Origin of the sequence: Vibrio vulnificus CMCP6 (assembly GCF_000039765.1) — a bacterium.
Taxonomy (GTDB): domain Bacteria; phylum Pseudomonadota; class Gammaproteobacteria; order Enterobacterales; family Vibrionaceae; genus Vibrio; species Vibrio vulnificus_B.
This window is the reverse complement of the sequence record NC_004460.2, coordinates 980,416-1,038,086: the sequence shown is the minus strand read 5'-3', so window position 1 is coordinate 1,038,086 and position 57,671 is coordinate 980,416. Positions and strand designations below refer to the sequence as shown.

Genomic DNA, 57,671 nt, shown 5'->3' with positions numbered 1-57,671 from the left:
CTAGTCTTTTGATGGCGGCACTGACCGCAGCTGGAGTGAGATCAAGACTATTGGCGGCCTGCGAGAAGCTACCTTGTCGAGCGGTTTCCACAAAAATATTGAGATCGTTGAGCGCTTTCATGCATCGAAGTGAACGGCGAATAATGGGGTACGACTATAGCGTATTGATAAAAAAAATGCCTCATCCAATCGAGAAGAGGCATACAAAAGAAGAGAGCATCATTGCCCGCCGTTCAAGCGTGGCTTCTGTTTGCTGCCACTCTATTGGGGCAACGGGCGTTAATGCGTTTTCGTCATCAAAACGGCTGGGTAACAAACCGCTTGAAAAGAAGTGTAGCGAAACCATTGATGGTTTGTCTGTAAGTCATTGTAAGCGTTATGACTTTTTAGCTTCGATACTGAAAATGGCATCGCGCAACACGGTGGGTAGCTGTGTTTTGCATTGGTTTTTAAAATCGAACATGACGACGGTTGCACTGCCTGTGGTGGTGACTTTACCCATCTTTTTGCTGACCACTTGATACTCCATGGTGAAACGGTCTTCCCCTACCTCACTGACGCGAGAACCGATCAATAGCGTATCCGGAAACGTCACCGGAATACGATATCGGCACTGGGTTTCGCTGAGTACCGGACCAATCTGATTGCGCTTAATTTCATCCATTAGATTGATTTTATTGAAATATTCAATCCGTGCTGTTTCGAAATAGCGAAAATACACCACGTTATTGATGTGTTGTAGGGCATCCATTTCCCCCCAAGCGACGTTGATTTCGGTAACAACCGGAAAATCTTGCAGTAGTAATTCCATATCGTTGTGATTCCGTGACCTTGATAGCTGTTTTGAGTCTTTATTCTAAATTTTATTAATAGAGTGTGTAATGATGCATTTAACGTTTTGTAAATAAAATGATTAAAAATTGTTGTTTGTTGTGGTGTTTCCACTTTACTTAAAGAGATGTGGCGGTTACTTTTTGCATAACCGTGTCAGAGTGAGAGGTAGATATGGCTGAACTGAAAATCACTGAACATCGAGATTTTGCGAAGGCCGTGGTAGAAAAGCGCACCGATTGGACGGGGGAGCTTTTTAGCCTACGTGTTACTGGTACGCATTTGGATTTTAAAGCGGGTCAATTTACCAAGCTAGCTTTGCTGGATGAGCAAGGCCAAATGGTGAGCCGTGCCTATTCTCTGGTCAATGCCCCTTCGGTGCTGAATGATTGGTTGGAGTTTTTGATCGTCTCTCACCCGCAAGGAAAACTCACACCGAAATTGCAATCGCTCAAAACTGGGGATGAGATTTACGTGGGCAAAAGCGCTCATGGTGATCTCACTTCCGACATCATTCCCAAAACCACCGAAGACCTCTGGCTTTTTGCCACAGGGACTGGCATTGGTCCTTTTCTTTCGCTCCTCGATGACATTACCCATCAACCTCGTTGTGATCGCATCATCTTGGTTCATTGCGTACGATATGAAAAAGATCTTGTCTATCGCTATCTGATTGAGCAGTTGAAAGAGCTGTATGGTGGCCGTTTAGTTTACGTGCCCATCGTGTCGAGAGAGCAAGTACCGAACACGCTACATGGTCGAATTCCGGCATTGCTCTCTTCTGGGATACTGTTCCATCACCTTGGCATGGAGATGTCAGCCAAAACCAGTTTTGCCATGTTGTGTGGTAATCCTGAAATGATTAAAGACACCTCTGCGGCGCTGCAAAACTTGGGTTTGGAAAAATACCGTCGTCAAACAGGGGGAAACATTATTTTTGAGCGTTACTGGTAAAAATCAGTGCAATGCCGCCAAGCACGAGTGCGCTGGCAACAGTGCTCACGATAGTCAGCGGCTCATTTAACCAAATCACCCCAGCAGCCATCGCAATCACAGGGACAGAGAGTTGTGCAATGGACGCTTGCAGCACCGATAACGATTTCACTGCCATGTACCACACCACATAACCAATCCCAGACGCCAACACACCAGAAAGCATAGCCCAAACAATGCCATTGACGGATACGGATGAGGCATTTAGTAGCCAAAACCCACACAGCAGTGCCAGTAAGGATGCAAAGCTAAAGCCTTGAGCGATGGCTTGTGTGGGCGATTGTGCCTGTTTGCCCAATAAGGTAAAAATCGCCCAGCAAACCCCAGCTATCGCCATCATAAACGCATCTATCGCATTGGGTGTTTGTGCCGAAGGCGACATTAAAACGATAAACCCACTGATGGATAGAGCGACGCCTCCCCATTCCAATTTAGAAGGGCGATGGCCAGAAAACAGGTGGAAGGCGATGAGGCTGAATTGCACAACCGCAAACAGAATCAATGCACCAGTACCGGTAGTGAGCCCGACGTACGCATAGGAAAAGGCAACGGCGTAACCAAACAACGCGACACCAGCCAGCACACTTGTTCGGCTTAAAAAGGTTGATTTGCTCAACAGTTGGCGCATTTGACCAGCTTGGCTAAACGATAAGATAACCAGTAAAGTGACCGCGCCTGACAACAAGCGAATGAAAGTAAAGCTACCCGGATCAATGCTTTGTTCTGCCAGTGCTAAACGACAAAAAACCGAGTTTGCGGCAAACGCGATCATCGCGATGGCCGTTAATGGGAATGCAGACATCGTTCTCTCATTTGGTTGTTTTTTCTATTTTAGTTTGGATAAGACCGAAGTGGTGGTGCTGAGCTTTCAGTAAAGAGCAAATAAAAACAATGCTGATGGAAGAAGCTTAGGTATTGGTCGTTCGAAATCAACGGCGAGCAACGAAGGGCTAAAAAGATCGGGAGAGAGGGTAGAGTGGTTGTGCATGGATGGCAAGGTTAGGTGAGAAGAGGAGGTGATGAACACCTCCTACTTGCTTAAGCCATTTTGCGGGTTATTGATTGATGTAGGCTTTGAAACGCGCTTTGGTGGCCTCATCGGCTTTGTCATACCAGAAGTGCAGCATCTCTTCTGCGGTGTTATCTCCCGCCTTCACTTTGGTTTCGACGTTTGCCACTGGCTCAGTCTTAATTGTGGCCACTGACACCGCTGTACCGATTGCCGCGATACCGCCAGTTTGGTTGTAATCTGCTGCTTCACGCGCGTAGTCTCGGCCAATCTGCATGCCGGATTTCACCAGTTTGTCTTCAGATTTGGTCACAGCTGCGCCTTGTTCATCGACCAACTGCCACTGCATTTGTTTGATTTCCTGCTCTGCAACACGGTGATCACGATACTTTGGCAGCTCGAAGTTGAGGTCGGTATCGTTGGCTGAAAATTTCGCGATGATCACGTTACTCTCGACGCCAATACGATCATTACCTTGGCTGAAGTAGGGTTCGTATTGAAAGACGATTTGGTTTTCACCATTTGGCAATTCAATGGTTTTTGAAGAGGCAAATAGGCTGCCAGAGAGCTTGGCTTTTTGCCCGTTGGCGACAAACAGAGTGACGTCATCTGGTACATGTAGGGTAACAGCAGCAGTTGCCAAGCCGCTGATACTCATTGCCAAAATGCATGTTAACGGTTTGATGATATTCATATTTATTATTCCAGAATACGAGAGGTTGCTTCTGCTTGAGAGTGCCCAGTTCAACGAGGCATTGCAACGTCTGTATGTAAGAAGTTTGAAAAATTCATCAAACTTTCATCTCGTGCAGCACAATCAACCTAATGTTTCGCGCTTGAGCCCGTTATGCTCAAAACGAAAACTTCAGATTGTAAGAACGCGTTGGCACAATCAGTGATGTACGTTCGCGAATGAGCTCTTTACGTCGACTTTCCAGCGTTTTTCTCTGCTGTTTGTTTTCGTTATCGTTTTTGAGCATTCGCAGTTGTGTATCAATATCGCTGATTTCTTTGTTGATCTCATTGAGTCGCTTTTGAACCAGATAATCTTGATAACCTTTCTGATAGTTTTCGAGAAAACGTTCGTTGTTGCACACGCCGTAGTATTCGCGGCCTTGCTTACCGACGCGGTAGCCGTTATCTGCTGAGCAGTAGAGTACGGTGCCTTGCTCAAAGCCACGCTGCCACATCTCTTGATCTGGGTAAACACCCGCATCACGACAATCTTTTACATAGTCACTGATCACCGTGGGATTGACGCCATTTTGCCCATCTAAATAGCCAATTTGTTGCCAATTGGCGCTACGACATTCTTCAGGGCTCATCGAAGAGCAGGCAGTCAGAACAAAAGGAAGGAGGAATAGCAATAACGTTTTTTTCATTTCAACAGCTCAAAAAAGGAACAAGGAACAGGGCCTTAATCCTAATTGAACGCTGTTTAATTTCAATAATTCATGACAAAACCATACAAAACTATGATTGTTTTGCTTGCGGAGATGAAAGCGCAGAGCGTAGCGAAAAGCCCGTCACCATCATGGTGCCACTCAAAACCAAAATAGTGCCAGCTAAGGTATTGATACCAATAGGTTCATTGAGGATTAAATATCCCCAGAGGATGCCAAATACCGGGATCAAAAAAGTCACAGACAAGGCCGACGCTGGGCCTATTTCACTGATCAGACGGAAATACATCAAGTAAGCAATGCCCGTGCACAAAATGCCAAGTGCAAAGACTGAGAGCCACTCAATCGAGGTTGGCATCGCATTCATCGGAACAAAAGGCAGCAAAGGCAACACAATCAGCACGGCAGCCCACATACTGCCATGTGCATTGGCGAAGGCCGGCACTTGTGGCGCTCCTTTGGTGTAGTTTGTTGCTATGCCGTAGCAACATGCGGCCATGACGCCAGCAGTGATAGGCAGTGCGGCTTGCTGACCAAGATTGATGGCATCCCAACCCACGAGCACCACCACCCCTGTCACCCCTAACATCAAGCCGATCACCCCTTTGGTGGAAATGGGGGTTTTATGCCAGAAAAAACCAATCACAGTGCCCCAAATTGCCGCGGTCGAGTTGAGTACCGCTAGCGTAGAGGCATTCAAGGTTTGCGCTGCGTAGGCAAAGCACAGAAAAGGCAATGCCGTATTGAACAGGCCAATGATAAAAAAGTGTTTTGGATGACTGAGCAACGCACGGATGTGTTTGCGCAGGTAGAGGGAGACCAGCAGTAAACTGATGGCAGCAAACAACACACGAAGCTCAATGAGATACGCAGGACCAAAACTGTGAGCTGCGATGCGCATAAATAGGAATGAACTTCCCCAAATAGCAGCAAGGCAGACGAGACGAAAAAAGCTAGCAGCAGACATAAGTGTATTTTCTTTGTGTTGATATTGTAGTTTTTGTGTAAACGAGAGAAGTATACGCGAATGGAATAATTAAGCTAGCGAGGGAAAAAGGTCACTCCACAGAGGAAGAGTATCAATCTCTGTGAAGAGTATGGAATGATGGCGAAAGATAAAACTTTAGTAACCAATAATATATTTTGTTTTTATTCTTGGCTTTAACAATTTTTTTAGCATTACAGCTGAGCAAGTGCTAATTGTGATCACTAACGCAAAGGTCATGAAATAGTAAATTGGGTTATACAAAGATTGCTCACCATAGAAAGGCAATCTTTTTAGTGTGGTGATAATCCACGGATGAATGAAGAATATCGCAAAACTGGTATTAGCAATGGTATTCATGATTCGATTGTTAAATACATATATATTGGTAATATAATAAACAGACAAACAAAGGAAGAATTTTTGAATAAACATAAAATCAATACCATTAAATTCAAATATTTCCTTTGTATAGTTCCCTTGATGACCTGTGTAAGATTGATAAATGGCAATCAATAGTGCCAATAGAGTAAACATAAACGCTTTTGTTTTCGAACGATCTTTTTGCGGATTACCGTGTAATGAAACATAAATACCCAGTAGATATATCGGTGTGAAGTAAATAAACATCTGTATTGGGTTAATGTTTTCATAGGAGCGATGAACCACAATGGATAATATTGACAATAGAGCGATTGTTATGAGCTGGTGGTTTCTGGCCGCATGAATAAACTTTACATGTAGTGGAGCGCAAAGGAAGAGTAAGATAGCGCAAGGAATATACCAATAAGCCGTAATCATTCTGCCTGTTAAGTAGTATTTTAAAATGGTGACGGGATCAGAATCATCTGCGTTGAAAAATGCAATATCTCCATAATCTGCGGTTGAGCTAAAATACCCCCCTTTCATTGCATACAACATGGATATAGCCATGGTGGACAAAAATAAATAGGGTGTGACAACTTTGCTAAATTTAGAGCTTATGAATTTTGAATAATTAAAGTTCTTGTAAAATACATGATGAAACATATATCCTGATATGAAAACCAGCAAGGCAGTACAACCGCTGAGAATGTTCTTAAAAACACTCGTATAAAATGGAGTATTTTCTAATCCATAAGCGTATACATGAACCATAACCACCATTAAAATGGCGATGGCTCTAAAGTTGTGTATCGATTGAATGAACATAACCTATCTCATTTTTATTTGTCTGTAGACATATTAATTGTTAGATATGTGTGTAGTTCATGCTTGATGATGTTTTTTTTATCCTTGTCGATTTGATCTTGTAATGTTATCGAAGAGATGAAAGTTTTCTATTCAATAAGAAAGCTAGCGCTTTTGATGATTTTTTCATGCTTTGCGCTAGCTTGAGTATTATTTTCTGATGTTTTTACTCATTATTATTCATGGTTACTGCTCTGTCAGTGCGGTGTTTAGACTGATGCATGACGCAAAGTATGAGTAAACTACAACCCACTAATACGACTCCTAAGTGCTGTACGCGAGCGGCGAGCGCAAGGCCAAAGCCAATCAACAGATAGTACATCAGCCCAAATAGTGCTCCAGCACTGCCAGCATGCTCTCGGTAGTGAAGCAAAGCCCCACTAAGAATATTCGGAATGGCGATGCCAAAGGCCATGACGACGCCCATCATCGGCAGTAAGAACCAAATCGAGCTCAAACAGAGAAACACCCCAAGTGAACCAAACACGAACAATGTGGCAGCAAGGCGCAACAATGTGGTTTGAGACACTTTTCTCGCGAGCAAGCGTTTATTGATATAGCTGGCACAGAACGTTGCGAGCCCCAGCGCAAGGCCACTATAGCCAAACTCACGAGCGCTATAGCCCAGTTGAACAAGCACAAATCCACCGAGTTGGTAATAGGCAAACAACGCGATGTTATACAGTGCAACCAGTAGGGCGGCGGCCCAAATCTCGCCGTCTTTGACCATTTTTGTTGCCAGTGGCAGCAGTGCGGTCGAAGTTCGCTTTTGTTGAGTTTCAGGAAGTCGTGCGAAGGCAAGCGTGACCACGGCCATCGCTGCGACAAACAGGGCGATAAACACGGAGCGATAGCCCCCCAAGGAGACGAGTTGTCCGCCAAGCAGCATGCCCAACACTGGGCTAATCGCGATACCTAATCCCATCAGAGAGAAAACTTTGGCAAGCTCTTCGCCTTGAAAAGCGTCTCTCAGCATGGTTTGGGTGACAATGGATCCAACCGCAATGCCAAAGGCACTGAGGATTCTTGCGATCATTAACATAATAAAACTGTCGGTCACGATAGCCAGTAGTGATGCGCCAGCGTAGAGAATCAGCCCAAGCAGCATGGTTAGTCGGCGCCCCCATCGATCACATAAAATGCCCCAACACACCACGCCAAAGGCAAAAGCTGCAAAATAGACAGACAGGGTTTGCGCTGCGATGTACTCAGGCACGGCAAAAGAGGCAGAGATGGCGGTGAGCGCTGGGCTATAAATGGTTTCGACAACCTGCGGCAGCATCAGCAGTAACACCATGAGCCAAAGTGAAGGTAGTTGTTTCATAAGTTGCTCTCAAAAATAACTTGGTGCCTAGTGTAGTGAGAGACTAAAATTTCCAGTTAATAACATTAAAACAAAAAATATCAACATTCGGACATATGGCCATCATTAATCATCTAACCGTCTTCAATGCCGATCGACTGCCTGGCCGAGTGATCGGCATTGCCGCAGACGTTGGACAGCACGACTCTGGCATGCACCAACACCACAAAGGTCAGTTGCTTTATGCGCCAAAAGGTTGCATGAGCTTTGCCTTAGAAGGGGCAATCTGCATCTTACCGCCCACCAAAGCGGTGTGGATCCCTCCTAGGGTGGCACATCAGGCGGTGATGACCAATGTGGTGGCCTATCGTTCGCTCTACTTTGATTGCTCTGAGATAAATAGCCCAGACAAGGTAACGGTGATTGAGGTCAATGAACTGCTGCGTGCGTTGATTGAGCGAATTGCTTTTTGGCCTTGGGACAAAAATGAACAAGAGATGACGCATACGCTAGCGCTGTTTTGGGAAGAGTTCTTTGCTGCGCAGCAACACGATTATCGTCTGCCGTTGCCCACCGATCGCCGGCTGAAGAAATGGAGTCAGCAACTGGCAAGAAGTGATTTCTTAGCGCCGAGTTGTGGCGAGTTGGCGAAGCAAGTGGGCGCCAGCAGCAAAACCATTACCCGTTTGTTTAAACAAGATACAGGCATGTCGTACCAAGAATGGCGGCAACAATGGCGGGTGTTGAAAGCGATCGAATTATTATCAACACCGTTACCCGTCAGCGAAGTGGCGCACCAACTGGCTTTTTCCTCAGACAGTGCGTTTATCGCATTTTTCAAAAAGCAAACGGGGCAGACCCCGCTGGCATTTGTGACGCAAAAATCGCACGCCTAACCGAGAGATTCACGTTAGGCGTTGCCATGGCTCAGTGAATCTGCCGAGGATAAAATTCCTGCTTGAGGCGGTGAGTAAACTGCTCATCCAGCGCGCCAGTGTCAATGTGGAAGTGATCGAGCCAGTAAACATCGGCAAGCAGGTGCAAATCTGCGGCTAACAGTGCCTGATCGTTTGAAGAGAGCTCATCCAACGACTTGGCCCAACTGCGAGAAATATCCACGATGATCACGCGCGTGTTGGAGAGTGACTCTCGGTGGTACCAGTCGCAGAGCGATTCTAGGTGGAAGGCATGAATCACCACCACCTTGCATTCCCCATCACCCATATCGCAAACGCGATAAGGCCGATCGTTCAAATAAATGGTTAACTCCATATTTCCTCTCATTGTTTTCAGTCATGGCTAGAGCGAGCCTTGGGGCTCAAAAGTGAGAGGAACTATGCATGACAACCATGTGTGGTGACAGGGATTTGAGAAATTCAAATTTGCACAAAGAGCCTAAGTATATCCGCTGTGGTGGCGACAAAATTGAATTACTGTAATTCATCGTTCTTTTGGCGTACGGCCCATAACATGCGAGTTTCTAAACAGCATGACGAGAACAGCAATATGACACTCAAAACCATCCAACTTTTGCTCACTGGGTTGATGATATCTCCAATGGCGATGGGCTCTACAACCAGCGTATTTGTTAATCCACACCAGCATTACACTGGAATGCAACTCGGTTATGGTGACGGGGAGTTTGATTTGGCATTGCAATATGCTCACCCTCTGCAACACGATTGGAGCCTATTGAGTGGTTATGTGACCAACCACCACTTTGACCGCCATCACTTCAGCTTTGAGGCGCAAAGAAGGGATGGATTAGGTGTCTTGGTTGCCTATCTGAATGATTCTGATTTTGATGGCCGTGATATCCGAGCAAAAGAACTCTCAATAGGAAGTTACTATGAGATGCCCATCAGTCCTATTTTGAGTTTTTATCCGGGTGGCGATCTCAATAAGTTCCGTCATCGAGAGATGAGCGGCAGTTTGTACTACGCGCGAGCACATCTTGATATGGTGGTGGATAGCCAGCGCAATATCTGGTTTGGTTTGAAGCCAGAATACAATCACAGCTTTGGGACATTGAGAGAGAAAAATGGGCCAAACAAAAAATTAAGAGATTGGGATGTTCACGCCCACCTTGGATTTAGGCTCAATAGCAACAGTGCTTTGGTCTACCGCTATCAATATGATGACGGTAACAATCTGTCACTCTTCGCCTATGAAGGCGCTTTTTAATATAGCGGAAACGCTTTTCAGGCCAGTGCAGTGATGCGCTGGCCTTTTTTGTTTGCCCTTATCTCGCCTTATCTCGGATGATGTGAATGGTTCGTTTGGTGAGTGGATCGGTGGTTTTTTCTAAACAACCCTTTGAGTTTATTAGCTAATGTTAATATGCTTATTTCATCTCTCTCGTCTTTGCCTATCTTTGCCGTGATTTGCCCAGCTTTGCGGTGAACAGCAGAGCAAGGCTGGCGATGATGAACACAGGAGTGTGACATGAAAGACATAAAGGATTTAGATCTTAACTTACTCAAGCTTTTGCAGGCCGTGGTTGAGACGCGCAATACCCATGCAGCTGCCGACAAACTGGGCATTTCGCAAACCAGCGTTAGCCGAGGGATGGCAAAACTGCGGGAGACATTTGGTGATGGCCTGTTTATTCGTAAAGCTCACGGCGTTGAGCCTTCTGAATTAGCCGAAAAGCTGGCAGAAGCCGCTGAAGAGATGTTTAACCCCATTCTAAAAGTGGTCGAGTCTTACCAAAGTTTTGAGCCAGAGGCGTTTCGCGGTGAGATTACTTTAGCGATGAACATCTATTTCCTCGAACTTTATGGTGATGGCTTGTACGCTGCCCTCAGCCAGGCACTGCCTCAGGCCACGTTTAAGCTGGTGTATTGGCAAGAAGATTCGTTAGCCGAATTGCTTAATGGCAAGATTGACTATCTGATCCATTTCTCGGCGTTTCCTTTGCCGCAAGAAGTCTATACCCATAAATTACAAGACGTAAAACTCTGTTTGGTGGCGCGAAAAGATCACCCCATCTTGAGTCAAACCAGTGATTGGCAAGCCATTCATCCTTTGCCTATCGTACGTTTGGCTATCGATGGCATTAATTCAAAGCGGGTACCGATTGAAGAGCTCTACTTGGCTAAGGGTTATCAAGCCAATTTTACTTTAGTGACTCACAGTGTCCGTGTATTGACCAGCGCCTTAAAACACTCAGATGCGATTCTTTATGGCAGCAATTTTATGAAGGTGTTTGATTCGCAAATCGGCACATTTCCCTTGCCTGCCATGCCGAAAGAGATGCGAGAAATCGCGATAAGTGGTGGCTATTTGCGTACCAAACGCGGTTTCCCTCTCTATCAACTGATTCATCAAACCGTGCAGAGTTATTTTGATGGGGTGATTCAGCCAGAGCAGAGTTTTGATCGTCATCCCAGTGATGAATAAAAAGCAGGCTCTCAACGTGGAGAGCCTGCTCGAATTTGCAAAGGTCTACTTGGCGCTATTGCGTTTGCTCAGGGGGTTCGCAGCGGAAGCTATCGGCACTGCGCGGGTCTCCCTTACCGTCCCACATGGCGACATCGGGGAAGGCGCAAATCTTACCGTTGCCGCTCAAGCCTTCGGTTGGCGTAAAATCATGCGCGATGATTTCTGTAGGGGCGTTGCCACTGTCTAACCACAGGTTTGCTTCGTCAATCCAATCGACAAGCCAAGGTGCTGCGCCGCCTGCACAGTGGTCCATACCCGGCAGCAAAAACAGCGCCACATCGTTCGCGGCTTTTGGATCGTGCGCTAACACATCTTGATAATAGCGAATGGTGCTGGCCGGCGTCACCGCGACATCACGCAAGCCATTCCACAAGAGCAATTTGCCACCTTGTTGACGAAATGCACTCAAATCTGGGTTTACTGCACTGATCGACTCAGTCACCTTAGCGCCATCTTTACGCAGATTATCGAAGTTGTAGCTTGTCGCATCAAATTCACCATCAAAAACAAAGTTGCGCATAATGCCGTTACCAAACGCGTAGCCAAAGCTCGGTGTCACCGGTGGCGTCATGTCGGGGTCAATCGTCACGCCAGATTGAAATTGACTCAAGTCATTGATGGCCAAACCGCCCGCGAGCCATTTGTTAAACATCTCCACCTCCGCACCTACGTAGAAACCCTCGGCCAGCACATTGCCTTGGCTGTCACGCAGCCCATTGAAGACAAGATCAAACACTTCAATCTGATCGCCAGTGAGGCACTCATCATTCTTGTCCGCACTGCATTGCAGAGCGGCAAAGTCAATGTGGCAGTTCCAAGGTTCGCTCAGTACCTCGCTGTCTCGGCCATCGCGGTTGGCACATTGTTGCGCCGCTGTACGATTCACTAACTCGATCTCTTTTGCACCCACAATCGCGTGTTGCATGTTGTCTGGATTTGGGAACATTTTGCGCGCGATGGCCGCATGCAATCCGCCCGTCTGGATGGCGTAGTCATAGGCTGGAGAGCCTGCGACAATCACGTCGTAATCCGTTGGGTAGCGCTGTGCGGCGATCAAGCCTTCACCACCACCACGCGAGCAACCAAAAAAGAGGTTACGTTGGCTTTCTTGCTGGTAGTAGCTTGCAATAATTTGCTTGGCATTTTGCGTCGTTAAATGGGTAGCACGTCCAGCAAAGTTGGCCAAACGTTCCTCTCGATACGGGTTTTGTGCCGCCCAATTCGACTCCAATGCGTGCGCTCGGTGGCCGGAATCTGTGCCTGCGGTCGCGTAGCGTTTGTCATGAGTCGCAAGGTGAATCACGTCCACTACCGAGCCAACAAAACCGCCGCCGCCGCTTTGGGCAAACATGCCATTCCAATCATCTGGCAAGGTTACTTGGAAGTGAATTTCACGTTCAATGACGCCACGAACAATGCAGTGAGTATCGCTACGCTGAGCTTCGGTATAACGCACATTGGCCAGTGGGGGCATTGAATCGATGCGGCACTCACCCACGCGATAACTGGGTTGGTCAGCGTTTGCTTGAGTGGTGTGAGTGGAGCGCTTCTCTTGCGTCTCGTTTAGTGTGGTTGTGCTGTCGCAGCCTGCCAAAATGGCGAAGGCAATCAAACTAAAGGCGAATTTTGAGGTGTTCTTTTTCAGGACAGACATTGTTGTTTACCTTTTGTAGTGAGGAGCAACCAAGTGGCTCTATGCCGCTGGTTAACCGATGAGGGAATTATTCAGCGCTTTGATGGAAAAGGGCAGGAATTAGAGAAATTCAAATTTGCATGCTAACGCGAGAGCCGGTTTGTTGAGCTGTATCGGAAATCAACGACGGCGCGACGTTGTCTGCTAAATAACTGTGTTATGGTGGAAAAATAACCGAAAAGCTCTGTTGCTGTTCAATCCTTTCAACGCCCATGGAGGATTCGTTATGTCCATTCACTTAAGACGACCTTCTACTCGTCGTCTGCTCCTGATTGCCGCATTGGCTCTGCTCATCGTACTCAAAGTTAACCTCTATTCGTCACAGCCTGTGGTGCATTGGGGACAGGTGTCTGAAACGGCAATCGGCTATGACGATGAATTTACTCAGCCGCATACCTTGGTCAATGTCATCTTGCAAAATGGCGATACTCTTCAAATGGAAGTGCCGCGCAAGGGGCAAATATTGGTGGGGGATCGGGTTGAGATTGTCGAACATCCCCGATGGCTAAGAAAGCCGTTGTTAACCTTTCGCGTTCATCTCGACTAGGCTTGAAGCCCTCACTCGCTTGATTTTTCAAAGATTCTCATTTGATGAGAATCTTGCGTTTCTCTTGCTGGTTTCTTGCGCTTGATCTTTTACGATTTGACCAATCAAGATCAAAAAGGGAAGGCATCGGTGATCAGTTTGTTTCTAAAATCTTTGTTGGGCGCGGCGGCTGTGGTCATTATTGCGCTGTTGTCGAAAAGCAAAAACTTCTACATTGCAGGCTTAGTGCCTTTATTTCCCACCTTTGCCCTGATTGCGCACTTCATTGTAGGCAGTGAAAGAAGTATGGAAGACTTGCGCCAAACCGCGCTATTTGGTCTTTGGTCTCTGTTGCCTTATGCCGCCTATCTTGCTGCCGTTTACTATTTTAGTTACCGCTTCAGTCTGGTGACGACACTTTCTGCCGCGACGGTGATTTGGTTGATGGCGGCTTCGTTATTGATCGTCGCGTGGACCAAAGTGATGATTTCAGTTTGATGCGAATTTGCTCAATAGCGGAATTGATTTGCATCAACAAAGGCGTCGATTACATTCTTTATAAAAATGTAAATAAATAGTAAATCGACGCGCGCGATGAAAGAGTGCACAAGCTTTGTGCAGATTACGCGCTTTTAACATCGATTTTTGTCATAAAAACCATCGTTTTTTTGCGTTATCACCGCAAAATCGTTTGCTTTAAGTTACTTGCCAAAGCGCATCGGTCAAGAAATGCGCAGCTCTAGTGAGATTGGAATAACTCTCGAGAAAGGAAGTAACGATGAAAAAAATCATTGCAGTGAGTCTCTTATCTGTCGTGTCATTTGCGACCTTGGCAGAACGTCAGGCGCAAGAACCGATCAAAGTGATTGATCCGATTGTTGGGTTGGATGCGAAGAAAGTTGAATTGGGAAAAACCTTATGGTTTGAGCCTCGACTATCAGCCTCTAACACCATTTCGTGTAACTCATGCCATAACGTGGCCAAGGGTGGGGTGGATAACCTGCCAAGCTCCATTGGACATAAATGGGCGATTGGGCCGATCAATTCACCCACGGTGTTTAACTCGGATCTCAACTTCGTGCAGTTCTGGAATGGTCGCGCCAAAGATCTTCAAGAGCAGGCCGCAGGGCCGATTGAGAATCCGCTAGAGATGGCATTCACCCATCAGTTGGCGATCGATACCTTGAAATCGATTCCTCAATACCGCACTTGGTTCAAACAAGCGTATGGGGTGGAAGAGTTCACCTTAGAGCAAGTTACGGACGCCATCGCGACCTTTGAGAAAACGCTTCGTACCCCCAATGCACCGTTTGACTTGTGGTTAAGAGGGGAAGACCGCGCGCTCACCACGGCCCAAGTGGAAGGTTATGAGCTGTTCAAAGCGAAGGGGTGTACGGCGTGTCATAGCGGGCCCTTAGCCGGAGGGCAGATGTACCAAAAAATGGGGTTAGTAAAGCCTTTTGAAACCGCCAATCCAGATGTAGGGCGCAAGGCGATTACTGGCAAAGAGTTCGATGAGTTTGTCTTTAAGGTGCCGACATTACGCAATATTGAGCTCACCTACCCCTACTTCCACGACGGCTCAGTGTGGGATCTTCAAGAAGCGGTAGAAGTGATGGCAGACATTCAGTTGGGGCAAAAACTGACCAAAGATGAGTCTGGTAAAATCACCGAGTTTCTCAAATCTCTGACGGGTGAACAGCCGCAAATCGTTTTGCCGCATTTACCACCGTCTACGATTGAAACGGCGCGACCACAAATCTAACCGCTCTTCAAAGCCTCTTTTAAAGAGGCTTTTTTGCAGCCAATCACAAATTTGATCTTCAAACGACATCGCCAACGCGCTGGCGTTTTGAATTTTTTCTCTGCTGGCAAGGGATTAGCGATTTTACTGATAAAACAGCAAACTAAGGCAACTTTGACATCGTGGTGGCCTTGACTACGCTTTAGATTCCAACGTCAGAAAGGAGATCGTAATGGCAAGACTAAAGCAAGACATTCCAAATCGAGTCACCGTGTATCATGACAATCTAGAGCAGGAGCAGGAACTGAAAAATGCCATGCGGCCTGAAAAACCAAGATACTTCAATGGCTCACCCACCTACAAAGCGGAAAGCCTTGCTGACTTTGAAGCAAGAATTACCCAGCTCGGACTGAGCATCGATAAATAGCACCGAGTTTTTTGCTTCCTTTAATCCATTCCAAAAGCCGCCAGCGCGGCTTTTGTTGTTTTTGCAATCTAAGGTTAATGTTATTGGCATATGCTAATTATAAATCTACAGTGCGCTTGTCATATTGAGGAGGCACCGATGCCAAGACCGAAAAAGCCCCGCACCATTGGTTGTTTGCCAAAAGCCAGCTGCTTTAAGCCCAATGGGATACCTGCACACAATTTGCCGCGCATTGCTCTAGAAGCCGATGAACTTGAAGCCCTGCGACTGGCGGACGTATTGCAACTGCATCAACTTGAAGCGGCTCAGAGTATGGGGGTGTCGAGGCAGACGTTTGGCAACATCATCAAGCGAGCGCGAAACAAAGTGGCGTTGTGTTTGGTGGAAGGCAAAGTGCTGACCTTGCCCAATCAAAGTCAAGATAAGGAGAAGGAAGCATGATTGCGATTCCATTACATCAGGACAAAATCTCTGGACACTTTATGAAAGCGGAGCGATTCGCGTTGATCAATTCCGTTGGAGAGGTGGTGGCGTATCTTGCCAACCCTGCGTTCAATCAAGCTGAGTGCGCCAAGAAAGCGCGTTGTGTTCAGCAACTTTTAGCCGCAGGCGTGACACAACTGATGGTGAAAAATATTGGTCAGAAATCGTTAGCCAAACTGCTGTCAAAAGGGGTGAGCGTCTATCAACTGGCAGGTCGTTGTTCACTGCACGAGGTGAGCAACGCAGTAAAAACGCCCATGACTTCTGCAACACAAGGCCGTGAATGTCGGTCTCATTCTCAGTGTGGATCGGCTTGTCGCCCGCAGAGCAAGGTGAACAAGGTGGCCACGCGCGAACCAAATCAAAGGGTTTGTTCACCCATATTACGCATTCGTCCAAGGGGATAACATGGTGAATTTGTTGGTGACATTCGGCGTTTTTCTGTTGGTGATTGGCTTGATGGCGATTGGTGTGATGTTCAAACGCAAAGCGATTCAAGGCAGTTGTGGTGGTTTAAATACCGTCGGGGTGGATAAAGTTTGCAACTGTGAAACTGCCTGCTCGGAACATAAGCTCTATCAAATTGCTGAACCGAAAGAACGTTAGTCAAAAGATGGCCGCGACGGTTGCTTGGCCAGCAAGCAATAAACGAAGAAGCCATTTACGTACAGACAATTTACAACGAAACAAATAAAAAGAAGCGATAAACAAGGGAGCGTGATGCTCCCTTGCGGTGTTGTTGGCTAAAAACGTCTACGGTGACTGAATTTTCCGTTTAGGACGTGGTTTCTTCACAGACTCTTTTTTGCACTGCTGGTGGGGCGGGCTCATAGTGGCTGAGCGACATGTTGAAGCTGCCTTCACCGCCGGTCAGTGCGCGCAGTTTTCTTGCATAGTCTTGCAGCTCATTGAGCGGCGATTTGCCTTTGATTAAAGTTAGGTTGTTCGCTTGTGGTTCTGTGCCCTCAATGAGGCCACGGTTGCCAGACAGATCGCCAGTCACATCCCCGACGTTATTGGTCGGAATGGTCAGCTCCAACTGAACAATCGGTTCCAATACAATCGGGTCTGCCTTCTTGACGGCATCGAGAAACGCCTTCTTACCTGCGATGACAAACGCGATCTCTTTAGAATCGACCGAGTGGTATTTGCCATCGTGTACCGTGACTTCAATGTCGCGAATAGGATTATTCGAAATCGCCCCTTCTTCAAGTGCTTGATGGATGCCTTTTTCAACCGCTGGAATCAATGAGGTTGGAATGGCTCCGCCTACTACTTTGTTGACGAATTTGAACCCCGCACCTCGCTCAAGGGGTTTCACACTGAGGTGTACTTCGCCAAACTGACCCGCACCACCACTTTGTTTTTTATGGCGATATTGCCCTTCAGCGGGTTTGGTGATGGTTTCAAAGTACTCAACGCTTGGCTGTTCGGTGTCTACCTCCAACTTGTATACGCTTGCCATTTTTTCCAAGGCAATTTTGAGGTGGAACTCGCCTTGTCCACTTAAAATGGTCTCATTGGTGCGCGCGCGATGCTCTAAGCGCAGCGAAGGGTCTTCACTAACAATACGATTTAGCACTTCGCCCAGTTTTTGCTCATCGCCACGTTTGGTGGGTTTGAGGCTTAAGCTGTACATCGGTTGGGGGAAATGAAGGGTTTTCAAGCTCACGTCATCTTCGTCATGTGAGTCGTGCACGATGGAATCAAACTCCAACTCGTCCACTTTAGCCAAGACGCAAAAATCGCCCGCTAACGCGCGTGAAATTTCCGTGCGCTGCTTACCTTGCAATTGATACAAATGGCCGACTTTAAACGCTTTATTGCTCTCGCCGACATAGAGTTGGCTACCTGCGTTGATCTCCCCTTGGAACACGCGTAAATACGCCAGTTTACCCATGTAAGGGTCCACGCTGATCTTGTAAACATGGGCGACAGTGTGTTCGAGGGTGTCGCAATTCACCTTGATCATCTTTCCGTTCTTTTGCAGTAACGGAGGGTTGCCTTCGTTGGGCATTGGCATTAATTCGGCTAAGGTGCGCAGCAGCAATTCAATGCCGGCACCGGTCTGTGCGGAGGCAAAACAGATTGGCACAACGTGCCCGGTACGTAACGCTTCTTCAAATGGATCGTGTAACTGCGCAGGGGTAAGTTCAGAGCCTTGTTCAAGGTAGAGCTCCATCAGTTCTTCATCCACTTCCACCACTTGGTCAATCAAGGTTTCATGGGTGGCTTCAACACTGCTTAGTAATGTCGCTTGTTGGTATTGAGGTTCAAAGAAACAGTCAACAACCTCGTTGCCATCGGCTGAAGGAAGGTTAATCGGCAAGCAGTTATGACCAAAGTGGTCTTGAATCTCATCCAACAGTTTCTCAAGTTGGTTACCGTGGTTGTCCAACTTATTGATGATGATCATCTGGCATTTTTTCTGCTGCTGAGCAAATTGGAACAGCTTGTCGGTCACTTGGGTCAGCGGCATTTGCGGATCCAGCACCAACACCGACGTTTCAACGGCGGGAAAGACACTCAAACTGCGACCGAGTAACTCGGACAATCCCGGAGTATCGATGATGTTTAGACGATGTTTTTGCCAGCTTAAAGCGACGGGAGTGGCTTCGATACTGTGCTGATATTGAATCGATTGGTCATCGAAATCGGTCACGGTATCGCCTTTTTCAATGGATCCAAGATGAGTGGTGGCGTCGCAAGCAAAAAGCAATTTTTCGATCAACGTGGTTTTACCGCTACCAGACTGACCCACAAACGCGATATTGCGAATTTTGTTGATAGGCATAGCGCCTCCTTGCAATAGAGAGGAAGAAGAGAAGGACGATAAATCTCATGATCAGGCGGGGTTACCGCCTGATCGTCTTCCAGGTCATTTTGCGCGGGGCTCCTTGCATTGCGACCTCATTAGTCGATGAGTACGGATTTCAGTGTGCACCCATATCCATAAATTTTATGTGACTTAATTCATGCTGGTGTAAATCGAACAAAGAGAAGCGGATTCGATGTCACAAATAAAACAAAAGAGGCCGTGAAGTGACCTCTTATCGGTGGGGAAGCGCTAAAAAAGATGTGACTGAATCACATTGGAGTGTGATCAGAGTGTTAACGTCATGAAGCAGCTGTTTGGGTCTTCCTGATAGTCGCCAAAAGGTGCGCAATACTCAAAACCAAATTTCTCGTAGAGGGCGCGAGCGGGGGCAAAAAAAGCCATCGTTCCAGTCTCTAAACTGATTTGCTGATAACCTTGCTGCTTGGCGTGCTCAATCAAATGCTGCAAAAGCGTGGAGGCCACCCCTTTGCCTCTGGCGGCGTGTGTGGTGCGCATGGATTTGAGTTCACCATGTTGGTGCGTAAGACGCTTCAATGCGGTGCAACCGAGTAAGGTTTCTTTTTGCCAGCCAGTCCAAAAGGTCACATCCGGATGTTGCAATGCACTTAAATCTAGGGCGTGGACACTCTCCGCTGGTGAGGTGGCATACATGTCTTGCAGATGTTCTTCGAGCAGCGTAATGACTTGTTTATGCTGTAAATTGTCAGTGGTAATAATCACCGTTATCGTCCTCAGTCAGTGCATGTTGCACTTGGTTTCTGCCTTCATGTTTGGCTCGATAAAGCGCTTTGTCCGCGATGAAGAGTGCGCGTTCAAAGTTGCTGCATTGCCATAACGTGGCACCAATACTCACGGTGACTTTCATATCATCCCCGAGCTCGAGTACGGAACCCAGTACCATCTCCGCACTTAGGCGGATACGCTCAGCAATAAGCAGGGTTTGTGCCAAATTTGCATCTGGCAACACTAAACAAAACTCTTCGCCCCCGACGCGGCCAAACAGATCTTGTTGGCGAATTTCTTGAGAAACTAACTGACAAAACGCTTTCAAAACCTTGTCGCCCGCAGCGTGGCCATATTCGTCATTGATGGTTTTGAAGTGATCCAAATCCATCATGCAGACCCCTATCTTGTCGTTGACTCTTCTTTGAATGTTGGCCGCTTCAATCAGAGCTCGGCGGTTCAACACGCCAGTTAATGAGTCTTGCTGTGCCAATACTGTGAGCTGCTGTTCTTTGCCTTTGATTGCCTCGGCCATATGGTAAAACGCGGCAAACAGCTCACCAATTTCATCTTTGCGTTCAAGCAACTCACCGCGAATGGATTTGCCTTTTTCCAGTGCTTTGGCTTGGCGACGCAGACGTTCAATGGGCACGCCGACATAACGTGCAAGGTAGAGTGTCAGCAGTAAAAAGATAATCAGCGCGGCGCCGACATAAGCGAGTACTTCGCGTAGAATATGCCGGTTTTCACTGTTCAACTCTTCAATATCGATGAACGCAAGCAAGCATAAGCCCAGCTCATGCTGTGCAACATTGAGCCCGCTGGCTCGGGTAAATCGATGTCCCCATGAGGGGCTAATGTAGATGTCTTGATTGATGAGAACGCCACCCAGATCGGGCCTGAGCCACGGTGAAGCTGTGGCGTTGGGGCCATACTCTTTGAGCGCCTCGGCATTAAGATATTTCGTCGGCATCAGCAAACGACGATTCAACTTAGTCATGATCGACACATCCACTTGGTTGATGTTGTCATTGACTAAGGTGCTTTTAATTTCAAAGATCTGATCTTCAATCAAGGTGCGATCGAGCACCGCCGTGTAGTAGCCTTTCAGTTCACCTGCGCAATCGACCAAAGGGCGTGAAAGAAAATAGGTCTCGCTGTCGAAAATGAGCCCTAACTGCGCGATATACTCAGCGGGCATTAAGCTGACCACGGGTCTGGGTAAACTTTTTATCGCTCTTAAGTTATTGAGTTTGTTACGTAACTCGCGACTCTCGATGGAGTTTTCTTCGCCGCGAGATTTGAGTTTTTGCAGTTTTTCATACACCAACTGCTCTTTGGCTTGATTGATGGGTTGATCGATAAGCCACTGCTGATAAGAGAGTGATAGCTGTTTTTTAGTGAACGCGTCGTAAGCGATCAACCCCGAAATGTCTTGGCGAAGAATATAGCGGTTGCTTTTGTTGGCGGAAAACACCGAATCGATGATGCTGCCTTTGGTGTCGGTTAACAGCAACATAGAAAAACCAGAAGCAAAGCTGATCGCATCCTCCATTCTCTCTGTCACTACATGCTCATCTTGGCACTGAGCAAGATGCGCACTGACCAGATCGAACTCCGAAAACCGGCGATCAATGTAGTGGCTGATCTCTTTTGCACCCTGTGCAATCGCCAGTTGGCTACTTTGACGGATATGTTCCACCATCAGGTTGATGCGCGCCTGATAATAGACATAGCCAAATATCGCCACAAATAAGGCGAGAGGAGACAGGATGAGGAACATCTTGAAACTGAGTCGATTCATTCGGTCGCGCTTCTTTGATCCTCAGGTTTAATGATGCCTAAGTTGCGAATCACATTGAGCTCGCCTTGTTGGAACTGAGCGAGGTACATCGGTAGATCAAAATGATGATCATTGCGCAAGTGAACGGCGTCTTCTCCGCTGTAGAGCGTCAATCCAGGTAAGTTGATCAATAACTGCTCCCCATCAACGCGGCCACTTTTTTCGATGGCAGCTTTGATTAAATAAATCAGATCGTAATGCGCTTTGCTTGAGTAGGTGACTACGGCATCTGCGCCGTGAAAGCGATGATAATTCTGCACAAACTCGCGGGCGACTGCGTTATCCAACCCGCTGAAAAAGTGCAGGGCGGTCATCACGCCTTGTAACGATTGTGAATCCACATTGCTTAGATAGGTTTCATCGGCCGCAAAAGCGACAACTTGAATCTCTCTTTCAAATTCAAACGCTTTCATCTGTTTGAGGAAGTTGAAACCATCACTGCCCGGCAAGATCAGCATCAGCACATTTGTCCCTGAGCGTTTAATGCGTTCCAGCACTGGGGTGTAATCTTTGACACCAAAGGCGGTAAACTCGATGCCGCTGATTTCGCCTTCCACTTTCTCGACTTCTTCGACAATGCGTTGAGACATGCGGTGTGGCCATATGTAGTCGTAACCGAAAATGTAGAAGGAACTGCCTACGTTTTCCGCTAAATAAGGGACAATCGGTGCAATATAGTGCTCAGGAATGGTGCTGTAACAGATGAGATAAGGGCTGAAGTGACGGCCTTCGTAGTCGATGCCATAAAACATAGGTGTGCGCAGCTCGGTGGCGATTTCACTCATCGCATAACGCGATGAACTGCTGACCGGGCCTAATAGTGCGAACACATCCTCATTGAGAATCAGCTCTCGACTGTATTTGACCGTCTTGGCGGGGTCCGTTGCATTGTCTCTGATCACCAGCTCAAGTGGACGCCCCAAGACACCACCTTTGGCATTAATCTGTTCAACTGCAAGCTCGGCGCCTCTGACGGCTTGCTCACCATACACAGCAAAGGTGCCAGTCAAAGGCAGCACCGCACCAATTTTTATCGGGGTTTGTGGTTGGGAGCAGCTTACAAGGCTAACGGCCAGCAGTGGCAGTATGATCGGCAGCAAATAAGATCGAAGTTTGCCCATATTGTGTGTCCTTTTCGTCAATGAGCGATATCCCTGTCCACGTTTAGCCACTGACGTTGAGTCGCGTGCTATGCGCAGCTGAGCATGAACGTTTACTTATTGCCTTCTGTACGTCGTTCCTCGTGGTTTGGGAATTTTATTGTTGTTTTTATCACTAATTATAAGGGGATGTGCTCTGTAAAGGCGAGCCCGTTTTTTGCACAGAGCTTGGTATAAAGTTCTAAACCAAACACTTACTATGAGAATAGCGTGTTTTATGCCTGTTGGCGGTTTTTGACGGTGAAATGGAACGAAGTTGGTATTGAATTCTCTTTTCTTACGTTAATGACTGACAGAAATGGACAGAATGCGTCGAATCACCTCGTCTTCGCTGACCTTTGGATTGCGGAAAAAGCGGAAGATTTCCGAGTTAATGGCTTGTTGTGCGACGGTATTAGCAGCCGTTTAGTCATGCGTTTTAACTTGCCAGCTCCTGACTCTCCCCCTGTTTGCTTTGTCTGGTAAGCTCCGCCAACCTCGTTTGAGGTTGGCTTTTTTGCTATTCGTGCACCAGTTCTCGCGTTAAAGGCCGACTGGTCAACACAAATAAACAGACAGAAGCAACCAGCATGACCAGTGTCGCAACGAGGAAGCCCAGCTGCGTTTGGTCTTGCTGAGCCAAAAACGCGATTAATAGGTAACTTAAGCTCTGTACCAATGTTGAAAACATGGCCAGCCCTCCGTCAACACGCCCTCTCTGTTCAATGGCCACGGTGTGATGCATCCAGTTCGTGCGAGTAATTCGGTTGAGTGCATTGAAAAACCCAAAAAGAAACGTCAGTACAATCAACGCCAAAGGCGTGGTGGCGAGTGCCATGCCCGCGAGTGCAAACGTCAGTGCCACCATCGCCCATAATAACGTTTTTGGGTAATTGCCTTTGGCCAATAATCGATGAATGGACAACCCCGTGAGCAGTGAGCCTAAGCCGAAAGCAATGCTGTAGCTGGCGAACCAATGTCCTGCGACTTGGTTTTCCGCGAACCAGATCGGTACCAACTTACCCAAATAGGTGACGATGGGATAGGAAAGGCAAGAGAGAAAAATGATGGCGAAGAAACGTGGTTGCGCCGAGAAAATCACGCGACTCTCCACCACTTGATGCCAAAATTTACCGGATTTTGCGGCGCGAAGTTGTCGGTGATAAGGCGTTAACGTGTAGCTAATGGCGGCGATAAACGATGCACTGGCGGCAAACAGCGCAAATTCCAACAATCCCCAATGTTCTAGCAACACTACCCCTAAGCCGCCGGCGCCCAGGGTGGTGGCTTGCAATACAATTTCTTGTTTTCCCGCAATGCTGGCGTATTCGTGCTGCTGATAATTTTCCTGAGTAAAGGCGTTATTGGTGCTCCATGCCAAATTACTTGAGAGCCAGAAGATCAGTTGTGCACCTGCCAGTAGCCAAGGGGAGTGCCATCCCCACTGGCTCGCTAGGGCAACAACGAGTGCGGTCAGCACCTGTAACCATTGATTGAAGAGTAGAATGGTTTTGCGAGAGTGGCGATCAATCAACGTAGCGAAAAAGGGGGTGATCACAAAAGAGAGCGCTGTACACACAAGAGCGGTTAGTGCGACAAACGTGCCCATGTCGGGTGTTTGTAGCATCATCCATGGCAACGCCATCATAAACAGTCCCGATGAGATCCCATCAAAAAAGAGGCCGGTGAGGTAAGGCAAGGTCCGATTGCGTGTTGCAGGTGGCATATTCATTATTTTCTCCATGTCGACTGACGTATTTGTTGCTACTCTAAAAGCTCAACTTAACTTGAGGTAAAGCGTTTTTTTGCTCAAATTCGACAAAGAGACAGCCTCATAACTCGCAAGGAAGCAAAATGGACATCAGCGTAGGTGAAGTGGCGAAACGATCGGGAGTGAAAGTGTCGACGTTGCACTTTTATGAACAGAAAGGGCTGATCACCAGTTGGCGCAATCCAGGCAATCAAAGACGCTATCATCGCAGTGTGTTACGTCGTATTGCGGTGATCAAAGCGGCTCAGCAGGTCGGGCTGTCACTAGAAGAGATTACCCAAGCGTTAGAAGGGCTCCCTAAGCATCAAGCGCCGACAAAAGCGCAGTGGGAAACCATGGCAACGGGCTGGCATGCAATGCTAGAGCATCGGATTTTGCAACTGAAAGCGTTGCAGAGCGATTTGGGTGGTTGCATTGGCTGTGGTTGTTTGTCTCTTGAAAGCTGCAATTTACGCAATCCCCAAGATGAAAAAGCGGCTAATCATCAGGGGGAATCGTTACTGACAAACCCAGAGGATGAGGATTTTACCGCGATTGTTAGCCAGCTATAAGCTATCAAGACGCTCTAAATACGCGTTTGCGGTGGCAAGAATACGCGCTTTCTCGTCGTCGGCTTGGTTTTGCCAATTTTTCACCATCAGAGCCATGCGAGGATTACGCAAGAAGCGGTTTTGATGTCGGTCGATGAAATGCCAATAAAGGCTATTCATGGGGCAAGCATCTTGGCCACTGCGCTGTTTGACGTGGTAATGGCACTGTTTGCAGTAATCACTCATTTTATTGATGTAAGCGCCGCTGGCAGCATAGGGCTTGGTGCCCACGATGCCGCCATCAGCGTGCAAAGCCATCCCCCTTGTATTGGGCATTTCTACCCACTCAATCGCATCGATATAGATGCCAAGATACCATTGCTCCACTTCGTCAGGGTCACAACCCGCAAGTAGTGCAAAATTACCCGTCACCATCAGGCGCTGAATGTGATGTGCGTAGGCAAAGGTCAGTGATTGTGAGATGGCTGCGTGCATGCAAGCCATATTAGTCTCACCGGTCCAAAAATAGGAGGGCAATGTGCGCTTGGCTTGCAGTGCATTGAGTGTGGCGTAGTGTGGCATCTGGCTCCAGTAAATCCCGCGAACATACTCACGCCAACCTAATATCTGTCGCACAAACCCCTCTATTTGCGCCAGAGAAATGCCGTCTTGATTGTGTCGATAAGACGAGATCGCGGTGTTGATCACTTCTGTAGGAGAGATCAATTTGCTGTTTAAGGCAAAGGAGAGGCGGCTGTGATAGAGGCTCCAAGAGGCCGTATGTTGGTGGGTCATGGCATCTTGAAATCGGCCAAAATAGGGTAGGCAGATTTGGCAAAAGTGTGCCAGTAACGTCAATGCTTGTGAGCGATTGACTGGCCAGAGTAGCGGTGTTTGTGCTTCTCCAATACAATCCACCTGGTGTCGCTCTAGCCGCTGAAGAATGGTGTCAACAGGATTGGCAAACATCAGCGGTGTTGGGAGTGCATCTCGATCCTTGTCCGAGAGTTTGTTTCGATTGTCGGCGTCGTAGTTCCATTTTCCACCCAACGGTTTTTTCTGCTCATCCAACAAGACGTTGTGTTGCTTTCTCATCTGGCGGTAAAAATGCTCCATCAAAGGTGGTTTCGCTTGGGCAAATCGCGCTTCGATTTCATCAAAAGGAAGAATGAAGTGTTCGCTATCGACACAGGTAATGGTTGTACCTAGTATGGATAGATTATGGAGTTGTTGTAAAAGACGATATTCGTCAGGACGTTGATATTCAAAATGAGTAATTTGGTGTTGCTGGCAGAGAGCTGTAATCCATTCAGTCAGTGTGGTTCGTTGGCACGACTCATCAAGATCGATGTAGCGGACAAGATGACCTTGTTGTTGCAGAGTCTGCGAAAAATGCGCCATTGCCGCAAAGAAAGCACACACTTTTTGCACGTGATGGCGAACATAAACGGTTTCTTGTTTGAGTTCGATGATCAGATATAAGGTGTCATCGCTCACGTGATCGAACCAAGAGTGCTGTGCATTAAGTTGGTCGCCTAAAATGAGTCGTAGCCGAGTGAATGTCATCTTCTCCTCGCGAGTGTGTTTTTGCTGTTGTATACGATTTGCTGTTGCATACGAACCGTGGCGGAAAACGATCAAACTGGCGCTGTGCTCAATTCGGCAGTGTTTTGCAATACTCTCTCGGAGAGAGTCCAAAGCGCTGGCGAAAGCGTTGACTGAATTTATCTGGCGATTGGTATCCGCACATCAATGACAACTCTGCGGTTTTACGATGGCCTTGCTGCATCAGGCTTAGTGCATGGCTAAGCCGTACTTTTGACAACACTTCACGATATTGAGTGCCTTCCTCTTTTAAGCGGCGGATCAAGGTCGCTTTGCTGATGGCGAAGTGCTGACAAGCGTCTTCAATTTGATGATCTTTACTCGGCTGTTGGGCAATAAACTCGCTCAGTTTTTGCTCAAAGCTTTGGCCTTGTGGCGCAAACATCAAATGCAGCACCCCTCGTTCTGCCAATTGCTGATAGAGGCCGTACAGCCAGAACGTGAGTGTCTCTGCACTCAAATCGCCAAGCGGCAGTCCGGCGAGCAAATTCAGCGTATGGTTGAGGGCTTTATCACAGCGAACCACAGGGTGATGAAGGGTGAGATGTGGCGTTGTCGTGCCATTACGTTCACTCAGCGACAGCATTTCTGATGTGGGTGGTAGAGAGAAACAAAATTGGCGAGATGAAAACTGTCCTGCTTGAGGAAGATTCTCGAAATGGAGCGCGTGGTTGGCACGGCACAGTAGCAGGCTGTGAGCATCAATATCCAAGGTGGTTTCTTGCCAATAAAGGCGCTTACTGCCAGTGGTAATTTGGATAATGCTGGGAGTGAGAATCGCCACATTGCGCAATGCTTGCGTGTGAACACCACGGTAGTAGGCAAGTTGCATCAATGATTTCATTGTCACTCCCATACGAATTATCGAACGTAAGTTGCGGTTAACGTTGCTTTATCTAACGCCATCGCGTTGAGCATAAAACCCACTAGAGCGGGTGAGCTGTTGCTATCTAAGTCTAACTTGGCTTCAGGTAATGCCCAAACGGTAAATTGATAGCGGTGCATGCCATCACCCTCTGGCGGACAAACGCCGCCGAATCCTTTTGCGCCATAGTCGTTACGGATCTCCGTTGCGCCTACTTTCTTAAGGTCAACGCCACGCGGTAATTCCGATACATTGGCTGGGATGTCAATGGTAGACCAATGCCACCAACCACTGCCTGTTGGGGCATCTGGGTCGTACGCGGTGATGGCAAAACTTTTGGTGCCTTTAGGCGCGTTCTGCCAGCTCAGTTGAGGGGAAAGGTTATCGCCGCTACAACCGAATCCTGTAAATTCAAAAGTTTTCGCCATACGTTGCCCTTCCATAATGTCATGGCTAGTGAGGCTAAAATCGCCAGCATAGCTGGTGGATGCGGCAACAGAGCTAAGCAGTAGTAGTGCGATAGATGAGTATTTCATGCTGATGTTCTCCTAATGGTGTATGAGAACCATTGTAAGAACCTCAGGATAGTTTTCTCGCTCGAAAGTGTCACTGTTTTTGATATTTACTTGGAAATGATTCTTTTGGTCTGTTTTTGTGGTTTTTATGTCACGGTGTGATGTCGCATCGTTTGACGCTCACACGGCATGCGGAGTATCAATGCGAGCTAAAACAACCCCTCTGCTTGTAAGCGAAGTAGTTCTTTAAGTGCGGTCTTATCTGCCTCGGTCGCTGGGGCGAAGTCAGTGACCTTGCTCCAAAAGACAGTGTCCGCTTCGTGGCTTTGGATCTCACCTTGCCATTGGGTTACCACATAATAGTGCAGCAGCTGAAGCTCAGAGGTTGGATGGTAGAGCGAACAGAGATAGTGATACGTCAACGCATCGACGCCAAGTTCTTCGCGGATCTCTCTTAGCAGAGTCTCTGTTTGGCTTTCTCCCTTTTCCATATGCCCGCCGGGAATGGCAACCATATCGGGATCGCAAGATTTCTCTTTGCTACGTTGCTCAAGCAATACCTTGTCTTGATCGATGAATAAAAAGGAGACGCATGGGTGTACAGGGGGCATGTTTTTACTCATTGCTGCGGTTGTTACAAGCTCTGTAATAACAGAGAGTCGAAGGCTTATAAAAACAGAGAAATGGCGAAACGACGAAAAGTTTGTTGTTAAACTGTGCGGCTTTTCACTGTGTTTGTGAGGCAATGAGTTTCGATCAAGCTCTGTAATGCGTCAACATTAAAGGGTTTTGCGAGAATATCGTCAAAACCCGCCTGTCGATACTTTTTCTCATCCTCTTCAAACACGTTTGCCGTTACCGCTATGATTATCGCCCCTTTGGCGAGTTGCTCTGCTTGAATCACTTTCATCGCTTGCAAGCCATCCATCACTGGCATTTGAATGTCCATCAACACCAAGTCGTAGACTTGTTTTCTCATCCGTGCTAAGGCTTCTTCACCGTTATTGGCCATATCGGGAACAATGCCTAAGCGAGCCAGAAAGTGCGTCGCGACCAACTGATTAATATGAACATCTTCTACCAGCAAGACCTGCAAATCCAAGTAGGTTTTGTGAGGCATGGTGATGGTGGCTAACGATGGGGTAGGCTTGCCAAGGAGCAGTTCATACATTCGATAAGAAACATACGGCTTACTGAGGTACTCCACTTTTGCACTGCTTTCGAGATTCTGCTGCTGTTCGATATCGGTGATCACCAGCAGTTTTCGCCCCCCAGCCTCCTCGTATAAGGTGGGAAGAATATTCGCGATAAGACGTTGATTGTGATGGTAATACACAAAATAAGACTCGGTATGATCCGCCAATAAAGCCAATCGGTTCACATCGTGTTGGATAGTGCTGTAATACTCACTGCCATCATTATGGACCAAAATATCACTCGGACATGGTGGTTTGGGTTCAAAATGCGGTGCATGCAATAGGGGCAGAGTTAAGGACAAGGTCACGTGGGTGCCTCGATTGAGTTCGCTTTCTATGCGTAATGTGCCTTGCATGAGATTGGTCAGTTTTTGGCAAATCGCCAACCCGAGCCCCGTGCCGCCGTATTTTCGTGTGGTTGAATCGTCGGCTTGGACAAACTCGTCAAACACCTTTTGCAACTGCGCTTCTGAAATGCCAATGCCAGTGTCAGACACGCAGATTTGCAGCACCGAGTTAGGGCCACGATTTTGCACGGTGAACGCTACTTTAATCTGCCCTTCATGAGTGAATTTGATCGCGTTTGAACAGAGATTGCTGATGATTTGGAACAGGCGCAGTGGATCGCCGTAGAAAATCATGTCGCAATCTTGAGGTGTGATGATAAAGCTCTCTACCCCCGGTGTCTGGGTTCGCTCGTGAAACAACACGCGAGTGTCATCAACAATGTCTTTCAGTGAGAATTCCACTTGTTCCAATGTCAGCTTGCCAGAGTCGATTTTGCTGATGTCCAAAATATCGTTCATCAAAGCAAGCAGATGTTTGCCCGAGCGATGGATCAGATCGATGTACTCGCGAATTTGTTCGCTGGCATTGAGATAATGGTCGGTGTCGCTTAAACCGATGATGGCATTCAGTGGAGTGCGTACTTCGTGAGAAATGTTGGCGAGAAATTTGGATTTGGTTTCTGCACTCGCCTCGGCGGCGCGCTTCGCTTCTTGCATATCGAGGGATTGCTGTTGCGTAAAACGAGTGAGCCGCACTTGATCGATATAGAGTTTGAAGACTAGCGCAATGATCAAAATAGAAACAAAGAGAATAGCCAAGTAGTACCAATGCTGTTGATGATAAAACTGCTCTCGGGTCAGTAGGAAGTCACTCTGATTGTGTTCAACCTGCAAAATAACTTCAGAGGTGTAGGTGTTCCAGCGGTCATAGAGCGCGTCGATTTCGCTAATTAAACTTGGCATCACGGCTTCAGCTGAAGTCACCTCTTTTAAGGCGGCGACTCGGGAGGTCAATTGATGTAGCCCTTGGGTCATGGCATCCAGTTGCGCAAAATCACCGTAATCAGAATGAAGCTCAATGGTGGCGTGACTTCTCAGATCATTTTCAATGCTCGCACGCATAATGCGTGTACGGATTTGCGTTTTCTGCAAGTTGGCAGCAGACGGTTCGACTAAAAAATCTTGCAGCGAACTTTTGATGTGCAGCAGCTTGGTTTTTGCGCCTAAATTGTTGTTCACGATCGACACATACGGCGCCATCGCTTGGCTGGTCATGTTTTGATAGGAAAAAAAGGCGGCGGCGATAAGGAAAAACAGTGCGCTACCTAGCGTCACTAGGAGAATAGCAAGGATGGGTAACTTACTGTTCTGCTTCATTAATTTCCTCATTCCACTTTGATTTCACGGACTTGCCAAACGGAGCGATTGTAGTAAAGGTCAAAGCGTAACTCCGGGTTGTCACTAAAGGGATACACCACAAATAGCGGGCCTTTATCGTCAATCGTCATGACTTTGCCATTTTCGTGCGTGGCGAGGATCACGGGGTAATTGGTCACATCCTCGATTGGAATAGTGGCGACGTAATCATCCCACGCCAATACAATCAACTCGCTGCCTTTTGCACCGACATAACTCAGTAGATCCGACAGCCGTGGGCCTTGGTATTGATAAACGGAGGCGACAACATGATTGTCAGTTTGAATGGTCACTTGCTCAAAAGAAGCGAGCGTTTCTCTATCAAGCACAAAGCCATCCGGAGAGTTGCGGTTGTCAATGTTGCCACTAATGGTCAGTAAAACTTCACCCTGGGGAGGAGGGTAAATTTGTGCCAAACACAATGTTGGGAGCAGAGCGAGTATCCCGATTAGCCAAGCAAATTTCATTGTCATCTCCAGCGATGCATAAACCATTCATACCTTTGAAAATAGGTTATAAAAAGCCGCCTTTCAAACCGACTCTGGTGCTTATTGAACGAGAAAATGCCCAAAGTCATGGTGGCATCAGCGTGAAGATGCGTTTGGCAAATATGACCAAAAGTGAGCGATATTCGCGCCAATTATTTTCATTTTGAATGCTTTATTTTGTAAGTAATTGAAAAATAGATAAATAACATTTGGCACAAAAATTGTTACAAAAAGGGAATTTCAAGGTATTTACGCTGTCTATCTTTTGAGTTTTTGATATGAATCTTGCCTATTGAAGTGTGTTCGGCAAGTGGATTTGAGATCGAATCGAAGAGAGAAACGTAAAACATAACAATACCTCGCTGGCGTGACGTTTTAGCGAGGTAAATAAAACACAGAATAAGGATGCTCATGTTACACAATGTCGCTCGTTGGATTTTGCCTGTCGCCCTGTTGGGGGGCGGATACGTTGCTTATCAAGCCATCGCTGCATCGGGGCCGGAAACAGACGATAAAAAAGAGGCTGTGGCCGAAACCATTGTCGAAACGGCCCCACTGTTCCCAACGGAACACAAGGTGATGATCACCAGTCATGGCGAGTTGGTGCCTTTTGAAACGACCCGTTTGTCTGCGCAAGTCTCTGGTGAGGTGGTGTCTTGGCACCCGAACTTTGTTACGGGGGGAATTGTAAAGCGTGGAGAGGTGCTGTTTTCCATTGAATCGGATAACTACCAAGCGGCTGTGTTACAAGCCGAAGCGGAGTTAGCGTCGGCAAAAGCGGCGTTGATCGAGGAAAAAGCGAAAGCGAAAGTTGCTGAGCGCCAAGCCAAAAACCTGAACGACAAACAAGTGTCTGATCTCTATTTGCGTAAGCCACAATTGCTCAGCGCGGAAGCCCAGGTGAAATCGGCACTGGCATCGCTCAAACGAGCAGAGCGCGATCTGGAAAACTGTAAGGTGGTCGCCCCGTACGACGCGTTAGTCGTCTCACGACAAATAGGGGTTGGCCAATTTATTTCCGCAGGCAGTGAAGTTGCGCTACTCAACAATATTGAAGCGGCTGAAATTCACATTCCTATTGCTGGCTTTGACAGTGCTTTCTTGCCTGAAAAACTGTCGAACATTCGTGCCACCATTCGTTTGCAGGGGCTTCGCCAAGTCGAACGAGAGGGCAACATTGACCGTGACTTAGCGATGATTGATTCCGCCACACGCATGATCAACGTTGTGGTTCGTATTGATGACCCGTATGGCATTAATTCGCAAAAGCCGGCGATCAAGTTCGGCTCCTACGTGGAGGTGCAATTTGCAGGCAAAGAGCTCAAACACATCTATCGCTTGCCGCAAGAACTGGTTAGCAACCGCACGGTTTGGGTCGTGAACGAGGAAAACCAGCTCTATCCAAGAACCGTCAATGTATTGCGTTCAGAAGGTGAATTTGTCCTGATTTCAGAGGGTATTGAGCAGAGCGATAAACTGGTGCTCACGGTGCCGGAATATCCACAAAAAGGCATGTCGGTAAAGCTCTCTCAGGCAAAAAACGCTGACGCAGCAAATCAAGGCTAAAGGAGCGCAGGATGGAATCTAACCAACAGCGCGGCCTGATCAGCTATTTCGCGCACAACTCAGTGGCGGCCAACCTACTGATGGTGTTCATCATCATCATGGGGATCGTCAGTTTCTTTTTCATTCAACGTCAGATGTTTCCGAACATTGAAGTGAATTACATCAACGTTAGCGCTAGCTATCCGGGTGCTTCTCCTCAAGAGATTGAAGAGAGCATTTTGCTCAAGATGGAAGAGTCACTCAAAGACGTGACGGGTATCAAGCAAGCCGTTTCTACCGCCTCGCGCGGCAACGCGCATATCTCATTGGAGATCAACGTCAAAGCCGACATCAAAGAGGTGTTGGATGATGTGAAACAGAGAATCAGCACCATTGCGAGCTTTCCGAAAGGCATGGAGCCCGTCAACATCTATCAATATGAGTTTCGCCAAGATGTGATTGAACTGTCGTTAGTTGGAGATCGGCCATTGGAAGAGCTCAAACCGATCGCGAAGAAGATCGAAGATGAGCTGCTGCAATTGCAAAACGTCATGCTGGTGGAATTGAGTGCGCCAGAAGAGGAAATTGCGATTGAAGTGGATCCGCTCGTGCTGCGCAAATATGACCTGACCTTAAACGACGTAACTAACGCGATTCGCCGCTATTCCGCGAACTACTCCGCGGGTGAAGTGAGCACGAGCGCTGGCATGATTGCCGTGAGGATTGAAAACCAGTACTACAAAGGGGAAGAGTTTCGCAATATTCCCGTCAAGTTAGGCGCCAATGGCGCGAAAGTCTTACTGCAAGACATTGCGACCATAAAAGATGGCTTTACCGAAGCTGAGCGTTACTTCCAGTTTTCGGGGCAAAATGCGATTTATTTGTCGGTGAAGGCGACCAAAGATCAGGACATGATCCCAGTCGCTGAATCGGTCAAAGCTTACATTGCGCATAAAAATGAGCTGCTACCCGATGATTTGCAAATCAAAACACTGGTCGACATGACTTATTACTTGCAAGGGCGTTTGGACATGATGCTGAAAAACCTCCTGCAAGGGGCCGTTTTAGTTGCCATCATGTTGAGTATTTTCTTGCGTGTGCGCTTAGCGTTGTGGGTAATGATTGGCTTGCCCGTTTGTTTCCTTGGCGCGGTGATGGTGATGCCTTTTATTGGCGTGACGATCAACATCGTTTCACTGTTTGCCTTCATTATGGTGCTGGGCATTGTGGTGGATGATGCGATTGTCATAGGCGAAAGCGCCTACAGTGAAATCGAGAAAAAAGGCGGTGGCGTTGACAATGTCATCACTGGGGTGAAAAAGGTGGCAACACCCGCGACTTTTGGCGTCCTCACCACCATTGCGGTGTTCGCCCCATTTTTGATGTCATCAGGCCCTGAGCGCGCGTTTTTTGTCGGCATTGCGGCGGTTGTGATGCTCTGCCTTATTTTCAGCTTGATTGAGTCTAAATTGATTCTTCCGGCTCACTTAGCGCACACCAAATTTAGCCCCATCAAACCAGATGGCTGGCGTGCTCGCTTCAATACACGTTTCTTTGGTTTCGTGAATGGGCCTTACCAGCGCTTTGTGCGCAAATGCACTCATTGGCGTTGGAGTGTGATGGCGTTTTTTGTGGTTTTATTGGTGATCAGTGTTGGTTTGGTCACTTCCAATCATGTTCGCATCATCATGAACCCGAAAGTGCCGACGGATTTTCCTGCGGTGACGGTGAAAATGAACGACAACGTTTCCAGTGAGCAGACCATTGACGCGTTGAAACAGATTGAGCGAGTGATCAACGAGGTTGAAGAGGAGACCATCGCGCAACATGGACGTGGCATGATACGCGACATGCTTTCATACAACCGAGGACGCACCGAAGGGCGCATAGTCGTGCCCTTGGTGGATGAAGAGCTTCGCCCATTTAATACCTTTGAACTTTCAAGAATGTGGCGTGAAAAACTGCCCACTCTCGCGGGGGTAAAAAGCCTCACTATTCGTGATGCCACCAACAGTGGCGATGATGGTGATGAGTTTGGCTATCGCCTCTTTGGCACGGATATTGAGCAGCTCAATGCGGCAGGGCGTTACCTGATCACGCGTTTGCAGGAGCAAAATGGCCTGTTTGATATCTCCTCAAGCATTGATTCAGGAAGTAAAGAAGTACTGCTCTCTCTGGCTCCTGTGGCTTATGACTTGGGCTTAGATCTCACCATGATTGCTGAACAAGTTGGTGGCAGTTTTTATGGCGGCGAAGCACAACGTTTTATCCGCGATGGAGAAGAGCTGAAGGTGATGGTGCGTTATCCGAAATTGACGCGTGAGGCGTTTGCCTCACTTCGTTACGCGGTGATCACCACGCCCACTGGCAAGAAAGTGATGCTCGGTGATGTCGTGACCATTGATGAGCAGCCGGGCGTGAGCAGTATTCGTCGTGAGCAAGGCTACAAAACCGTTTATGTTTACGGCTCCATCGATGAGGAAGTGGTCGAGCCAAACGAAGTGGTGAAAACCGTACGGGAGTCGTTATTGCCTGAATTGAAAGAGAAATTCCCTGGCGTCCGAACGGAGCTTGGTGGCAGCATTGAGGAACAGCAAGCGCAGCGTAATGAGCAGATCATTTTCTTTGTCGCGGGGATGATCATTGTTTATATCTTGCTGGCAGTACCACTGAAGAGTTATACGCAGCCGTTAATAGTGATGTCGGTTATTCCGTTTAGTCTCACTGGGGCCATTTGGGGTCATTACTGGTTGGGTCTCGATATCAGTATGATGTCCACCTTCGGCCTCATTGCGGCTGCGGGGGTCGTGATCAATGATTCTCTGGTCATGACGGATTATGTTAACCAAGTGCGCCGTGAAGGAATGTCGATCAAAGATGCGGTGGTGCAGGCGGGTTGCGCACGTTTTCGCGCGATCACACTGACCTCGATCACCACCTTTGTTGGGGTGTTACCGATCATGTTCGAAACCAGCTTGCAGGCGAGATTTGTCATTCCAATGGCTGTCGCTCTGGGGTTTGCTGTGCTCTTTGCTACCTTGCTGACGCTGGTGTTAGTGCCATGTCTTTACTTGATCTTGGAAGACATTAAACATCTGCTCGGCAAAGTATGGCGTGGTCTCTGCTATCCATGGCGACGCTTCTCCTCACTGCGTAAAGCGAACGCTTAAGGCTGATTTATCATTATCCCATGCCGCTTACGAGCGGCATTTTTTATGCCTTGCGTTTTACGGTGAGCACAAAGTGACAACAGCCTCTACGCTTTAGATAGCACCACAAAAAAGATCATCAGCATGTGAATCAGCAGGTAGAACACTTTGTGAGCATCACCGATGCAAAAGTGAGTTGGAAACAATTGGTAAAATTTGCACACAGTTTGTAAATTTCGCCAACGCTTCGATTGATTGATATTTTGCATAACTGTAAGTGATTGATATGTATCATTTATAAAATTGGCACGCATAGTGCAATCTAGAATGCAGTTGGTAATAAAAATCCAAAGCGTGAGGAAATAAATATGAAACGTTCAATTCTCTTCGTTCCTAGTCTGATTGCAATCCTTGCAGCATCGTCCGTAGTACAGGCTAATTCCCTTGAAACAACTCAATGGAGTGAAGAACTGAAATACGATATGAGTGCCATGAAACAAGAAGCGATCGTCAGCATTAACCAAGAGAATGCAAAAGCGATTGAAGAGCGTGACGCTAAACTCGTGAAGCACATTAAAGAAGAACAAGAACAGTTAGTGCACATTAAGTGTCAGAAAGTGGATCAAACTAAGTCGTAATGGAATTGGTTGCTCTTCTCCTCTAATGTAATGCGTTTTTGTAAGACGTAAATGTTTGAGGTACAGGCAAAAAGAAAGCCCACGTATAGGCTGTTACGTGGGCAAAAAGGGCACCATATTTGGTGTGTCTATTCATTTTGGAGATGGTCGCCAAAAAATCCATTTTGTTCCTGTCAAGAAGCTTTCAAGGGATTGGACGCTTCGAATCAGTCTGACCAGCGCTGTGTAAAGTAACACCTTTGTTACCTTTGTTAAAATGTAAATTCAGTAATCATAGATTCCAGAATTGTTGAAATTATGCTTACTTTATATGTGGATTTTACGTTTAATCATACGAATATCATGTTCATATTTTTCAATTTATTTTCATTTTTAATGAAAAGTGCACATTAACTTGCGCGCATTTTGTCTCTTGCGACGCGTGAAGATGGCAATTCATTAACATTGTTAACTATTTCTGGTCAGCGCGAGATTGCAACTATAAACTTCGCCTGTGAATGCTAACCCAAATGGATGTGACATGGTTTTGAACGCGCTTAGAGTGCTACTCCTCGTTATTGGCTTTTTTTCTCCTATTGTTCAAGCGATCCCGAGCAGTTTATTGCTCAATATGACGGAAGAGGCGAGCAGCGCTCCGGCCGCAACAGACGCAAATCTGACTTTGCCTTATCAGTATAAAGACCCTTTACAGCGTGATACGCCCCGTGGTGCTCTAAATGGTTTTTTGGTGGCCGCTTATGCGCAAGATTATGCGAAAGCCGCAAAATACCTTGATATGCGTTACTTACCTTCTCATCTGAATCCTCAGCAAGGGGCGGAGTATGCTCGGCAGCTGCATGCGATAATTGAGCGCAATGTCTGGATCAACTTACAAGACATCAGTGATTCGCCTGCGGGTGCCGATGATGATTTTTTGCCTGAGTATCGTGACTCTTTTGGCGTGATCACCATTAAAGACGCCGAAATTACCTTGTTGTTGCAGCAAGTACCGAGCAAAAGCCTAGGAAAAATTTGGAAAGTGTCGAACGCGACTGTCACCATGGTTCCCAAATTATATGAAGAGTTGGGTTATGGGCCTCTGAGTGAATGGTTCATCGACAACGTGCCACGTGGGTACCTTTTCAAACTGAATCTGTGGGAGATTGCGCTGCTTTCGGCTTATCTTGGCGCCTCCTTTTTAGTCATCACGCCATTTGCCCTGCTCGCGAGCTGGCTTGTTCGCCGCAGTAAAATGAAGATGAAAGATGATCTGGCTAATTTGTTGTCCGGGCCTTTACTGTTTTTCCTTGCACTAGGGTTGGATCACTCTCTGCTCTCAAACACCACCTTAACCGTGACAGCGCGCGAGCTAATCGATAATGGGTATCTCTTTTTCCTCGCCAGTTTGTGGCTAGGTTGGGCGTTGATTGGTCTGCTGCAATACGTGATGCGTGAGCGGCTAATCGACAAAGGCAACAAGCAAAGCGCAGCGATGGTCAGGCCATTTCTCACTTTCTTCCGCATTATCTTGTTGGTGTTTGCGGTACTGTCATGGATGGAATACCACGGCTTCAATGCAACGGCGTTGTTGGCTGGTATGGGGGTTGGTGGCGTGGCACTGGCGCTGGCATCGAAACAGTCATTAGAGAACTTCATTGGCACCATGACGCTCTACTCTGCGGCGCCAGTGAAAGTGGGGAACCTGTGTAGCTTTGGAGGCATCCGAGGCACCGTTGAAGAGATTGGTTTACGCTGCACCCGAGTGCGTACTATTGACCGCACAGTGATTCACGTGCCCAACGCAAAACTGGCGGAAATGGAGATCGAAAACATCTCCGAGCGAGAGAAAATTCGCTTTAAAACCGATATTCGTTTGGATTACTGCACCACTACAGCACAGTTGAAAACCATCATTGAAGAGATCAAAGCGCTGCTGGAAAATCACGAAAAAGTGGATAAAAAACCATTGCGAGTCACCTTTCGAGGCTTTGGTGCACATGGGTTGGAAATCAACGTGTTTGCCTACATTGGCAGCAAAAGTTTGCCCGTCTACCAAGTGGCTGCGCAGGAGCTACACTTAGGCATAATGGAAATTGTAGAGAACAATGGTTCTCGTATTGTGCCTGCCACGTTTGAGGCACAAGCGCTGCCTTAGTTTTTGTTCGCAATAGAGCTTATTGAGGGAGCTCAATAAGCTCGTTGGAGACTGCATCGGTGTCGATTCACTATCAACTTCATCCCAATTCTGCTCAGTTGCTTGAGGCACAAGCTCATCTGAACACCTTGCCGAACGCGAAGCGACTGATGACCCCCATTAATCTTGCTCACGATTACTGCGTGGCAGTGGCGCTGGATGGTGAACAAGTGATTGCTGTTGCGACGATCAAAACTCTGACTCAGCCAACCATCGGTGAAATTGGCCATTTGTATGTCTTACCTGAGTATCAGGGGCGAGGCATTGCCAAGCGCCTGACTCAAATGCGCATCGATTATGCCCGTGAGCAAGGTTTATCACTGTTATACGCAGTGATCAAACCGGAGAACTTGGCGTCGAACCAAAACTTAATGAAGTTGGGATTCGAACACTTTGGGCGCTTCTCTAACCTGCGAAATAGCGGACTTTGCTTTGATTGGTACTATTTAGCGCTCAGCCATGAGCTTGACACGCTTGCCGTCATGTCGTCATTAACCCACCCTCGTCAACGTCTCTCACACTGAATCATCACTGTTTTCATCACAGAGTGTGCCACGCCTTTAAGATTGCAACTGGTCATCATAAAAATGCCATCAGATGCTCACGCATTTGTCATAAATTCCCGCTACGGTAGCGTCATTTTCTCATTGATAAGGATATTTATATGGCTCATCTATTTCCACGCTCGTTGCTGCGACAAAGTGTCACGGCGGCGATGTTTTTGGGGGCTTCATTGACCACGTTCGCGAGTGCAGCAGAAAGGTCTAGCACCACCGAAAGCTTTAAGCGTATTGCCAGTTTTGCCGTGGCAGACAACCTACCTGCGGGGTTTGATAAGCAAAAAACAACGTCTGCGGAAATTATTACGGTAACACCTGATGGCAACACGCTGATCTATTCTGACAGCCCACTGGGTGGCATCGGTTTTATCGATATTAAGCAAGCCAATCAGCCCAAAGCGGCGGGTTTTCTCTCTCTCAACGGTGAGCCTACCTCGGTGGCTGCGTTTGATAATTGGGTCATCGCTGGCGTGAATACCTCGAAAAGTTATACGCAACCTTCTGGTTACTTAGCGGTGGTATCTGTGAACAGCCGTAAAATCACCGACCAGTGTGATTTAGGTGGTCAGCCAGATTCGGTGGCCGTGTCGAAAGATGGTCAGTTTATTGCAGTAGCGATCGAAAACGAACGCGACGAGGAGCTGAACGATGGTGCTCTGCCACAACTGCCAGCAGGTTATTTGGTCGTCTTGCAGACTAAACAAGGTAAACCAGATTGCCAAAGCGCCAAACGCGTTGAATTGACGGGCTTAGCGACCATTGGTGCTGATGATCCGGAACCCGAATTTGTTGCATTTAACGATGCCAACCAAATCGCCGTCACTTTGCAAGAGAACAACCATATGGTGATCGTTGATGCGGCGAGCGCAAAAGTGCTTAATCATTTCTCCGCAGGCAGTGTGGATCTTACCCAGATTGATGTGAAGAAAGAGGGGGCGCTGACCTTCACGGGTGAGCAAAAAGGCGTACACCGCGAGCCGGATGCGGTGAAATGGTTAGACAACGAGCGCTTAGTGATTGCCAACGAAGGTGATTATCAGGGCGGGGCGCGTGGTTTTACCATCTTTAACCAGCGTGGCGATGTGTTATTCGAAAGTGGCGCATCGTTTGAGCATCAAGTGATACGTGCGGGCCATTATCCTGAAAAACGTTCTGGTAAAAAAGGCATTGAACCAGAAGGGTTGGAGGTCGCGACCTTTAACGGCCAGCGTTATATCTTCGTGCTCTCCGAGCGGGGTTCGGTAGTGGGCGTGTATAAAGACACTGGGCGTGAACCGCAGTGGTTACAGTTGTTGCCTTCAGGTATTGCGCCAGAATCCGCCATTGCCATTCCGCAGCGCAATCTATTGGTGACCGCCAATGAAGCCGATTTGGTGGAAGACGGCAGCGCTCGATCTCATGTGATGATCTATCAATTATCGTCAGGGGTGGCCAATTATCCGCAAATTGTCTCAGCCAATGACAAAAATAACGCGCCAATTGGTTGGGGAGCATTATCTGGGCTGGTGGCGGATAGCCAAAAGGCCGCGACTTTCTACGCAGTGAATGACAGCTTTTACTCTGCTCAGCCAACCATCTTCACGATTGATGCTTTTGCTCAGCCTGCAGTGATTAGGCAGGCATTAAGAGTGACGGAGAATGGAAAAGCAGCCAAAAAACTCGACCTCGAAGGGATCACCACCGATGGAAAGGGCGGCTTCTGGTTAGCTTCTGAAGGCAATGAGAAAAAAGCGATTCCACACGCACTGGTGCATGTTAACGCGCAGGGGGAAGTGATGGAGCGAGTATTGTTCCCTCAAGAGCTACTCAAGCACCAAACGCGCTATGGCGCAGAAGGCATTACACGCGTTGACGATGTATTGTGGATTGCGTTGCAGCGACCGTGGAAAGATGATGCGAAAAACACCACTAAATTGCTGAGCTATAACACTAAAACTCGCCAGTGGGGCGCAGTGAGTTATCCGCTAGAGCAGAGTGATAAAGGCTGGGTCGGCTTGTCTGAAATTACTGCGTATCAAGGCAACCTCTATGTCATTGAACGTGATAATCAGCTTGGTAAGCAGGCGAAGATCAAACGTTTGTACCGTGTCTCACTCACCGATCTTAAGCCAGTAGAACTTGGTTCTCCTTTGCCTGTCGTACAAAAAGAAATGGTGTACGATTTTCTGCCGCATTTCAAAGCCAACAAGGGATATGTCACAGATAAAATTGAAGGCTTCGCGATTGATGTGAATGGCCACGGCTACGCGGTAACTGACAATGATGGTGTGGATGACAGCAGTGGTGAGACGCTATTTTTCAAACTGACCAAGACGTTCAACTAACCCAATAGCACAATGAAAAAGCCCCACTCTTAGCACGATAAATCGGCGACACGAGAATGGGGCTTTATTTTAGGCGCATCGGCAAAGTTGCGTGTTACTTCTTCTTGATTCGTGTGTACAAGCGAGCGGTTGATTTGGCTTTTTGTGGCGTTTTTTGCCCTAACTTAAGCACCGCTTTTTGCAGCATCAAGTTATTGGGGTAGGTGATCACGTGGCCATTATCGTGCTTTATCAGCACATGGAACATGCTGATATCGAGAATTTCGCCGCTGATGTCTTCGTCTTTGTCCACCACTTTGATTCGATCGCCCACTTTGTATGGGAAAACGAAAAAGATCAAAAAACTGGCGGTGACATTACTGAGGATTGACCACTGAGCAATGAAGGCGACCCCTAAGACCGCAAAGATAGAAGAAAGGAACAGCGACACATCGCCGTATCCGATTCCTGCGATTACCGAAAAAATTGAGGCGAACAGGAAGAGCAGTGCGGTATTAAATGCCCGTTGAATAAAGCTTTGCCTTGCCTTATTCACACCCTTTGAGAGGGCTAAATTGGCCACCGCACGGTTGGTGATTTTTTTGACAACCTGATACGCGGCGAGCAGCACCAGCGCCATAAGGAGTTTAAAGAGAAAGGAGTCAGAAGGAATGTACTGACTCCACTGTTCAAAATTAATCCACTGATTCATCAAGCTGTTACTCATTGGTTTGTTGAGCGTTTTTATAACCTATTTATGCTAAAGCACCAATAAAAAAGAGCAATCATCACAAGTGTCAATGGCTTGGTTTGTATCTATTCTTTTTTCTGAGTGAATCCACCATAAAGATCCATTCGTCGATGACGTAAGTTGGTCACTGAGCCTTCCATGTTCAGTTGCTTGAGTTTATCCAAATCCACATCGGCAAAAATGATCATTTCCGTATTTGGGCTTGCTTCTGCAATGGTGGCATCGTGTGGGAAGAACACGTCTGAAGGTGAGAACACTGCCGATTGAGCGTATTGGATATCGACGTTATCGACCCTAGGCAGGTTGCCAACACTACCACCAATGGCGACATAACATTCATTTTCAATCGCGCGCGCTTGGGAGCAAATTCTCACACGTTGATAACCATTTTTGGTATCCGTCCAGAACGGAACAAAAATGATCTGCACGCCTTGTTCAGCCAGCATACGTCCGAGCTCGGGAAACTCACTGTCATAACAAATCAAAATCCCAATACGTCCCGCATCGGTGTCAAACACCGAAACTTTGTCGCCGCCATCAATAACCCAGTCTCGTTGTTCATGTGGGGTAATGTGGATTTTATGTTGGGACTCAATCGTGCCATCACGACGAAGCAAGTAAGAGATGTTGTAAAGCTGGCCGTTTTCTAAAACAGGCATGCTGCCTGCGATGATATTAATGTTGTAGGTCACGGCAAGTTGAGACATGGTCAGTTTGACACGCTCAGAGAACGAGGCGAGGAAGCGAATCGCTTCAACAGAGTTTTGATCTTCTGCCAATCCCATTAAAGGCGCGTTAAAGAACTCCGGAAAGAGTGCGAAATCCGCTTTGTATTTTGACAGCGAATCAATAAAAAACTCCGCCTGATCCAACAAGTCTTCCAAATCGTTCACCATGCGCATTTGCCACTGCACAATACCGATACGAACAATCGTTTTCTCGATGTCATGAACGGAATAGACGTCTTCTTCATAAAAGAAGTTGTCCCATTCCAGTAACGTTGCGTAACCGTGTGAGCTGTCATCTTCGGGAAGATAATGGCGCATGATGCGCTTCACATCGAAATCGTTTGAGAGCTGAAATGAGAGTATTGGGTCATGAAGCTCTTTGCGTGAGACTTTTTCTATGTACTCTGCCACAGGCAGTTTTCCGCCGTATGGCTTGTATCCGGGAATTCGACCACCCGCCAAGATGGCTTTGAGGTTATTGCTTCGACACAGCTCTTTTCGCGCTTCATACAGTCTTCGACCCAAACGTAGCCCGCGATAATCCGGGTGAACAAATACGTCGAGGCCATACAAGGCATCACCATTTGATTTGTGTTGTATTACATTGTTTTCATTGATGATATCGGTATATACATGGGGGAGAGAGAAGCGGTTATAATCCACTTTGATGGTGAGCGCTGCCGCAATGATTTTACCGGAATCCTCTATGCAGATTTGTCCATCAGGGAACTGATGAATGAGATCCATTATGGTCATTCTTGGCCAAGCCCCGCCGACGTCGTGAAAAACCAAATCCATTAAACTGGCCACTTGCTCGTAATCACTTTTTTTCAATATGCGTAATGAAAGCTTTGGGGTGGGTGTCTTCATATATCCTTATCCTGAATAACCGTTTTTTATACTCTAACATTATCGCAACGGTTTTTTCAAAGCGGGGGCTTTGGCGAATTTTTCTACGCAGTCAACTCAGTGAGTGCGCTCATTGCCTCGTGAGCTTTTCCTTTTGGTACAAAAATATGGTCGTGATAATAACCTGCAATCACGTTGGCGCTAATGCCATAACTGGCTAACTTGCTGGCAAAAGCGGCGGTTAGCCCGACGGCTTCTAAGCTTGAATGGACGGTGAGGGTAATCAAACAAAAACGGCTATCGGTAGTCAATCCGGCTTGTTCGGCTTGCTGAGCTTCAAGCACCAAAGTGAGCCCTTCTTGCTCACGAAATGTAGCGATGGGGTCAAGGTGTAGATAGTCCTTAAGTGGGCCATCGACGGTGCAAAAAACATAGTCGCCCTCAACCAATTGTGGAGACATCGATTGAAGTAGGTGCTGTAAATCGGTAATGCCGGTCATGATCTTTCCTTGTATTGCGTGACGAGATATGCGTCACCGCAGCATAGGAAGCAAAAGAGAGGAAGTCTATTGAATCAAACTAATGGCGGATCAGTTTGGCTAATCTGACGGAGCATTCAGAAAGAAAAAGATCCGCCCTTTGAGCGGATCTTTCGGCAAAACCAGCGTTAAAGAAGCGCAGGAATGCCCGGTAATTGACCAACAGCGGCTAACGCGCCAACACAAACTAATACGGTTGCGAGTGGAATGCCTAAACGGTCAGTGCGGTTTAACGTTTCGCTGCGCTCGCGGTTGCCAATGAGGCCCGTATTGTCGAGCAACATGGTAATTGCCCAACCGAAAACGGGGTTAACCAGCGCACAAGCAAACATACAAATCCCCGCACTTTGCGAGTTACGAGCGTTACGTACCATCTGCATGCCCGCTTCCAGTAACGGCAGGAATACGCCTACCAACAGCGCAACGCGCAGTACCGGTTCCCACATCGCCAGATCCATCGGATAGCCCAGCACAGCTGCAACGATACACAGAATACCCGTAAGCAGAGCGCCTCCAGGGATGGGGCGTTTGGCAATCGCTGCTGGGATCATGTACGTTCCCCAAGACGATGCGAGGTTACCGCCACCAAGGCCAGCACCAATGATCTGACGAATTGAGCAAACCGTCATGGTGTCGTCCACATCCATCAGTGCATCTTTGGCGGTTTTCGGGTAGTTCAGTTCTTGGAATACGCGGTGGCCAAGAAAATCGGGTGACCACATGGCGACAGCCAAAATCGCGAAAGGAATCACCGCAATGTAGTGCTCAAACTCAGGCCAACCTAACTGCCAACCTGTCTCTTCGCCCCACCAGTAGAATGGGCTCATGTTCGGTAAGCCAGGCTCTGTGGTGAATTCAAATGGCACGCCCATTAGGTAGGAAACCACACCAGCAATCAACGAACACAGCGGGATCGCCAACCAGCGTTTTTCAATTTTCGCCAAATAGGCGTAGATCACAATGGTGGTGGAGATCACTACAAACGAGACCGACTCCATGCCAGAGGCCACTGACCAGCTTTCAAACTTGCTCAGTTGGCTAATCAGTCCCACTGCGCCTAAATAAATCAGCAATCCACCGCGAACCCCTTCACCGGTTAAACGAACCAGTTTTGAGCCGCCTTTGGTGGCGCTGAGGATCAAACCAAACACGCCAACCATGATGCCTAGAGCGAGTGGGTGTCCACCTGCTGCGGCAACAAGCGGAATCAATGGAATCATGGGCCCGTGCGTGCCGGCTAAGTTGGCTCTAGGGTTTAAAATCGCGGAAAAAAAGATAACAAACAAAAGACCCGCGATGATCAACTCATAGCGTACGTTTTCAGCAACAAATTCAGGGGAAAGGCCAAACTGGGCGGCGAAAGCGGCCACCATTGCGGTGACCATCACCACTTTACCAATAGTGGCTGCGATGGCGGGCACCCAGTCTTCAATTTCAATACCAAAGTCGCGGAAAGGCAGATGTACGCGCCATTTTTTAAAGGAGAGAATATTCAGTTCATGTTCTAAGTATTCCGATCGAGTAGAAAACTCGTTCGCCTTGCGACGACGAGACTGATAGCTAGATGATTCGTGTTGGCTCATGGTTTCTCCATAATAAATCCTTTTTGACTGATTTATTATTAGAGGCCGATGGCAAAATCATTTTTGACATGAATCATTATTTATTTCGCATTCATGTATTGAAGTTAATTAAGTCGAGCCAGTGCACATTTTCAATAAAACAGAGTATGAAACCTATTTTATGAGAGTGTCTTTACATTTCAAATGCATGATATTTAAATTGTTTTTATTATCTATGTTTCATATATTTCTGAAATTTTACGCAATTATAAAGTGTTGTTTTAATTTAACTTTTATGTGATTGGCGTGATTTTTCATAGACAGTGCGACATTATTGTTAAATAAGAATATATCTCTATTAAGTAATTCATATATGGTATTTAAATCTGAAAGTGGGAAATAAATATATTCTTACATTTTGTATGGTTATTTAAGTTTGAGGCAAAACAAAAATCATGCCTTTAGAAACGTTAATCCCCCCATTAGGTATAACCTCTTGGAATAATTAACGTTTGCAGTGTGTCCTTTCCAAAGTGATTGGTTGTTGTAGGTCGCTGTAAGGCAATGGCAGATTTGCGCTGCCGTCGACTTTTTTCTAAGAGCAAGAGATGGTGCTTAATACCCACGAGCATGGATAAACAGCGTGATTGGCTTTGACGTTATATGGAGCACAAAACCGTGTTTAACTGCCGTTGTTTATTCAGATCGAGTTTTTTGCTTTGCACGATAAACAACTCCGCACAGGCCAAGGCATCACTGGCGGCAGAATGAGAATGGTAATCGGGTAAGTGATAACAACGTCGTAAATCATCAAGTTGAAAACTGCTGCGTTGGCCGCTTTTCCCTGCGTAGCTAAAGCGCTTTTCAATTTGCAGTGTATCCACGAAGTGGCAAGGCAATTTGGCAAGCTGAAAATGTTGTTGAGCAAAGGCTTGGAGAAAACCTTGTTCAATGATTGCGCTGTGCGCGAGCAGAACTTTGCCTTGTGCACGTTCAAATAAACGCATCATCCCTTGCTCTAGCGAGCAACCTTGCTCTAGCGAGCAACCTTGCTCTAGCGCCTGTGGCGTTAGGCCGTTAATGCGCGCAGATTCGGCTTTAATGTACGCGCCATGGTTGAGCAGGATCTCTTCTGCGCTTGAGAGGTTAATGCCTTCGAGCGTCAAATCCACCATACCGATGGACAGTATTTTATCGTGTTTTGCGTCAAGCCCAGTGGTTTCAAAATCCAAAGCAAGAAACGAGACTTGATGAAGTGGCGTCTCTTGTGCAATGAGCGGCGTATTCAGGTAGTTTTGCAGCGCTTCGGGCCACGCCGATTCAACGACGATCTGTTGGCGTATCTGTTCTTGGCTGGGCATGGTGTCCCAGCGCTTGAACCATTTCTTTATCATCATCTAGCCTTTAACAAACTTCAGTTTGGCGACATCTTGCAACTCGCTGATGATCTTAAAGGCATCTTTGAGGTGTTTGCGTTCAAAGCTGCTGATTTCATCCGGAGAGATATGATTGTCGGGTGTTTTTCCTGCCAAAATGGCATTCAACTGATGACGAAAACGTACCTGAGTAATGAAACGATAGGCGCCAATGATGTTGTCGCAACTGCCTTTTGATAGGGTGCCGTGTTCGACCGCAAAACGGAATCGCTCTTCGGTGCCTGTTAGGGAGCCTCCTGCGGCCAAGCTGAAAATACGCGCCAGATCGATGATGAGATTAAGTGCGTATTTTTTGATGTTTAACGTGTTGCTGTTTTGGCCGCCTTTTTCCAGCACCAAATGGTTAAAAATGCCCAATGGCGGTTGAGTGTCGATCGCATCGCGCACCAAAGCAGGAATAAAACTCGGACTTTGCTGAATGCAATGGTGTAGATGCTGTTGGATCTGCTCTACCAATTCACGGCTGCCGTGAATTGAGCGAACTTCTAAGAACACACTGATGGAGAGCAGTTTGTTGTATTCCGGGCTTGCCACCCACTTTTGGTAATACTCTTTCCAACGTGAGACAGGCTGGCACCATTTGGGAGACGCCGCCATGTATTTGCCATCGCAGAGCGGATAGCCGCACGCAGCGAGCCCATTACACACGCGCATGGCCAAATGGGTAAAGTAGAGCTTGTGTTCTTCGGTCGCGTCGTCGGAAAGGACGATAGCACTGTCTTGATCCGAGAGCATGTGCACTTCATTGCGCGCGTGCGACCCTGCTACCATCCAAGCGTAATCGCATGGAGGCGCGCCCAACACTTCTTCATTGAGTTGGATAATGCGACGGGTAAAGGCATCCATGATCATCGACATCACTTTGCCTTGGATTTCCGCGCTGACGCCACTTTCGACCAATGCTTGGAAAATGGTTTGACGCTCTTCTTTTAACGCCGCTAGCGCATTTAGCGAACTGGCGTATTTTATTTTCTCAATCAAGAACAGCGATTGGGTGCGGTGGTTGTGTACCAAATGTGTGGTTGTCAGCAAGCCGGCCACTTTGCCGTGGTTCACGACAGGTAAGCAGCGAATGTTGTATTGCAGCATGAGGGAGATCGCTTGGATCACTTTGGCATCGCTTTCGATCAATACTGGATTCAGCGTCATAACGCTTTCAATGCGCTCACTGACGTCTTTCTCTTTCGCCACCACGGAGGCCGTCATATCGCGGTCGGTCACCAAACCGACAATGTCATTGCCATCCATCACCACTGCGCAAGAGCTGCGCTGTTTACCGCACATGGCAAGGGCGACATCCCGAATCGAATCCGTCACCTTCACGATGGCGATGTTTTCGCTGGCGATCTCACCGACCGTGCGGAAAAACAGCCCTTTTTCTTCTTTCTGGCAGACGAAGTTGACCGCCGAACTCAAGCGAAGGTTAGCTTGCGCCGCGAAATAGTCGGCAAACTCAGGGTGCGAGTCGCACACTTTCTTCAGTTGGTGATGCGGGATCAAATAGAGCAGCGCATCTTCAATGGCTTCGGCTTGATAGCCGTTTTCGGCATTATCGAGAGGGGCGAGGAAGGTAAAACCAAACTGGTCCTCGTGGCCGAGGCGAGCGCGAAGATCACCCGTTGGCGTGCGCTGTTCAATCGCGCCCGTGCGAATGACATAGAGATAACGCGTTTCGCAAAGTGAGCTAAAACTGATGGTTTCTCCCTTCACCAAATATTTGATCTGTACCGAATTGGCAAGGGATTCAACCAAAGCCTTTGGCAATTTATCAAACGGATCAATGCGGACTAGGAAATCAACAATGTTTGGAGTAACGGATGTGCCCATCGCTCACCTCTAAATTAAAACGGCGTTTCATCAATTGATATTGCGCCAAAAAAAGCAGCCCGAGGGCTGCTCGTCAATCATTAAGCAGGGTAGCTGTGGTAGCCAAGCTGCTCAGAAACGTTCTTACCCGCTTGATGAAGCAGACCCACATAGTAATCTTTGCGCTCTTCATCAAAACGAATGGTTGGGAACGAGATAGATACCGCCGCAATGATTTGACCAAAACGATCATAAATCGGAGCCGCGATACAACGTAAACCCGGTTCTTGCTCTTCGTTATCTTCTGCAAAATGCTGTTCACGCACTTTCGCCAGTTCTTCAAGCACTTGTTCCGTGTTTTCTAGTGTTTTTTCTGTATGTTTGATGAATTCAACATCGGCAAGAGATTCACGGATAAAGCTCTCTTCACGTTCGGAAAGCAACACTTTGCCAATAGCAGTACTGTAAAGAGGGTTACGACGGCCAATGCGCGATTGCATGCGCAGGTTGTAACCGGAATCAATCTTATGGATGTAGATGATCGCGTTCTCATCGAGTGCACCTAAGTGAAGCGCTTCATTGGTCAGTTGAGAGATTTGGCGCATTTCTTTGTCGGCCAATTCGATCAGATCAACGTATTCCAGTGAGCGAGCACCCAGCTCAAACACTTTTAAAGTGAGTGAATACTTATCCGCTTCGCCTTCTTGAGAAACATACCCAAGTGACTTCATGGTTTGTAAAAAACGGTAAGTGGTTGCCTTAGACATCATAAGACGTTGCGACAATTCTGATACGCCAATAGCCTTCTGCTCACCCAGTGCTTGAAGGATGTGGAACACCTTCATCACTGACGAAACAGCTTCTGGCTGTGTCGACTTTTCCATTGTTTTCCCTTCTTTAGTTGTGTTTTTTGCCATTATATCGTTGATTTTCTGTATCACCACTATTTTTAAAATACCTTTTCATAATTTTGAAACCGCTCACTTAGTTCGTTTTAGTAAAATAAGACATCCATCAATATTTTTGAAACGTCTTTTCAAAAATATTTGCGAGCGTAGCCATTTTGCTGTTATGTTTATCCTACCACAGTGAACAACAACCAAAACGTCGGTTCACTTCTTTCAGTATTCTAGAGGATGCATTACATGATTCTTGATTCATTTAGCTTGCAAGGCAAAGTAGCAGTCGTCACGGGGTGTGACACCGGTTTAGGTCAAGGCATGGCGCTGGGTTTAGCAAAGGCAGGTTGCGATATCGTTGGTGTGAACATCAGTGAACCAACAGAAACAATGGAAAAAATCCAAGCGACGGGACGTAAGTTCGTCGATATCCGCGCTAACCTAATGAAACTAGATGATATTCCTTCAATCGTTGATCGCGCAGTGACTGAGCTTGGCCGCATCGACATTTTGGTGAACAACGCAGGCATCATCCGCCGCAACGACGCGATCGAGTTCTCTGAGCAAGATTGGGATGACGTTATGAACATCAACATCAAATCCGTGTTCTTTATGTCTCAAGCGGTGGCGAAACAATTTATTGCACAAGGCGAAGGCGGCAAGATCATCAACATCGCATCCATGCTTTCTTTCCAAGGTGGTATCCGCGTGCCTTCATACACTGCGTCTAAGAGTGGCGTAATGGGTGTGACTCGCCTTATGGCAAACGAGTGGGCAAAACACGGTATCAACGTGAATGCGATTGCACCGGGCTACATGGCAACCAACAACACAGCGGCACTGCGTGCTGATGAGCAACGCAACCAAGAAATCCTAGAGCGCATTCCTGCAAACCGTTGGGGCACGCCGGAAGATTTGGCTGGTCCTTGTGTGTTCCTTGCGTCGAAAGCGTCTGACTACATTAACGGTTACACCGTTGCGGTAGATGGTGGCTGGCTATCACGCTAACCTAATTGTGAGAAGATGATGGTCGAGATTGATTTGGCACAAGCGTTAGGGTTTCTCAGTTTTGGTTTGGGAATCTCCACCTTTTACCAGAAAAATGACAGGCATTTGAAAATCCTGATGTTGGTGTTCAATCTCAATCATCTTCTCCATTTTTTGCTGCTAGGATCGATGGTATCTGCACTCAGTGCGCTGCTTTCTGCATTACGCACCACCACCTCGATCTTTACCTCCTCGAGATGGGTAGCCGCATTCTTTATTGTCATCGGTGTTACTAGCGGCGTGTGGATGGCGCAACACTGGTGGGAATTATGGCCAATTCTAGGGACAGTGATTGGCACCTATTCATTATTCGTGTTGAACGGCATCCGCATGCGGATTGGTTTTCTGGTTGGAGCGACCTGCTGGTTAATCAATAACATTTTAGTGGGTTCCATTGGTGGCACCTTGTTAGAGATGACAGTGATCGCCACCAACCTCATCACGATTTATCGGTTACATCGGCAGCATTTGGTGCCGATTAACGAGTAAAACAGACAGATAGGTGAAGCATGTTTGTATTTAATCAAGACATTACGCTGGAAGATCTTGGCCAAGGCATTTCACGCAAAGTGCTGGCACACAGCGACAACATGATGTCGGTGGAAGTGCATTTTGAAACTGGCGCGATTGGTGCCATGCACTCACATCCCCATGAGCAATTGACTTATGTGTTATCGGGTGAGTTTGAATTCACCATTGGCGATGAGAAAAAAATCGTCAAAACAGGCGATACTATGTACAAAGAGCCAAACGTCGAACATGGCTGTGTTTGTCTAGAAGCGGGTGTACTGATTGATACCTTCACCCCAATGCGTAAAGATTTCGTTTAAGATTTATTTTTGAATTGCGGTTTGACCGCGGGAGTAACAGATGAAAATTGCACTAATGATGGAAAACAGCCAAGCACCGAAAAACGCGATGGTTGCAGCAGAGCTTAACAGCGTAGCAGGTGGCCTAGGCCACGACGTATTCAACGTCGGCATGAAAGATGAAAATGACCATCACCTGACTTACATCCACCTAGGCATCATGGCAAGCATTCTACTGAACTCAAAAGCGGTAGACTTTGTGGTAACCGGTTGTGGCACTGGCCAAGGCGCAATGATGTCGAGCAACCTACACCCAGGCGTGGTATGTGGCTACTGCCTAGAGCCGTCAGATGCTTTTTTGTTCAACCAAATCAACAACGGCAATGCTATTTCTCTCGCGTTTGCAAAAGGTTTTGGCTGGGCGGGCGAGCTCAATGTCCGTTACATCTTCGAAAAAGCGTTCACTGGTAACCGTGGTGAAGGTTACCCAATTGAGCGTGCGGCACCACAGCAAGCGAATGCGGCGATCCTAAACAACGTAAAAGCAGCGGTTGCGAAAGATGTGGTTGAAGGCCTACGTGCAATTGACCAAGAGTTGGTGAAAACAGCGGTTGGCGGTGCGCAATTCCAAGAGTGCTTCTTCGCAAACTGCCAAGTGCCAGAAATCGCTGAGTACGTACGCTCGCTGATCGACTAAGCACTCAGTCATCTAATACTTTTTCGGGAACTAATACAAAGCCAGCAAATGCTGGCTTTTGTTTTATTTGGGAGGGGGGAGTTGGTTTTTCTGAGGTGTTTTTGCCCCTAAATCATTCAGAGCTAATACTCTACAAAATCTAGGGGCGTGCGTTTTCCCTATAAAAGTTATCTGAAGGCATAGAGTGATCTACCGTAAGCGCGTCATAAACCCCGCATTCTAATCACCTATCACGAATAATAAGATCAAGTGTCCAACCATGAGGAGATTTGAAGAAGTTGCTTGTTAATAGTCAGGACTAAATTTACATTAATTAATCGTGTTAGCCAGAGTTAGGGCGGTAGAGAATGGAAACGCTAAATTATCAGATGGATGGTGAATCTATACAGGCACTGCGATCCATCATAGGGCTAAAATGTAAAGTGATGGCGAGCAGTGAGGGCACTAGCTTTGAATCGAATACAGTGACGAGCCTGTATTCTTTATTTTTCCAGATACCTACCGGTTTTATTGAGTTAAGCAACGATTGGTATACCAGCCCTCAAGGTCATGACTTTCATTTGCCTATTGCAAGATTTATTCATGAATTGAACCCAAAAGACGTTAAGGCAGGGCAACTTGAGGAGGTAAAGCTTTTCGAAGAATCTAAGGCAATAGAATTTATAGAAGTCGTTAGGTTACGCAGTCGTAAAGCAGTAAAAGAAAACTTTAAAGTCTTTATCCCTTCTTCAGAGGTTGTCATTTATGACTTTGGCTTCAACATTGTGCTTGTTGATGGCAATTGTATTTCGATCAAAACGGAAGACGATTTAATCATAGGTGAATGGCTTATTTCTAATGAACCGATAGAGCCTTATCATGTTGAAGATATTTACGAGGAAACGTTAGAAACTCGTATTCGGATAACAAGATAAATGGCGAGCCAATGGGTAGATGGAAAACTCTTCTACCCTGTGTTGGGTAAGGTGAGGCATTATCGTTTAAGGTAAATGTAATCAGTGATCTGCACCATTGATATTGGGCATAAAGTTAACTACTTTCCATACCTACATTTATTCATTAATTGCTAATTTAGCAAAGGTGATAGTACGTCTTTGTCCAAAGGTGTGCTGACGGGGTATGTAACACGAAATTGCCCCTATATGAGTTTGCGCAATAAGTTGCATTTCAATCTAGCCAGGATCTCACCTTACATTTGCTTATTTCGGATCACGGAGCAGTAGTCCTCTCTTTCGTCCAAACATAAGTAGAAACGGCTTTCTTTACCAGTAATTTACGTCTGCATGTTCATACAATATCACCGAGAGATATTGAACTAGAAACTGTAAAAATTACTCCCTCCCGAAAGAACGTGCTCGACCTGTTCTTTCATTAGTAGGTAATTTTCTTCTACCGAACGGCCATATTTTTCTGATGTATCGACCTCTACAATTGGAATATCAAACCACTTAAAAACTTTGTGATATGCTGATTCAACACTATTATTTTGCGTAACTGCATCGCCGTACCACTGAACTGTGCCACCTCTGGCCTCTATTCTGTTGTTTATTGTTTCAATATCAGCTTTAACAAAAATTATCACTTCTGGAAGAAGTATTTTTTTATTAATTTTAAGTGTGTCAAAAATATTTTTGACAATATCTTCCCCAAGCATAATTGTTTGGTAGGCCAAAGTTGAAAATACATATCTATCTAATATGACATCTTCATCGTTTAATAATTTCGAAACATCGTTACTCTTCAATAAATTATTTAACAAAAAAAATAGAAATGCACTCTCTTTTGACTCATAGGAGTCAATGACCTTTCTTAGATCATGAGCTTCAGGGACTACCGCATTATGAACGATAGTATTCATTTCTTTCGCATATATAGAGCTTAATGTTGTTTTCCCACATGCATCTAACCCTTCAAAAACGATAAATTTATTCACTTGTTCCTCATCTAATATTTTGTGATTATTTATAGCTCCTATAATAAGGAATCTAGTTTATTTGTTTCATTTTTGTTAAAAGATTTTATGATACATCTACAATGTCAATATTAGTTTTTTTATATCTTGAAGCAAACGTAATTGGATTAAACTCTATTTGAGAAAGAGCTTTTTCCACACCGCATGAATTAATGCATTCGCTGTATTTATACCCAGATTTATTGGCAGTGTTTTGGTAAAAGCAACCCTCTGGACTAATCATTAAGTATGATTCTGTCATAGTAGAATTAGACTCAAAATAAATAGGTAATCCTAATCCACTATGTCTATGAACAAAATTATCGAACTGTTCTTTGGAAATTAGTAGTTCATTATCACCATAAGGCATGACCTGTAACACTTTCCATTTGTATGGATTTAGACTAGAAATTAAATTAGTGAAATCCTCTTCCCAATTAAGACTGTTAATTACAGTATTAATCTTTGTTTTGATTCCTGTTTGTGACTGTGTGAGTCTCGCTAGAGCATGTGTTAAATCATTAACGCCAAAAGAGTTTCCTTTTCGATCGTTTCTTCCTATTTTCATACGTGTACTTAAGTACTGACTGTCAAAGCTGATTCCAATCATGTCTAAAGTATCTTTCGGCAACGGTGATTTTCCATGAATTAGGTAATGTCCATTAGTTATGGTTGAGGTTTTAAATCCTTTTTGTTTTGCAAGAACCAAAGCGGTAACGAACGTATTTCCTAACATCATTGGTTCCCCTCCTGCAAAGTTAAGACGAACACTTTCGTACCCCAGCTTTTCTTTTAAGACTGGAGTGCCTTTGATGAAGTAGTCTGCTAGCTTATCCAATAAGTTATCGATTGCCTGTTCTGAACGATGGAGTTCTTTGGGGCGTCCCCATTTTGCAAAACAGTATTTACAACTGTAATTGCAGACTTCTGTCATGTGCCAATTGATTACCAGTTCTTTTGTTTTTCTAGATTGTGCTGTTGTCATGCTTTTATTCTCAGGTATTCAGATGGCTTCAGTATGATAAAATCGGCTCTGTAGAAAAAGGAAAAGCAACATCCCCCCCCCTCAATTTTCTTTTTCTAGCGGAAAACGAAACAATAAAAGGACATTCAGTGGCTACTTTTCCAACCTTCGAATCGGTACTTCTTCAGATTGCTAAAGCGCTTGGCGCTAATGGTCAGATGACGTCAAAATCGAAAAGCAAGTTTAAATATGTCGAGATGACGATGGATAATTTATCTAATACTTGGGAAAGTATTTTGGATGATATAGCGGATGCTTTAGGGCTTGATGAAAGAGCGAAAAAAGATCTGACCTCCAATGTTGCAGACGATTACTTGATGCATAAGAACATCGAGCTTAATGTTTATTCTTCAAAGGCGTCACAAAGAAAAATCGTTTGGCATTATTTAGCCAGGGTTATCATACCAGCTCTAGCGAGACATACGGTATTTTGGCAAATTGAATCAAAAATGGATGAGGGTATGCCTGGCGGACGGTTTTGGTATCTTCCTGCCGTAGACTCTACGATTGAACCTAAGCAGCTTCTTCTCCCTGTACCGCGAGTCTTGAATTGGCTCATCGATTTAATTCAAGGAACTCATGAATCTATTGCTAGCAATTTGGAAAAAGATCTAAAAATTCATGATGGCCACGGTACAGTGTTAAAGAACCTTTACAATTGGAAAAAAGCCAAGAGTACTCCTGAAGTATCAAGTATTAATAATCTGTTCCTCGATAAAGTGAATATACAATTTTGTGGCTGCTTTGAGCCTGATGAAAAGTCTTCGCAATTTGAACAGGCTCTGGAGTTTATTGAAAAAAAAGGTTTGTCTTATGAAGACTTACAGCATGAAATAGCTATTGATTGTGAAGACTTAAAGCGAATAATAAGGAGTGAATGCCCAGCAGCGGAGCAGCAAGATTTTGTACAGAAACTAAAAGTACGATATCAGGCACCAAGCTCTGAAGTGATACGTATGAGGTTGCTGATAGCCAGAGCTATTCAAGAGGGGTATGAGCAATTAGTTAAGTATTTAACACCTGGAGTCGATAAGCTATGTTTTGACTTAAATGAAAATAAAACACTCCAATTAGTTGAACTTTACAACTACGTATATAATATAACTTTTAAAGCTCATATTCAAAAGGGAAGTTTAGGATACCATGCGGAAAATAAGTATTTTGAAGAACAACTTCCTTCCTTTTATAGGTATGATTTATTACGACTTTTTACCACAGACAATGAACACGATATCCCATGGAGTGCTTTAGATAGAATTAATTGTATTTTTAGCCGTTCTGGAGAAGAGGATATATTAGATAATGTCTTTCCTACGTCTCAAGATGAATTTGAAAAAATGTGTAAACTTATAAAAGAAGAAGGTGATTATTCAAATAATTACCTTATGCGTAGAGATGTTTTAATAGATAAACTAAAACAAAACAAAGCTCCATTTAAACAATTACAGAATATTGATGATTTTGAGCTAGTATATGGGGCTAGAATCGTTCAGATGAATCAATATTCAAATCCTAATATAGGTGAAATGATTGTTGAAAGGTTAAAATCTTTAGAAGCCACGCCTACAGAGTCGATGAGGCGAATATTATTTGAACTAGAAACTCATCTACTCCTTAAGAAGTTTGGTTCAAAAACCGAAGAAAAAGTATCTGCTTTACTAGATGAGGCGAAAAACTGTGATGATTTTAAATTTTCAAAAGCAAATATACTACGTTATGAAGCACTTCATTATATTGCGCAGAACAAGCTTAAAGAAGCAGAAAAAAATCTTAATTTGGCTATCGATGAATGTAAGAAATACAGCTTTGGAAAGTTTAGAGGATTGTTAGCTAGAGATGCATTCTCATTGGCTATAGCAAACCAAAAACTCATTCCTAATAATCACGAAAAGTACTTTAGAGACATGTACTACTGGG

At 46.3% G+C, this 57,671-nt stretch carries 55 protein-coding genes (2 of these 55 only partly in view); 25 read left to right on the top strand and 30 right to left on the bottom strand.

Annotated features, from left to right (window positions below):
- Positions 1-121, bottom strand: the 5' end (the start) of a protein-coding gene (locus tag VV1_RS19605) for a LysR family transcriptional regulator (RefSeq protein ID WP_011081870.1). Its footprint begins 827 nt before the window's first position; the window shows 121 of its 948 coding nt (coding positions 1-121); the start codon lies at positions 119-121; its stop codon lies off the left edge, out of view.
- Positions 122-376: 255 nt separating this feature from the next.
- Positions 377-811, bottom strand: coding sequence for an acyl-CoA thioesterase (locus VV1_RS19600; protein ID WP_011081869.1), 435 nt, complete (start codon positions 809-811; stop codon positions 377-379).
- A gap of 194 nt (positions 812-1,005) precedes the next feature.
- On the opposite strand from VV1_RS19600, the gene VV1_RS19595 reads away from it, so the two are divergent.
- Positions 1,006-1,785, top strand: a complete 780-nt coding sequence (locus tag VV1_RS19595; RefSeq protein ID WP_011081868.1) for a ferredoxin--NADP reductase — start codon at positions 1,006-1,008, stop codon at positions 1,783-1,785.
- On the opposite strand, the gene VV1_RS19590 is transcribed toward VV1_RS19595, so the two are convergent.
- From VV1_RS19590 to VV1_RS19565, 6 genes are all read right to left on the bottom strand, one after another.
- A complete protein-coding gene (locus VV1_RS19590) occupies positions 1,763-2,626 on the bottom strand; it encodes a DMT family transporter (RefSeq protein ID WP_011081867.1) in 864 nt (287 codons plus the stop codon). The genes VV1_RS19595 and VV1_RS19590 overlap by 23 nt on opposite strands.
- A gap of 253 nt (positions 2,627-2,879) precedes the next feature.
- Positions 2,880-3,527 carry a DUF2057 domain-containing protein gene (locus VV1_RS19585; RefSeq protein ID WP_011081866.1) on the bottom strand — a complete coding sequence of 216 codons (648 nt, stop codon included), beginning with the start codon at positions 3,525-3,527 and terminating at the stop codon, positions 2,880-2,882.
- A 157-nt stretch (positions 3,528-3,684) separates the two neighbouring features.
- A complete protein-coding gene (locus tag VV1_RS19580; RefSeq protein WP_011081865.1) occupies positions 3,685-4,215 on the bottom strand; it encodes a DUF2799 domain-containing protein in 531 nt (176 codons plus the stop codon).
- A 91-nt stretch (positions 4,216-4,306) separates the two neighbouring features.
- Complete coding sequence (locus tag VV1_RS19575; RefSeq protein WP_011081864.1) at positions 4,307-5,203, bottom strand: DMT family transporter; 897 nt, start codon at positions 5,201-5,203, stop codon at positions 4,307-4,309.
- A 156-nt stretch (positions 5,204-5,359) separates the two neighbouring features.
- Positions 5,360-6,412, bottom strand: coding sequence for an acyltransferase family protein (locus VV1_RS19570; RefSeq protein ID WP_011081863.1), 1,053 nt, complete (start codon positions 6,410-6,412; stop codon positions 5,360-5,362).
- Between the two features lie 205 nt (positions 6,413-6,617).
- On the bottom strand, positions 6,618-7,775 hold the full coding sequence (locus tag VV1_RS19565; protein WP_011081862.1) for a multidrug effflux MFS transporter: 1,158 nt from the start codon (positions 7,773-7,775) through the stop codon (positions 6,618-6,620).
- A gap of 95 nt (positions 7,776-7,870) precedes the next feature.
- On the opposite strand from VV1_RS19565, the gene VV1_RS19560 reads away from it, so the two are divergent.
- Entirely contained in the window at positions 7,871-8,650 is a 780-nt protein-coding gene (locus VV1_RS19560) for an AraC family transcriptional regulator (protein ID WP_011081861.1), read from the top strand.
- A 31-nt stretch (positions 8,651-8,681) separates the two neighbouring features.
- Here VV1_RS19560 and VV1_RS19555 read toward each other — a convergent pair whose 3' ends face one another.
- Positions 8,682-9,026 carry a hypothetical protein gene (locus tag VV1_RS19555; protein ID WP_011081860.1) on the bottom strand — a complete coding sequence of 115 codons (345 nt, stop codon included), beginning with the start codon at positions 9,024-9,026 and terminating at the stop codon, positions 8,682-8,684.
- 198 nt (positions 9,027-9,224) lie between these two features.
- On the opposite strand from VV1_RS19555, the gene VV1_RS19550 reads away from it, so the two are divergent.
- Both VV1_RS19550 and VV1_RS19545 read left to right on the top strand, forming a co-directional pair.
- On the top strand, positions 9,225-9,938 hold the full coding sequence (locus tag VV1_RS19550) for a hypothetical protein (protein WP_011081859.1): 714 nt from the start codon (positions 9,225-9,227) through the stop codon (positions 9,936-9,938).
- A 261-nt stretch (positions 9,939-10,199) separates the two neighbouring features.
- Entirely contained in the window at positions 10,200-11,156 is a 957-nt protein-coding gene (locus VV1_RS19545) for a LysR family transcriptional regulator (RefSeq protein ID WP_011081858.1), read from the top strand.
- A gap of 55 nt (positions 11,157-11,211) precedes the next feature.
- Here the strand turns inward: VV1_RS19545 and VV1_RS19540 are convergent, their stop codons facing one another.
- Positions 11,212-12,852, bottom strand: coding sequence for a tannase/feruloyl esterase family alpha/beta hydrolase (locus VV1_RS19540; RefSeq protein WP_011081857.1), 1,641 nt, complete (start codon positions 12,850-12,852; stop codon positions 11,212-11,214).
- A gap of 265 nt (positions 12,853-13,117) precedes the next feature.
- Here VV1_RS19540 and VV1_RS19535 point away from each other — a divergent pair, with 265 nt between their 5' ends.
- The 7 genes from VV1_RS19535 to nqrM all read left to right on the top strand — a co-directional run bounded on the left by VV1_RS19535 (position 13,118) and on the right by nqrM (position 16,677).
- Complete coding sequence (locus VV1_RS19535; RefSeq protein ID WP_043921177.1) at positions 13,118-13,438, top strand: hypothetical protein; 321 nt, start codon at positions 13,118-13,120, stop codon at positions 13,436-13,438.
- A gap of 129 nt (positions 13,439-13,567) precedes the next feature.
- Positions 13,568-13,915, top strand: coding sequence for a GlpM family protein (locus tag VV1_RS19530; protein WP_026050534.1), 348 nt, complete (start codon positions 13,568-13,570; stop codon positions 13,913-13,915).
- 280 nt (positions 13,916-14,195) lie between these two features.
- Positions 14,196-15,182, top strand: coding sequence for a cytochrome-c peroxidase (locus VV1_RS19525; protein ID WP_011081854.1), 987 nt, complete (start codon positions 14,196-14,198; stop codon positions 15,180-15,182).
- A gap of 211 nt (positions 15,183-15,393) precedes the next feature.
- Positions 15,394-15,588 (top strand): hypothetical protein, encoded by a 195-nt coding sequence (locus VV1_RS19520; protein WP_011081853.1) that lies wholly within the window; start codon positions 15,394-15,396, stop codon positions 15,586-15,588.
- Between the two features lie 138 nt (positions 15,589-15,726).
- Positions 15,727-16,029, top strand: coding sequence for a DUF134 domain-containing protein (locus tag VV1_RS19515; RefSeq protein ID WP_011081852.1), 303 nt, complete (start codon positions 15,727-15,729; stop codon positions 16,027-16,029).
- Positions 16,026-16,478: a NifB/NifX family molybdenum-iron cluster-binding protein gene (locus VV1_RS19510; RefSeq protein WP_011081851.1), complete on the top strand. Its 453-nt coding sequence runs from the start codon at positions 16,026-16,028 to the stop codon at positions 16,476-16,478. The genes VV1_RS19515 and VV1_RS19510 overlap by 4 nt, the downstream gene beginning before the upstream one ends.
- 1 nt (position 16,479) lies before the next feature.
- Positions 16,480-16,677 (top strand): (Na+)-NQR maturation NqrM, encoded by a 198-nt coding sequence (gene nqrM, locus VV1_RS19505; RefSeq protein WP_011081850.1) that lies wholly within the window; start codon positions 16,480-16,482, stop codon positions 16,675-16,677.
- Positions 16,678-16,846: 169 nt separating this feature from the next.
- Here the strand turns inward: nqrM and fusA are convergent, their stop codons facing one another.
- The 4 genes from fusA to VV1_RS19485 all read right to left on the bottom strand — a co-directional run bounded on the left by fusA (position 16,847) and on the right by VV1_RS19485 (position 22,597).
- The gene (fusA, locus tag VV1_RS19500) at positions 16,847-18,865 is read right to left on the bottom strand and encodes an elongation factor G (RefSeq protein ID WP_011081849.1); all 2,019 of its coding nucleotides are present in this window, start codon (positions 18,863-18,865) and stop codon (positions 16,847-16,849) included.
- Between the two features lie 309 nt (positions 18,866-19,174).
- On the bottom strand, positions 19,175-19,630 hold the full coding sequence (locus VV1_RS19495; protein WP_011081848.1) for a GNAT family N-acetyltransferase: 456 nt from the start codon (positions 19,628-19,630) through the stop codon (positions 19,175-19,177).
- Positions 19,614-21,437 carry a GGDEF domain-containing protein gene (locus VV1_RS19490; RefSeq protein ID WP_011081847.1) on the bottom strand — a complete coding sequence of 608 codons (1,824 nt, stop codon included), beginning with the start codon at positions 21,435-21,437 and terminating at the stop codon, positions 19,614-19,616. The genes VV1_RS19495 and VV1_RS19490 overlap by 17 nt, the downstream gene beginning before the upstream one ends.
- Positions 21,434-22,597 carry a substrate-binding protein gene (locus tag VV1_RS19485; protein WP_011081846.1) on the bottom strand — a complete coding sequence of 388 codons (1,164 nt, stop codon included), beginning with the start codon at positions 22,595-22,597 and terminating at the stop codon, positions 21,434-21,436. Before VV1_RS19485 ends, VV1_RS19490 begins: the two co-directional genes overlap by 4 nt.
- Before the next feature lie 279 nt (positions 22,598-22,876).
- Between VV1_RS19485 and VV1_RS19480 the strand changes: the two genes are divergently transcribed.
- Complete coding sequence (locus tag VV1_RS19480; protein ID WP_162470223.1) at positions 22,877-23,101, top strand: hypothetical protein; 225 nt, start codon at positions 22,877-22,879, stop codon at positions 23,099-23,101.
- A gap of 34 nt (positions 23,102-23,135) precedes the next feature.
- Here the strand turns inward: VV1_RS19480 and VV1_RS19475 are convergent, their stop codons facing one another.
- Positions 23,136-24,359, bottom strand: a complete 1,224-nt coding sequence (locus tag VV1_RS19475) for an MFS transporter (protein WP_043921175.1) — start codon at positions 24,357-24,359, stop codon at positions 23,136-23,138.
- 110 nt (positions 24,360-24,469) lie between these two features.
- Between VV1_RS19475 and soxR the strand changes: the two genes are divergently transcribed.
- Complete coding sequence (soxR, locus tag VV1_RS19470; RefSeq protein ID WP_011081844.1) at positions 24,470-24,937, top strand: redox-sensitive transcriptional activator SoxR; 468 nt, start codon at positions 24,470-24,472, stop codon at positions 24,935-24,937.
- On the opposite strand, the gene VV1_RS19465 is transcribed toward soxR, so the two are convergent.
- From VV1_RS19465 to VV1_RS19440, 6 genes are all read right to left on the bottom strand, one after another.
- Complete coding sequence (locus VV1_RS19465) at positions 24,932-26,482, bottom strand: cryptochrome/photolyase family protein (protein ID WP_011081843.1); 1,551 nt, start codon at positions 26,480-26,482, stop codon at positions 24,932-24,934. The genes soxR and VV1_RS19465 overlap by 6 nt on opposite strands.
- A gap of 88 nt (positions 26,483-26,570) precedes the next feature.
- Positions 26,571-27,365 carry a helix-turn-helix transcriptional regulator gene (locus VV1_RS19460; RefSeq protein ID WP_411039783.1) on the bottom strand — a complete coding sequence of 265 codons (795 nt, stop codon included), beginning with the start codon at positions 27,363-27,365 and terminating at the stop codon, positions 26,571-26,573.
- Between the two features lie 17 nt (positions 27,366-27,382).
- The gene (locus VV1_RS19455; RefSeq protein ID WP_011081841.1) at positions 27,383-27,922 is read right to left on the bottom strand and encodes a YbhB/YbcL family Raf kinase inhibitor-like protein; all 540 of its coding nucleotides are present in this window, start codon (positions 27,920-27,922) and stop codon (positions 27,383-27,385) included.
- Between the two features lie 188 nt (positions 27,923-28,110).
- Positions 28,111-28,512, bottom strand: coding sequence for an NUDIX hydrolase (locus VV1_RS19450; protein ID WP_011081840.1), 402 nt, complete (start codon positions 28,510-28,512; stop codon positions 28,111-28,113).
- A gap of 98 nt (positions 28,513-28,610) precedes the next feature.
- On the bottom strand, positions 28,611-30,761 hold the full coding sequence (locus tag VV1_RS19445; RefSeq protein WP_011081839.1) for an ATP-binding protein: 2,151 nt from the start codon (positions 30,759-30,761) through the stop codon (positions 28,611-28,613).
- 8 nt (positions 30,762-30,769) lie between these two features.
- Positions 30,770-31,294 carry a putative pterin-binding protein gene (locus VV1_RS19440; RefSeq protein ID WP_011081838.1) on the bottom strand — a complete coding sequence of 175 codons (525 nt, stop codon included), beginning with the start codon at positions 31,292-31,294 and terminating at the stop codon, positions 30,770-30,772.
- A gap of 399 nt (positions 31,295-31,693) precedes the next feature.
- Between VV1_RS19440 and VV1_RS19435 the strand changes: the two genes are divergently transcribed.
- The 6 genes from VV1_RS19435 (at position 31,694) to VV1_RS19410 (ending at position 41,677) form a co-directional block, all read left to right on the top strand.
- Positions 31,694-32,854, top strand: a complete 1,161-nt coding sequence (locus VV1_RS19435) for an efflux RND transporter periplasmic adaptor subunit (RefSeq protein WP_011081837.1) — start codon at positions 31,694-31,696, stop codon at positions 32,852-32,854.
- Positions 32,855-32,865: 11 nt separating this feature from the next.
- Positions 32,866-36,003, top strand: a complete 3,138-nt coding sequence (locus VV1_RS19430; protein ID WP_011081836.1) for an efflux RND transporter permease subunit — start codon at positions 32,866-32,868, stop codon at positions 36,001-36,003.
- A gap of 347 nt (positions 36,004-36,350) precedes the next feature.
- Entirely contained in the window at positions 36,351-36,620 is a 270-nt protein-coding gene (locus VV1_RS19425; protein WP_011081835.1) for a hypothetical protein, read from the top strand.
- Positions 36,621-37,140: 520 nt separating this feature from the next.
- On the top strand, positions 37,141-38,754 hold the full coding sequence (locus tag VV1_RS19420) for a mechanosensitive ion channel family protein (protein ID WP_043877587.1): 1,614 nt from the start codon (positions 37,141-37,143) through the stop codon (positions 38,752-38,754).
- A gap of 59 nt (positions 38,755-38,813) precedes the next feature.
- The gene (locus VV1_RS19415; protein ID WP_043921174.1) at positions 38,814-39,317 is read left to right on the top strand and encodes a GNAT family N-acetyltransferase; all 504 of its coding nucleotides are present in this window, start codon (positions 38,814-38,816) and stop codon (positions 39,315-39,317) included.
- Between the two features lie 140 nt (positions 39,318-39,457).
- Complete coding sequence (locus tag VV1_RS19410; protein ID WP_011081832.1) at positions 39,458-41,677, top strand: esterase-like activity of phytase family protein; 2,220 nt, start codon at positions 39,458-39,460, stop codon at positions 41,675-41,677.
- Positions 41,678-41,771: 94 nt separating this feature from the next.
- On the opposite strand, the gene VV1_RS19405 is transcribed toward VV1_RS19410, so the two are convergent.
- The 7 genes from VV1_RS19405 to kdgR form a co-directional block, all read right to left on the bottom strand.
- Positions 41,772-42,368 carry a mechanosensitive ion channel family protein gene (locus tag VV1_RS19405; RefSeq protein WP_043921173.1) on the bottom strand — a complete coding sequence of 199 codons (597 nt, stop codon included), beginning with the start codon at positions 42,366-42,368 and terminating at the stop codon, positions 41,772-41,774.
- A 104-nt stretch (positions 42,369-42,472) separates the two neighbouring features.
- Positions 42,473-44,005 (bottom strand): bifunctional GNAT family N-acetyltransferase/carbon-nitrogen hydrolase family protein, encoded by a 1,533-nt coding sequence (locus VV1_RS19400; protein WP_011081830.1) that lies wholly within the window; start codon positions 44,003-44,005, stop codon positions 42,473-42,475.
- An 83-nt stretch (positions 44,006-44,088) separates the two neighbouring features.
- A complete protein-coding gene (locus tag VV1_RS19395) occupies positions 44,089-44,484 on the bottom strand; it encodes an ACT domain-containing protein (protein ID WP_011081829.1) in 396 nt (131 codons plus the stop codon).
- Positions 44,485-44,651: 167 nt separating this feature from the next.
- Entirely contained in the window at positions 44,652-46,106 is a 1,455-nt protein-coding gene (locus VV1_RS19390; protein ID WP_011081828.1) for a DUF3360 family protein, read from the bottom strand.
- A 638-nt stretch (positions 46,107-46,744) separates the two neighbouring features.
- The gene (locus VV1_RS19385; RefSeq protein ID WP_043921264.1) at positions 46,745-47,479 is read right to left on the bottom strand and encodes an exonuclease domain-containing protein; all 735 of its coding nucleotides are present in this window, start codon (positions 47,477-47,479) and stop codon (positions 46,745-46,747) included.
- Between the two features lie 3 nt (positions 47,480-47,482).
- Entirely contained in the window at positions 47,483-49,348 is a 1,866-nt protein-coding gene (locus VV1_RS19380; protein WP_011081826.1) for a DUF294 nucleotidyltransferase-like domain-containing protein, read from the bottom strand.
- An 80-nt stretch (positions 49,349-49,428) separates the two neighbouring features.
- On the bottom strand, positions 49,429-50,211 hold the full coding sequence (kdgR, locus tag VV1_RS19375; RefSeq protein ID WP_011081825.1) for a DNA-binding transcriptional regulator KdgR: 783 nt from the start codon (positions 50,209-50,211) through the stop codon (positions 49,429-49,431).
- A gap of 261 nt (positions 50,212-50,472) precedes the next feature.
- On the opposite strand from kdgR, the gene kduD reads away from it, so the two are divergent.
- The 5 genes from kduD (at position 50,473) to VV1_RS19350 (ending at position 53,693) form a co-directional block, all read left to right on the top strand.
- Entirely contained in the window at positions 50,473-51,234 is a 762-nt protein-coding gene (gene kduD, locus VV1_RS19370; RefSeq protein ID WP_011081824.1) for a 2-dehydro-3-deoxy-D-gluconate 5-dehydrogenase KduD, read from the top strand.
- 15 nt (positions 51,235-51,249) lie between these two features.
- Positions 51,250-51,762 (top strand): YgjV family protein, encoded by a 513-nt coding sequence (locus VV1_RS19365; RefSeq protein WP_011081823.1) that lies wholly within the window; start codon positions 51,250-51,252, stop codon positions 51,760-51,762.
- Positions 51,763-51,782: 20 nt separating this feature from the next.
- Complete coding sequence (locus VV1_RS19360; RefSeq protein WP_011081822.1) at positions 51,783-52,103, top strand: cupin domain-containing protein; 321 nt, start codon at positions 51,783-51,785, stop codon at positions 52,101-52,103.
- Positions 52,104-52,143: 40 nt separating this feature from the next.
- Positions 52,144-52,779, top strand: coding sequence for an RpiB/LacA/LacB family sugar-phosphate isomerase (locus tag VV1_RS19355; RefSeq protein ID WP_011081821.1), 636 nt, complete (start codon positions 52,144-52,146; stop codon positions 52,777-52,779).
- Between the two features lie 347 nt (positions 52,780-53,126).
- On the top strand, positions 53,127-53,693 hold the full coding sequence (locus VV1_RS19350) for a hypothetical protein (protein WP_011081820.1): 567 nt from the start codon (positions 53,127-53,129) through the stop codon (positions 53,691-53,693).
- Positions 53,694-54,094: 401 nt separating this feature from the next.
- Here VV1_RS19350 and VV1_RS19345 read toward each other — a convergent pair whose 3' ends face one another.
- Together VV1_RS19345 and VV1_RS19340 are read right to left on the bottom strand one after the other, a co-directional pair.
- On the bottom strand, positions 54,095-54,712 hold the full coding sequence (locus VV1_RS19345; protein ID WP_021279224.1) for a deoxynucleoside kinase: 618 nt from the start codon (positions 54,710-54,712) through the stop codon (positions 54,095-54,097).
- Between the two features lie 85 nt (positions 54,713-54,797).
- Positions 54,798-55,715, bottom strand: coding sequence for a viperin family antiviral radical SAM protein (locus VV1_RS19340; RefSeq protein ID WP_011081818.1), 918 nt, complete (start codon positions 55,713-55,715; stop codon positions 54,798-54,800).
- 128 nt (positions 55,716-55,843) lie between these two features.
- Between VV1_RS19340 and VV1_RS19335 the strand changes: the two genes are divergently transcribed.
- Positions 55,844-57,671: the 5' portion of an ankyrin repeat domain-containing protein gene (locus VV1_RS19335; protein ID WP_011081817.1), read on the top strand. It continues 857 nt past the right edge of the window; only the first 1,828 of its 2,685 coding nucleotides appear in the window; it begins with the start codon at positions 55,844-55,846; its stop codon lies beyond the right edge, outside the window.

Bases quoted from the DNA above. Each gene is read 5' to 3' on its own strand.
- VV1_RS19600 (WP_011081869.1), bottom strand. From the start codon at position 811: ATGGAATTACTACTGCAAGATTTTCCGGTTGTTACCGAAATCAACGTC.
- VV1_RS19595 (WP_011081868.1), top strand. From the start codon at position 1,006: ATGGCTGAACTGAAAATCACTGAACATCGAGATTTTGCGAAGGCCGTG.
- VV1_RS19590 (WP_011081867.1), bottom strand. From the start codon at position 2,626: ATGTCTGCATTCCCATTAACGGCCATCGCGATGATCGCGTTTGCCGCA.
- VV1_RS19585 (WP_011081866.1), bottom strand. From the start codon at position 3,527: ATGAATATCATCAAACCGTTAACATGCATTTTGGCAATGAGTATCAGC.
- VV1_RS19580 (WP_011081865.1), bottom strand. From the start codon at position 4,215: ATGAAAAAAACGTTATTGCTATTCCTCCTTCCTTTTGTTCTGACTGCC.
- VV1_RS19575 (WP_011081864.1), bottom strand. From the start codon at position 5,203: ATGTCTGCTGCTAGCTTTTTTCGTCTCGTCTGCCTTGCTGCTATTTGG.
- VV1_RS19570 (WP_011081863.1), bottom strand. From the start codon at position 6,412: ATGTTCATTCAATCGATACACAACTTTAGAGCCATCGCCATTTTAATG.
- VV1_RS19565 (WP_011081862.1), bottom strand. From the start codon at position 7,775: ATGAAACAACTACCTTCACTTTGGCTCATGGTGTTACTGCTGATGCTG.
- VV1_RS19560 (WP_011081861.1), top strand. From the start codon at position 7,871: ATGGCCATCATTAATCATCTAACCGTCTTCAATGCCGATCGACTGCCT.
- VV1_RS19555 (WP_011081860.1), bottom strand. From the start codon at position 9,026: ATGGAGTTAACCATTTATTTGAACGATCGGCCTTATCGCGTTTGCGAT.
- VV1_RS19550 (WP_011081859.1), top strand. From the start codon at position 9,225: ATGCGAGTTTCTAAACAGCATGACGAGAACAGCAATATGACACTCAAA.
- VV1_RS19545 (WP_011081858.1), top strand. From the start codon at position 10,200: ATGAAAGACATAAAGGATTTAGATCTTAACTTACTCAAGCTTTTGCAG.
- VV1_RS19540 (WP_011081857.1), bottom strand. From the start codon at position 12,852: ATGTCTGTCCTGAAAAAGAACACCTCAAAATTCGCCTTTAGTTTGATT.
- VV1_RS19535 (WP_043921177.1), top strand. From the start codon at position 13,118: ATGTCCATTCACTTAAGACGACCTTCTACTCGTCGTCTGCTCCTGATT.
- VV1_RS19525 (WP_011081854.1), top strand. From the start codon at position 14,196: ATGAAAAAAATCATTGCAGTGAGTCTCTTATCTGTCGTGTCATTTGCG.
- VV1_RS19520 (WP_011081853.1), top strand. From the start codon at position 15,394: ATGGCAAGACTAAAGCAAGACATTCCAAATCGAGTCACCGTGTATCAT.
- VV1_RS19515 (WP_011081852.1), top strand. From the start codon at position 15,727: ATGCCAAGACCGAAAAAGCCCCGCACCATTGGTTGTTTGCCAAAAGCC.
- VV1_RS19510 (WP_011081851.1), top strand. From the start codon at position 16,026: ATGATTGCGATTCCATTACATCAGGACAAAATCTCTGGACACTTTATG.
- nqrM (WP_011081850.1), top strand. From the start codon at position 16,480: ATGGTGAATTTGTTGGTGACATTCGGCGTTTTTCTGTTGGTGATTGGC.
- fusA (WP_011081849.1), bottom strand. From the start codon at position 18,865: ATGCCTATCAACAAAATTCGCAATATCGCGTTTGTGGGTCAGTCTGGT.
- VV1_RS19490 (WP_011081847.1), bottom strand. From the start codon at position 21,437: ATGAATCGACTCAGTTTCAAGATGTTCCTCATCCTGTCTCCTCTCGCC.
- VV1_RS19485 (WP_011081846.1), bottom strand. From the start codon at position 22,597: ATGGGCAAACTTCGATCTTATTTGCTGCCGATCATACTGCCACTGCTG.
- VV1_RS19475 (WP_043921175.1), bottom strand. From the start codon at position 24,359: ATGGAGAAAATAATGAATATGCCACCTGCAACACGCAATCGGACCTTG.
- soxR (WP_011081844.1), top strand. From the start codon at position 24,470: ATGGACATCAGCGTAGGTGAAGTGGCGAAACGATCGGGAGTGAAAGTG.
- VV1_RS19465 (WP_011081843.1), bottom strand. From the start codon at position 26,482: ATGACATTCACTCGGCTACGACTCATTTTAGGCGACCAACTTAATGCA.
- VV1_RS19460 (WP_411039783.1), bottom strand. From the start codon at position 27,365: ATGAAATCATTGATGCAACTTGCCTACTACCGTGGTGTTCACACGCAA.
- VV1_RS19455 (WP_011081841.1), bottom strand. From the start codon at position 27,922: ATGAAATACTCATCTATCGCACTACTACTGCTTAGCTCTGTTGCCGCA.
- VV1_RS19450 (WP_011081840.1), bottom strand. From the start codon at position 28,512: ATGCCCCCTGTACACCCATGCGTCTCCTTTTTATTCATCGATCAAGAC.
- VV1_RS19445 (WP_011081839.1), bottom strand. From the start codon at position 30,761: ATGAAGCAGAACAGTAAGTTACCCATCCTTGCTATTCTCCTAGTGACG.
- VV1_RS19440 (WP_011081838.1), bottom strand. From the start codon at position 31,294: ATGGTTTATGCATCGCTGGAGATGACAATGAAATTTGCTTGGCTAATC.
- VV1_RS19435 (WP_011081837.1), top strand. From the start codon at position 31,694: ATGCTCATGTTACACAATGTCGCTCGTTGGATTTTGCCTGTCGCCCTG.
- VV1_RS19430 (WP_011081836.1), top strand. From the start codon at position 32,866: ATGGAATCTAACCAACAGCGCGGCCTGATCAGCTATTTCGCGCACAAC.
- VV1_RS19425 (WP_011081835.1), top strand. From the start codon at position 36,351: ATGAAACGTTCAATTCTCTTCGTTCCTAGTCTGATTGCAATCCTTGCA.
- VV1_RS19420 (WP_043877587.1), top strand. From the start codon at position 37,141: ATGGTTTTGAACGCGCTTAGAGTGCTACTCCTCGTTATTGGCTTTTTT.
- VV1_RS19410 (WP_011081832.1), top strand. From the start codon at position 39,458: ATGGCTCATCTATTTCCACGCTCGTTGCTGCGACAAAGTGTCACGGCG.
- VV1_RS19405 (WP_043921173.1), bottom strand. From the start codon at position 42,368: ATGAATCAGTGGATTAATTTTGAACAGTGGAGTCAGTACATTCCTTCT.
- VV1_RS19400 (WP_011081830.1), bottom strand. From the start codon at position 44,005: ATGAAGACACCCACCCCAAAGCTTTCATTACGCATATTGAAAAAAAGT.
- VV1_RS19395 (WP_011081829.1), bottom strand. From the start codon at position 44,484: ATGACCGGCATTACCGATTTACAGCACCTACTTCAATCGATGTCTCCA.
- VV1_RS19390 (WP_011081828.1), bottom strand. From the start codon at position 46,106: ATGAGCCAACACGAATCATCTAGCTATCAGTCTCGTCGTCGCAAGGCG.
- VV1_RS19385 (WP_043921264.1), bottom strand. From the start codon at position 47,479: ATGATAAAGAAATGGTTCAAGCGCTGGGACACCATGCCCAGCCAAGAA.
- VV1_RS19380 (WP_011081826.1), bottom strand. From the start codon at position 49,348: ATGGGCACATCCGTTACTCCAAACATTGTTGATTTCCTAGTCCGCATT.
- kdgR (WP_011081825.1), bottom strand. From the start codon at position 50,211: ATGGAAAAGTCGACACAGCCAGAAGCTGTTTCGTCAGTGATGAAGGTG.
- kduD (WP_011081824.1), top strand. From the start codon at position 50,473: ATGATTCTTGATTCATTTAGCTTGCAAGGCAAAGTAGCAGTCGTCACG.
- VV1_RS19365 (WP_011081823.1), top strand. From the start codon at position 51,250: ATGATGGTCGAGATTGATTTGGCACAAGCGTTAGGGTTTCTCAGTTTT.
- VV1_RS19360 (WP_011081822.1), top strand. From the start codon at position 51,783: ATGTTTGTATTTAATCAAGACATTACGCTGGAAGATCTTGGCCAAGGC.
- VV1_RS19355 (WP_011081821.1), top strand. From the start codon at position 52,144: ATGAAAATTGCACTAATGATGGAAAACAGCCAAGCACCGAAAAACGCG.
- VV1_RS19350 (WP_011081820.1), top strand. From the start codon at position 53,127: ATGGAAACGCTAAATTATCAGATGGATGGTGAATCTATACAGGCACTG.
- VV1_RS19340 (WP_011081818.1), bottom strand. From the start codon at position 55,715: ATGACAACAGCACAATCTAGAAAAACAAAAGAACTGGTAATCAATTGG.